Origin of the sequence: Paenibacillus sp. Root444D2, from assembly GCF_001426375.1 — a bacterium.
Taxonomy (GTDB): Bacteria; Bacillota; Bacilli; order Paenibacillales; family NBRC-103111; genus Paenibacillus_E.
On the sequence record NZ_LMEO01000029.1, the window covers coordinates 1 to 57671 of the forward strand.

General features: G+C 46.2%; 57 protein-coding genes, 1 other RNA gene and 2 riboswitches (1 of these 60 running past the window's edge). Of the genes, 18 read left to right on the plus strand and 40 right to left on the minus strand.

What is annotated here, in order from left to right:
- Nucleotides 1-337: 337 nt before the first annotated feature.
- The 16 genes from ASD40_RS17375 to rpoE form a co-directional block, all read right to left on the minus strand.
- The gene (locus ASD40_RS17375; protein WP_057304511.1) at nt 338-559 is read right to left on the minus strand and encodes a pro-sigmaK processing inhibitor BofA family protein; all 222 of its coding nucleotides are present in this window, start codon (nt 557-559) and stop codon (nt 338-340) included.
- Nucleotides 560-607: 48 nt separating this feature from the next.
- A complete protein-coding gene (locus tag ASD40_RS17380; RefSeq protein ID WP_235549288.1) occupies nt 608-895 on the minus strand; it encodes a DUF2508 family protein in 288 nt (95 codons plus the stop codon).
- A gap of 134 nt (nt 896-1029) precedes the next feature.
- On the minus strand, nt 1030-1626 hold the full coding sequence (gene recR / locus ASD40_RS17385) for a recombination mediator RecR (RefSeq protein WP_057304457.1): 597 nt from the start codon (nt 1624-1626) through the stop codon (nt 1030-1032).
- Nucleotides 1627-1669: 43 nt separating this feature from the next.
- Nucleotides 1670-1981 carry a YbaB/EbfC family nucleoid-associated protein gene (locus ASD40_RS17390; protein ID WP_057304513.1) on the minus strand — a complete coding sequence of 104 codons (312 nt, stop codon included), beginning with the start codon at nt 1979-1981 and terminating at the stop codon, nt 1670-1672.
- Nucleotides 1982-2001: 20 nt separating this feature from the next.
- Complete coding sequence (gene dnaX, locus ASD40_RS17395) at nt 2002-3753, minus strand: DNA polymerase III subunit gamma/tau (RefSeq protein WP_057304458.1); 1752 nt, start codon at nt 3751-3753, stop codon at nt 2002-2004.
- Nucleotides 3754-3831: 78 nt separating this feature from the next.
- Complete coding sequence (locus ASD40_RS17400; protein WP_082562266.1) at nt 3832-5265, minus strand: ATP-binding protein; 1434 nt, start codon at nt 5263-5265, stop codon at nt 3832-3834.
- A 184-nt stretch (nt 5266-5449) separates the two neighbouring features.
- Nucleotides 5450-5713, minus strand: an RNA gene (gene ffs, locus ASD40_RS36130) — signal recognition particle sRNA large type.
- Between the two features lie 56 nt (nt 5714-5769).
- On the minus strand, nt 5770-6183 hold the full coding sequence (locus ASD40_RS17405; RefSeq protein ID WP_057304459.1) for a hypothetical protein: 414 nt from the start codon (nt 6181-6183) through the stop codon (nt 5770-5772).
- A gap of 91 nt (nt 6184-6274) precedes the next feature.
- A complete protein-coding gene (gene rpmE, locus ASD40_RS17410) occupies nt 6275-6472 on the minus strand; it encodes a 50S ribosomal protein L31 (protein WP_029197218.1) in 198 nt (65 codons plus the stop codon).
- Between the two features lie 120 nt (nt 6473-6592).
- Nucleotides 6593-7867, minus strand: coding sequence for a radical SAM protein (locus ASD40_RS17415; RefSeq protein WP_057304460.1), 1275 nt, complete (start codon nt 7865-7867; stop codon nt 6593-6595).
- A 101-nt stretch (nt 7868-7968) separates the two neighbouring features.
- Nucleotides 7969-9264, minus strand: a complete 1296-nt coding sequence (gene rho, locus ASD40_RS17420; protein ID WP_047685403.1) for a transcription termination factor Rho — start codon at nt 9262-9264, stop codon at nt 7969-7971.
- A gap of 62 nt (nt 9265-9326) precedes the next feature.
- Nucleotides 9327-10586 (minus strand): UDP-N-acetylglucosamine 1-carboxyvinyltransferase, encoded by a 1260-nt coding sequence (locus ASD40_RS17425; protein ID WP_057304515.1) that lies wholly within the window; start codon nt 10584-10586, stop codon nt 9327-9329.
- 350 nt (nt 10587-10936) lie between these two features.
- Nucleotides 10937-11791 (minus strand): class II fructose-1,6-bisphosphate aldolase, encoded by an 855-nt coding sequence (gene fba / locus ASD40_RS17430; RefSeq protein WP_056831204.1) that lies wholly within the window; start codon nt 11789-11791, stop codon nt 10937-10939.
- Nucleotides 11792-11921: 130 nt separating this feature from the next.
- Nucleotides 11922-12314: a response regulator gene (locus tag ASD40_RS17435; RefSeq protein ID WP_057304461.1), complete on the minus strand. Its 393-nt coding sequence runs from the start codon at nt 12312-12314 to the stop codon at nt 11922-11924.
- Nucleotides 12315-12470: 156 nt separating this feature from the next.
- Nucleotides 12471-14072 carry a CTP synthase gene (locus tag ASD40_RS17440; protein WP_057304462.1) on the minus strand — a complete coding sequence of 534 codons (1602 nt, stop codon included), beginning with the start codon at nt 14070-14072 and terminating at the stop codon, nt 12471-12473.
- Between the two features lie 285 nt (nt 14073-14357).
- On the minus strand, nt 14358-14939 hold the full coding sequence (rpoE, locus tag ASD40_RS17445) for a DNA-directed RNA polymerase subunit delta (RefSeq protein ID WP_057304463.1): 582 nt from the start codon (nt 14937-14939) through the stop codon (nt 14358-14360).
- 471 nt (nt 14940-15410) lie between these two features.
- Here rpoE and ASD40_RS17450 point away from each other — a divergent pair, with 471 nt between their 5' ends.
- The gene (locus ASD40_RS17450) at nt 15411-16574 is read left to right on the plus strand and encodes a S8 family peptidase (RefSeq protein WP_057304464.1); all 1164 of its coding nucleotides are present in this window, start codon (nt 15411-15413) and stop codon (nt 16572-16574) included.
- 450 nt (nt 16575-17024) lie between these two features.
- On the opposite strand, the gene argS is transcribed toward ASD40_RS17450, so the two are convergent.
- The 3 genes from argS to speE form a co-directional block, all read right to left on the minus strand.
- Nucleotides 17025-18698 carry an arginine--tRNA ligase gene (gene argS, locus ASD40_RS17455; protein ID WP_057304465.1) on the minus strand — a complete coding sequence of 558 codons (1674 nt, stop codon included), beginning with the start codon at nt 18696-18698 and terminating at the stop codon, nt 17025-17027.
- A 5-nt stretch (nt 18699-18703) separates the two neighbouring features.
- Nucleotides 18704-19114: a DUF1934 domain-containing protein gene (locus tag ASD40_RS17460; RefSeq protein ID WP_047682791.1), complete on the minus strand. Its 411-nt coding sequence runs from the start codon at nt 19112-19114 to the stop codon at nt 18704-18706.
- Between the two features lie 946 nt (nt 19115-20060).
- Nucleotides 20061-20888 carry a polyamine aminopropyltransferase gene (gene speE, locus ASD40_RS17465; RefSeq protein WP_029197206.1) on the minus strand — a complete coding sequence of 276 codons (828 nt, stop codon included), beginning with the start codon at nt 20886-20888 and terminating at the stop codon, nt 20061-20063.
- A 284-nt stretch (nt 20889-21172) separates the two neighbouring features.
- Between speE and ASD40_RS17470 the strand changes: the two genes are divergently transcribed.
- Nucleotides 21173-23275 carry a transglycosylase domain-containing protein gene (locus tag ASD40_RS17470; RefSeq protein ID WP_057304466.1) on the plus strand — a complete coding sequence of 701 codons (2103 nt, stop codon included), beginning with the start codon at nt 21173-21175 and terminating at the stop codon, nt 23273-23275.
- A gap of 172 nt (nt 23276-23447) precedes the next feature.
- On the opposite strand, the gene ASD40_RS17475 is transcribed toward ASD40_RS17470, so the two are convergent.
- Together ASD40_RS17475 and ASD40_RS17480 are read right to left on the minus strand one after the other, a co-directional pair.
- On the minus strand, nt 23448-23939 hold the full coding sequence (locus tag ASD40_RS17475; protein WP_057304467.1) for a YwhD family protein: 492 nt from the start codon (nt 23937-23939) through the stop codon (nt 23448-23450).
- Nucleotides 23940-24077: 138 nt separating this feature from the next.
- Nucleotides 24078-24605, minus strand: coding sequence for a hypothetical protein (locus ASD40_RS17480; RefSeq protein WP_057304468.1), 528 nt, complete (start codon nt 24603-24605; stop codon nt 24078-24080).
- Nucleotides 24606-24752: 147 nt separating this feature from the next.
- Between ASD40_RS17480 and ASD40_RS17485 the strand changes: the two genes are divergently transcribed.
- From ASD40_RS17485 to ASD40_RS17500, 4 genes are all read left to right on the plus strand, one after another.
- Nucleotides 24753-26753: a M1 family metallopeptidase gene (locus ASD40_RS17485; protein WP_057304469.1), complete on the plus strand. Its 2001-nt coding sequence runs from the start codon at nt 24753-24755 to the stop codon at nt 26751-26753.
- A 145-nt stretch (nt 26754-26898) separates the two neighbouring features.
- Nucleotides 26899-27717, plus strand: coding sequence for a hypothetical protein (locus ASD40_RS17490; protein WP_057304470.1), 819 nt, complete (start codon nt 26899-26901; stop codon nt 27715-27717).
- A gap of 165 nt (nt 27718-27882) precedes the next feature.
- Nucleotides 27883-28021: riboswitch (cyclic di-AMP (ydaO/yuaA leader) on the plus strand.
- A 3-nt stretch (nt 28022-28024) separates the two neighbouring features.
- Nucleotides 28025-28501 carry a C40 family peptidase gene (locus ASD40_RS17495; RefSeq protein WP_057304471.1) on the plus strand — a complete coding sequence of 159 codons (477 nt, stop codon included), beginning with the start codon at nt 28025-28027 and terminating at the stop codon, nt 28499-28501.
- A gap of 123 nt (nt 28502-28624) precedes the next feature.
- A riboswitch (guanidine-I (ykkC/yxkD leader) is annotated at nt 28625-28727 on the plus strand.
- A gap of 89 nt (nt 28728-28816) precedes the next feature.
- Entirely contained in the window at nt 28817-29137 is a 321-nt protein-coding gene (locus tag ASD40_RS17500; RefSeq protein ID WP_057304472.1) for a DMT family transporter, read from the plus strand.
- Here the strand turns inward: ASD40_RS17500 and ASD40_RS36450 are convergent.
- Nucleotides 29121-29288, minus strand: a complete 168-nt coding sequence (locus ASD40_RS36450; RefSeq protein ID WP_162251263.1) for a DUF1905 domain-containing protein — start codon at nt 29286-29288, stop codon at nt 29121-29123. The two genes, ASD40_RS17500 and ASD40_RS36450, sit on opposite strands and share 17 nt — an antisense overlap.
- Nucleotides 29289-29512: 224 nt before the next feature.
- On the opposite strand from ASD40_RS36450, the gene ASD40_RS17505 reads away from it, so the two are divergent.
- Nucleotides 29513-29746 (plus strand): hypothetical protein, encoded by a 234-nt coding sequence (locus ASD40_RS17505; RefSeq protein WP_057304473.1) that lies wholly within the window; start codon nt 29513-29515, stop codon nt 29744-29746.
- A gap of 64 nt (nt 29747-29810) precedes the next feature.
- Nucleotides 29811-29996 carry a hypothetical protein gene (locus ASD40_RS17510; protein ID WP_057304474.1) on the plus strand — a complete coding sequence of 62 codons (186 nt, stop codon included), beginning with the start codon at nt 29811-29813 and terminating at the stop codon, nt 29994-29996.
- Between the two features lie 130 nt (nt 29997-30126).
- On the opposite strand, the gene ASD40_RS17515 is transcribed toward ASD40_RS17510, so the two are convergent.
- Entirely contained in the window at nt 30127-31020 is an 894-nt protein-coding gene (locus ASD40_RS17515) for a methyltransferase domain-containing protein (protein ID WP_057304475.1), read from the minus strand.
- 422 nt (nt 31021-31442) lie between these two features.
- On the opposite strand from ASD40_RS17515, the gene ASD40_RS37240 reads away from it, so the two are divergent.
- Entirely contained in the window at nt 31443-31796 is a 354-nt protein-coding gene (locus tag ASD40_RS37240; protein WP_156390062.1) for a hypothetical protein, read from the plus strand.
- Between the two features lie 57 nt (nt 31797-31853).
- Here ASD40_RS37240 and ASD40_RS17525 read toward each other — a convergent pair whose 3' ends face one another.
- The 3 genes from ASD40_RS17525 to ASD40_RS17535 form a co-directional block, all read right to left on the minus strand.
- Nucleotides 31854-32810 (minus strand): hypothetical protein, encoded by a 957-nt coding sequence (locus ASD40_RS17525; protein ID WP_057304477.1) that lies wholly within the window; start codon nt 32808-32810, stop codon nt 31854-31856.
- Between the two features lie 2 nt (nt 32811-32812).
- The gene (locus ASD40_RS17530; protein WP_057304478.1) at nt 32813-33883 is read right to left on the minus strand and encodes an ABC transporter permease subunit; all 1071 of its coding nucleotides are present in this window, start codon (nt 33881-33883) and stop codon (nt 32813-32815) included.
- A gap of 144 nt (nt 33884-34027) precedes the next feature.
- Nucleotides 34028-35743 carry an ABC transporter ATP-binding protein gene (locus tag ASD40_RS17535; protein ID WP_057304479.1) on the minus strand — a complete coding sequence of 572 codons (1716 nt, stop codon included), beginning with the start codon at nt 35741-35743 and terminating at the stop codon, nt 34028-34030.
- Nucleotides 35744-35892: 149 nt separating this feature from the next.
- Between ASD40_RS17535 and ASD40_RS17540 the strand changes: the two genes are divergently transcribed.
- From ASD40_RS17540 to ASD40_RS17555, 3 genes are all read left to right on the plus strand, one after another.
- Nucleotides 35893-36675 carry a lipase family protein gene (locus tag ASD40_RS17540; protein ID WP_057304480.1) on the plus strand — a complete coding sequence of 261 codons (783 nt, stop codon included), beginning with the start codon at nt 35893-35895 and terminating at the stop codon, nt 36673-36675.
- A 646-nt stretch (nt 36676-37321) separates the two neighbouring features.
- Nucleotides 37322-37828: a hypothetical protein gene (locus ASD40_RS17550; protein ID WP_057304482.1), complete on the plus strand. Its 507-nt coding sequence runs from the start codon at nt 37322-37324 to the stop codon at nt 37826-37828.
- A gap of 117 nt (nt 37829-37945) precedes the next feature.
- A complete protein-coding gene (locus ASD40_RS17555) occupies nt 37946-39481 on the plus strand; it encodes an MDR family MFS transporter (protein ID WP_057304483.1) in 1536 nt (511 codons plus the stop codon).
- 84 nt (nt 39482-39565) lie between these two features.
- Here the strand turns inward: ASD40_RS17555 and cysK are convergent, their stop codons facing one another.
- Nucleotides 39566-40498, minus strand: a complete 933-nt coding sequence (gene cysK / locus ASD40_RS17560) for a cysteine synthase A (RefSeq protein WP_057304484.1) — start codon at nt 40496-40498, stop codon at nt 39566-39568.
- Between the two features lie 221 nt (nt 40499-40719).
- Here cysK and ASD40_RS17565 point away from each other — a divergent pair, with 221 nt between their 5' ends.
- A complete protein-coding gene (locus ASD40_RS17565; protein WP_082562268.1) occupies nt 40720-41394 on the plus strand; it encodes a hypothetical protein in 675 nt (224 codons plus the stop codon).
- Between the two features lie 93 nt (nt 41395-41487).
- Here ASD40_RS17565 and ASD40_RS39095 read toward each other — a convergent pair whose 3' ends face one another.
- Nucleotides 41488-41610, minus strand: coding sequence for a hypothetical protein (locus ASD40_RS39095; protein ID WP_268795904.1), 123 nt, complete (start codon nt 41608-41610; stop codon nt 41488-41490).
- A gap of 1085 nt (nt 41611-42695) precedes the next feature.
- On the opposite strand from ASD40_RS39095, the gene ASD40_RS17570 reads away from it, so the two are divergent.
- Both ASD40_RS17570 and ASD40_RS17575 read left to right on the plus strand, forming a co-directional pair.
- Nucleotides 42696-43454 (plus strand): exodeoxyribonuclease III, encoded by a 759-nt coding sequence (locus ASD40_RS17570; protein ID WP_057304485.1) that lies wholly within the window; start codon nt 42696-42698, stop codon nt 43452-43454.
- A 66-nt stretch (nt 43455-43520) separates the two neighbouring features.
- Entirely contained in the window at nt 43521-43832 is a 312-nt protein-coding gene (locus ASD40_RS17575; RefSeq protein WP_235549289.1) for a DUF3817 domain-containing protein, read from the plus strand.
- 443 nt (nt 43833-44275) lie between these two features.
- Here the strand turns inward: ASD40_RS17575 and ASD40_RS37245 are convergent, their stop codons facing one another.
- The 3 genes from ASD40_RS37245 to ASD40_RS17590 form a co-directional block, all read right to left on the minus strand.
- Complete coding sequence (locus tag ASD40_RS37245; protein WP_156390063.1) at nt 44276-44434, minus strand: hypothetical protein; 159 nt, start codon at nt 44432-44434, stop codon at nt 44276-44278.
- Nucleotides 44435-44611: 177 nt separating this feature from the next.
- The gene (locus ASD40_RS17585) at nt 44612-45121 is read right to left on the minus strand and encodes a DUF4188 domain-containing protein (RefSeq protein ID WP_057304488.1); all 510 of its coding nucleotides are present in this window, start codon (nt 45119-45121) and stop codon (nt 44612-44614) included.
- Nucleotides 45122-45137: 16 nt separating this feature from the next.
- Nucleotides 45138-45773, minus strand: a complete 636-nt coding sequence (locus ASD40_RS17590) for a TetR/AcrR family transcriptional regulator (RefSeq protein ID WP_057304489.1) — start codon at nt 45771-45773, stop codon at nt 45138-45140.
- A gap of 228 nt (nt 45774-46001) precedes the next feature.
- On the opposite strand from ASD40_RS17590, the gene ASD40_RS17595 reads away from it, so the two are divergent.
- Nucleotides 46002-46658: a DUF2306 domain-containing protein gene (locus ASD40_RS17595; protein WP_057304490.1), complete on the plus strand. Its 657-nt coding sequence runs from the start codon at nt 46002-46004 to the stop codon at nt 46656-46658.
- A gap of 751 nt (nt 46659-47409) precedes the next feature.
- On the opposite strand, the gene ASD40_RS17600 is transcribed toward ASD40_RS17595, so the two are convergent.
- The 6 genes from ASD40_RS17600 to ASD40_RS17625 form a co-directional block, all read right to left on the minus strand.
- A complete protein-coding gene (locus ASD40_RS17600; RefSeq protein ID WP_057304491.1) occupies nt 47410-48981 on the minus strand; it encodes an ABC-F family ATP-binding cassette domain-containing protein in 1572 nt (523 codons plus the stop codon).
- 49 nt (nt 48982-49030) lie between these two features.
- Entirely contained in the window at nt 49031-50338 is a 1308-nt protein-coding gene (locus ASD40_RS17605; RefSeq protein ID WP_057304492.1) for an MFS transporter, read from the minus strand.
- Nucleotides 50314-50988 (minus strand): ArsR/SmtB family transcription factor, encoded by a 675-nt coding sequence (locus ASD40_RS17610; protein WP_057304493.1) that lies wholly within the window; start codon nt 50986-50988, stop codon nt 50314-50316. The genes ASD40_RS17605 and ASD40_RS17610 overlap by 25 nt, the downstream gene beginning before the upstream one ends.
- A 767-nt stretch (nt 50989-51755) precedes the next feature.
- Nucleotides 51756-52592 (minus strand): sulfurtransferase, encoded by an 837-nt coding sequence (locus tag ASD40_RS17615; protein ID WP_057304494.1) that lies wholly within the window; start codon nt 52590-52592, stop codon nt 51756-51758.
- Nucleotides 52593-52622: 30 nt separating this feature from the next.
- The gene (locus ASD40_RS17620) at nt 52623-53096 is read right to left on the minus strand and encodes a GNAT family N-acetyltransferase (RefSeq protein ID WP_057304495.1); all 474 of its coding nucleotides are present in this window, start codon (nt 53094-53096) and stop codon (nt 52623-52625) included.
- Nucleotides 53097-53177: 81 nt separating this feature from the next.
- Nucleotides 53178-53837, minus strand: coding sequence for a hypothetical protein (locus tag ASD40_RS17625; RefSeq protein WP_156390065.1), 660 nt, complete (start codon nt 53835-53837; stop codon nt 53178-53180).
- A gap of 45 nt (nt 53838-53882) precedes the next feature.
- Between ASD40_RS17625 and ASD40_RS17630 the strand changes: the two genes are divergently transcribed.
- Nucleotides 53883-54389 (plus strand): GNAT family N-acetyltransferase, encoded by a 507-nt coding sequence (locus tag ASD40_RS17630; RefSeq protein WP_414858759.1) that lies wholly within the window; start codon nt 53883-53885, stop codon nt 54387-54389.
- On the opposite strand, the gene ASD40_RS17635 is transcribed toward ASD40_RS17630, so the two are convergent.
- The 3 genes from ASD40_RS17635 to ASD40_RS17645 are packed head-to-tail and all read right to left on the minus strand — an operon-like array spanning nt 54378 to nt 56850.
- Nucleotides 54378-54689 carry a 4a-hydroxytetrahydrobiopterin dehydratase gene (locus ASD40_RS17635; protein ID WP_057304497.1) on the minus strand — a complete coding sequence of 104 codons (312 nt, stop codon included), beginning with the start codon at nt 54687-54689 and terminating at the stop codon, nt 54378-54380. The two genes, ASD40_RS17630 and ASD40_RS17635, sit on opposite strands and share 12 nt — an antisense overlap.
- A 19-nt stretch (nt 54690-54708) precedes the next feature.
- The gene (recQ, locus tag ASD40_RS17640) at nt 54709-56517 is read right to left on the minus strand and encodes a DNA helicase RecQ (protein ID WP_057304498.1); all 1809 of its coding nucleotides are present in this window, start codon (nt 56515-56517) and stop codon (nt 54709-54711) included.
- A 39-nt stretch (nt 56518-56556) separates the two neighbouring features.
- On the minus strand, nt 56557-56850 hold the full coding sequence (locus ASD40_RS17645; protein ID WP_057304499.1) for a hypothetical protein: 294 nt from the start codon (nt 56848-56850) through the stop codon (nt 56557-56559).
- 213 nt (nt 56851-57063) lie between these two features.
- Here ASD40_RS17645 and ASD40_RS17650 point away from each other — a divergent pair, with 213 nt between their 5' ends.
- Nucleotides 57064-57671: the beginning of an SWIM zinc finger family protein gene (locus ASD40_RS17650; RefSeq protein WP_057304518.1), read on the plus strand. Its footprint extends 991 nt past the window's final position; only the first 608 of its 1599 coding nucleotides appear in the window; it begins with the start codon at nt 57064-57066; its stop codon lies beyond the right edge, outside the window.

Below are 57671 nucleotides of genomic sequence, written 5' to 3' on the forward strand. Positions count from 1 at the left end.
GCGTTCGTCCTGAGCCAGGATCAAACTCTCCATAATAGTAAAACTATTTGAAAGCTTAATTGCTCATTTGCGTTGCTAGCGAGATTTTGCAATCTCTTCTTTGAACGATTTCTCGTTCGTGCTTACTCACTCGTTGTTCAGTTTTCAAAGATCAATGTACTGTTCGTCCTACTTTCTTTCGAAAGCCGGAAGATCAATATAACACACTAACAATTCATTTGCAACTTGTTTTTCTCAAGTTACTTCTTTATCCCCGCATGTCTCAGCGGCAACTTTTATAAGATACCACAGATGCTGCGACCGAGTCAACACATGATTTACTTGAATGATTTTCCATCTAGATCAAAGTCAGTTTTAAGCCTACTAGAAGTAAAACCCCGGGAATCCCTAGTATAGTAACCGTCCCTAGAGTGACTGTATTTATAGGAAGTTCAAATTGTGTATACGTACTTAATAAGTTCAACGTATATAAGAGAAATGCTGCAACAACAACATTCAACCCCAATGCGGATAATACCCTCCCTCCGCCGCGACTGCGAAATATCAGGAAGACTAGCATAAGAGATGAGAGTATGAGTACCCCCCATATGACATATTTAAGATACACCTACTTCACCTCCATTAACCGGTCGCTGTCAATTAGACTTACACCTAGCTTTTTCGCTTGTTTGATAAGCATTTCAAATCTCTTTTCTGCAGCTTCCATCGCATAGATGGCATAATCAATTTGATCCTTGTCCAAAGCAAACTCAAAGTGTGCTTGAGCAGCCACCCAAGTCTCATGAGCTGTACGTATCTCTTGGATCAGCATCTGCTTGTCCTTTTTCAGTTCTTCTTGAGCGCTTTTCGTATTTGGGCTCTTCATCCCGTACTTTCCTAATAAAGCTGGTCGCACAAGCAAACCTCCATTCCTCATCTAACCGGATTGATTTATCCATATGGGAGAAAAGGAGATTTTAGAACTTCAAGATGCTTTTTTGGGCAGCAAAAAAGAGAGCTTTGCAGCTCCCTGATTATGATGCAGCTTATTTATAATTCCCTGCGCCCTTCCATGGCTTTGGTCAGAGTTACCTCATCGGCATACTCCAAATCTCCGCCCACTGGCAGCCCATGCGCGATACGCGTAACTCGGAGACCGAATGGCTTGATTAATCTGGACAAGTACATAGCTGTAGCTTCTCCCTCAATATTGGGATTGGTGGCCAAAATCAATTCCTGCACCGTTTCATCACCCAAACGCTTGAGTAATTCAGCAATATGAATTTGATCCGGTCCAATCCCTTCCATCGGTGAAATCGCACCATGCAGCACGTGATAATACCCTTCGAATTCTTTGGTACGTTCTAAAGCGACCAAATCCTTAGGCTCTTGTACGACACAAATGATGGAACTGTCCCTACTCTTATCTTGACAGATGCGACAGGGATCAACGTCGGTAATGTTACAACAAACAGAGCAGTAGTGAAGGTTCCGCTTCACATTGACGAGTGCTTTCGCGAAGTCAATCACTTCTTCTTCTTTCATGCGTAGGACATGAAAAGCCAGGCGGCCTGCCGTTTTGGGACCTACCCCAGGCAGACGTGAGAAAGCATCGATTAACTTGGCTATCGGTTCGGGGTAATACAAAGGAAGACTCCTTTATTTTTCAGAATCGTTACACTTGGTTGTCTTAGAACAATCCAGGGATATTCATACCGCCTGTGAATTTGCCCATATCTTTGTTAGCAATTTCTTCTGCTTTGGACATTGCATCATTTACTGCCGTAAGCACGAGATCTTGCAGCATTTCAACATCTTCAGGATCAACAGCTTCAGGCTTAATTGTAATGCTTTGCACTTTTTTGTGTCCGTTAATAATAACAGTAACGACACCGCCGCCTGCTGTACCTTCGATCATTTTGGTACCTAGTTCTTCTTGGGCTTTCATCATTTGTTCTTGCATTTTCTTTACTTGTTTCATCATTTGGTTCATGTTATTCATCGTAGTTAGCTCCTTCATATTTAGTCTTCTTTAATTGTCACTAGCTCTTCGCCAAATAATTGGATCGCTTCCGAAATCCATTCTTCTTTGACAGCAGTTCCGTTGCCTTCGCCATCAGCGACAAGCTCCATTACTTCTGGAGCGCTGCTAGCCGCATCATTCTTAGCGTCGTCCCATTCTTTGCGCATAATCGTAAGTAAACGCATAGGTTTGCCAAGCACCGAAGTAAGCACTTGCTCGATAATGACTTTGTTTTCTGGCTTTTCCGTTGTATTGCGATGCATCTCATTCTTGAAAGCAACGAGTACAACATCATCAAGCATAGACACCAAATCACCATTAACGAACCAAGCATGTACGGTAATCTTCTTTTCTTTGACATCGCCTAGTACTTGACTCCACTTTAGGAGAGCAGCTTTGGTTTCTGGACTCTCCGCGGCTTTCAAGTAACCATCCAGCTTGATGCCCGACTTCTTCGAAGGAGCTGAGGCCACCGGCACTTTGGCCGAGGCGGCTTGCCTCGCATTGGGATCGGCTGCTGCACCCGTTACTCCCGATTTTACCAGTGAAGCTATCTGTTCTTCAAGTTGTTGAAGTTTCTGGGTCATTTGGGCAAAAAGATCACCTTGAGGCATACGCCCTCCAGCATCTGCCGCGATATTGACAGTCGAACTGCTCTCTGCTCCTCTGTGACCACCGCTAATTTTCATAATCGCTATTTCTAACAGAGTCTGAGGCTGTACAGAGTATTTCATTTCGCTTTGGTAATGATTCAACGTCTCAATCATAGCCATCATTTCACTCGGTGAGAAGTGATTCGCTACTTCCCTTAGTTCACCCATATCAAAAACACGTTCACTAATCACAGGTGAATTAGGTACCATGCGAACCATGAGTAAATCACGGAAGTAATTAATCAAATTCTCAATACATTTGTCAGCGCTCTTGCCTTCCTGCATGAAAGTATCGATGAGCTCGAGCGCGGCTCCAAGATTCTTTTCTTTGATGTAAAGAACGAGCTTCTTGAATTGATCGGAAGCTACGCCGCCGGTGATAGACAAAATGTCTGAGAGCTGAACTTCACCAGTCGAAAAGGAAGCGGCCTGATCCAGCAGGCTGAGCGCATCCCGCATCCCTCCATCCGATAGTCTCGCTATATAATGGAGAGCTTCCTCGCTAACCGAGATCTGCTCCTGATCACAAATATACTGCAGCCGCTGAACCTGATCTTCCATCGAAACTCTCCGAAAATCAAAGCGTTGACAGCGGGAAATAATCGTCGCCGGTATTTTATGCGGTTCCGTTGTTGCCAAAATAAACATGACATGCGCCGGAGGCTCCTCTAGTGTCTTCAAAAGGGCATTAAAAGCTTCGGTCGTGAGCATGTGCACTTCATCGATGATGTACACCTTCTGCCTTACTTCTGTAGGGGCATACTTCACTTTATCACGAATATCCCGAATTTCTTCTACACCGCGATTGGAGGCAGCATCGATTTCGACAACGTCCATGACAGCACCTTCGGTGATTCGTTCACATGCTGAACAAGCGTTACACGGCTCTTCTGACGGACCGTTTAAGCAGTTGATTGCCTTGGCTAATATTTTGGCCGTACTAGTCTTACCTGTTCCCCGAGGTCCGTTGAACAAATAAGCATGAGTAAGGCGATTTTCTCGCAAAGAATTCTGCAGCGTCTGCGTGATATGTTTCTGACCGACAACTTCACGAAACGTCTGAGACCTCCACGTTCGGTACAGAGCGATATGTGCCATAGTGTTCCTCTCCAATAATCCCTGCATGGAATGACTGAATCCATTATACTATAACGCACCTAGGGATGAAATAGATGATCAAGTATAAGGAATCGATATTGTAAACGTCGTTCCAAAGCCCTTTGAAGAAACACGTATCGTCCCCCCCATATCGTGAATGATTCGTTGGCACACCGAAAGACCTAATCCGGTACCCGTGTCCTTGGTTGTGAAGAATGGATCGAAAATTTTGTCAATCACGAACATCGGTATGCCAGAACCTGTATCATGAATGTCAATGCAGACATTTCGTTCCACCGTGTCTACTTTCTCTGAAATCGTTAAAACCCCTCCATCCGACATAGCTTCGATGCCATTTTTACAAACATTTAAGAATACCTGTTTGAGCAGCTCTTTATCAGCAATCACTTCCGGTAAATGATACGAGGCCTCATATTGGAGATTCACATCGTAAAGAATAGCTTCATTATTGATAATAGGCAAAATCCCTCGCAGCACTTCAGTCACATCGATCCTCTCATAAGAAACATGCTTTGGCTTACTCAGCAGCAAAAATTCATTTACCAACTCGTTGATTCGATTGATTTCCTCCAGCATGACTACCGTGAAACTCTGTTCTCTCTCCATCCCTTTCACTTCAAAAGTGCGCCGAAGCACCTGAAGAAATCCTTTGATTGAAGTTAGCGGATTCCGAATTTCATGAGCTGTGCCAGCAGCAATTTGCCCGATCATTGCGAGTCTGTCACTTCTTTGAACCATTTCTTCCAACGAGCGCATATTCGTGACATCTTTGAAGATGACATAAGCCCCAACAATATTACCTTGATTATCTTTGAGCACATTCGAATCCAACAGCAGCTCAAACCGCTCTTCATTGTTCGTCCATGAAACCGCATGATTGCGGACTACAGCACCATTCAAAATCGTTCGTTGGACAAGCTTATGCTGGCTGGGAATGGTAGCAAAGATCTCATCTAACGACTTATTAAGAATATGCTCCCGATCCATTCCTAGAATCTGACATGCTCGATCACTGACGTCAACAAGCGTAAAATTCACACTAATCAATAAAACACCCAAATTAATATCTTTCAAAAAAGCGTCCGAGAACCTCTGCAGCAAGCTTAACTGCGAGCTATCCTGATGCTTCATGGTCAAGAGATACATATACTTCTCGCCGCGCATAAGCTTCAGCATCGAGAACTGATAAAACATCGTTTCACCATTCTTGCCTACTAAGAATCCATGGGGCCACTCCCCTGGACTGGAATCGTTCTTAAAGTAAAATTCGTACAGCTCACGCAAAGATGCCCTCACTTTAAAAAGTTGAGGGAATGAGATATGCGTAACTTCCTCAGCTGAATAGCCCGAGTATTTCAAAACTTGATCTGTTGCTAAAATGATCTTGCCATCCTCATCCACAACGAGCATCCCCGTTTGTATGCTATGGTTGAATAGCTTCCTCATTTCATCGATGGATACCATGTAATCTTGAGGGTCATGAATGGACATTTCAGCAACACCTTCACTTTCTCTCTATTCAATCGCAAAATGCGCAAACGTTTACATGAATCTACATGTTATAACCATTCTCTCTAGAGTAAGATTTTTCCTTCCCTTGAAAAAAAGAAAAAACGCCATAGATACTGGCGTTTTGTTAGGTGTAATTATGAAAGTTCACATTTAATTATTAAAACCGTGCACCTGTTATTGATAAAGTGATACAAGCGAACTCTTACCGTTGGCTCAAATCAGGCAACCCCTCGGCACATGAAACATCTCACTTACGGCTGCTTCCTTCCAGACCTGACCGGGTTCATGAGCATTCATTGCGAAGGACCCGACTCTCAACACCACGTGTAAAAGCCAGACCTCACATCACAGTACCGCTAACAGGAATTCAACCTCGCTACAGCGGATTGCGAGTTACAGGGCACCGCTACCTCCCCATCTAGCACGGTAAAATTAGTATAGCTGATTCAATTACAAATAGCAACCGAGGGCAAAATCTACCTGTTAAGGAACCATTTTTACGATTACATTGTAGCGCGGCATGTTGGTGTTCAGCGCCATTTGAGCTTGTGAGCGAAGCTCCTCCACTTGCGCAGCCGTCAAAGATGGTCTTGGTTTTATTTTCACCTTGGCGGTCGGTCCGTTAATGGAGATATTGGTTTTCTCAATACCTTGCAGCTGTGAAAGCACGGCCTTCATTAAGTTCGAATCATCTTCGTAGTGATGATACGTAGGATTAAGCGGGTCGTTCGGATTGACACTCGTAATTCCCAAGTAACCGTCTTGCTTGTAATGCTGGGCTTTATAATTTGCATCATTGGTCTGAGGCGGGTTCTTATTACCAGAATTAATGCCACAGCCGATTAAACTCATGATGAGCATAATAGCTCCCGCAAACTTAAGCAGACCCCTAAACATAAAAACACCTCCCATTGGACTCTAAGCCTAAGCTTAGGATGACCAAGGGAGGTTGTCTTATGCTGATTGGCAGCAAAGTAATTGATGCCAATTAGATTCCGTATTTCTTTTTGAACTTGTCGACACGGCCGCCTACATCGATAAACTTTTGTTTACCTGTGTAGAAAGGATGGCAATTAGAGCAAATCTCAACGCGAAGATTTTGCTTAATAGAACCCGTTTCGAACACGTTACCACAAGCGCAAGTCACTGTGGTTGCATGATAAGTAGGATGAATACCTGCTTTCATGATGGTTCACCTCTTTCCGCCCTGAATCATTTGCTGAAACAGAGTTAATGGACGTACCTATGGATTATATCATATTCGGAAGTCTTGATGCAATGGAAAAAGACTGTGGATGACTTCCTTTTAGAGCACCGTAGTTACCGTTCGATCACTCGTATAGAACTTCGGTGTATGCGAGTAGGAACCCAGCACCACATCGGGAAGTTCTTGTTCGAAAATCTCAATCATTTGCTTCATCCCAAGCAGTTCACCTCTTGCTTTGGGGATTATGCCAAGGTAACTCTCGGGATCAATATTCAGGTTGCGCAATTGAATCAATTTTAGTCCTGTTCTTCGCACGAATTCGATCATCGCTTCGATCTCTTCTTCTCGATCGGTTACACCTGGAAATACGAGATAGTTGATCGAAGTTATAACTCCTTTATCCGTGGCGTAGCGGAGAGACTTCTCAACATTCTTGAGCGTGTAAGCTCTTGGCTTATAGTAGGCGTTGTAATGATCATCCAGTGCGCTAATCGTACTAACCCGCATGAGATCAAGCCCCGCATCAACAATGCCGCGGATATGATCCGTGAGCCCTGCATTGGTGTTGATGTTAATATAGCCCATCTTCGTTTGCTCACGTACTTGCTTGATGGCATCGATTATAATCACAGCCTGCGTGCTAGGTTCCCCTTCACAGCCCTGTCCGAAGGAGATAATACTCTCAGGCGTCCGCAGATGCTCAAGCATGATCTGAGTGATCTCTTCGACCTTAGGCTTGAAGTTCATACGAGTCTGAGGCGCTACGAAGCCACTCTCATCCGGTTGCTCCGAAATACAGCCGAAGCATCCTGCGTTGCAGGAATAGGAGACCGGAACGGCACCCTCCCAACGTTGAAGGAACGTATTCGAGGCTGTCAAACATTCATAACCCAGTGCACAGTTGGACAAATGCGCATATAACCGATTGTCCGGGTACTTAGCAACCAATCGTTTGACCTCTACCTCGAGCTCAGTTGGGTCACAATGAACCGGATTCCAATAATAAGGATTATCTGTCAATCGAGCGGCAACATAGAAACCGTCATCCTTCCACACGACAGCCGTATATCCGAACAAGGGCAGCGCCTTAGACTTGTCTGATTTCACATAGCCAGGGAGCAGAAGTCTAGTAAAGCCTTGCGGCAGTAAGGCTCCAACAGCGTGATAATCTCCCTCAACCAGCTTCATATCACCTGTTGCGGCATCAATGCCTACCGGACGTGTAAACGGAAGACTGACTAATGTTGATCCCTCAGGTAGAGGAATCAACTCTTCTTCCAAAATTTCTGTTATCATTTCAGCGTTTCGACCAAGTGCTAAGAAATCAGGATGATCAAAAACGTTTCCTTGTGAATCTGAATAAACCAAGTTCATAACGGTACTCCTCTTTGTTCGTCACGGATAAACGACATAAGTCGTCCTTAAGGACGACCGTGTTTGTCATGATTGATGCGAAGCAGATTATTATTTGAAGCTTAGGAAGCTGAATTTTTGACTTTACCTTTGTTAACACCTGTAGATCCCGCTGAAGGGGAAGCCAAAGAGTCCAAAAACTCTTGATTAGTCTTCGTATCGGCAAGCTTCTTAATGAAGGATTCTGTATATTCATGCGAATCATTCATCCCTCTGCGAAGCGCCCAAACCTTCTCGAGTTCATCTTTACCCAGAAGTGCTTCTTCGCGGCGAGTGCCTGACTTACGAATATCAATCGCAGGGAAGATACGGCGTTCAGCCATTTTACGATCTAGATGAAGCTCTAGATTACCTGTACCTTTAAACTCTTCATAAATGACGTCATCCATACGCGAGCCAGTTTCTACGAGTGCAGTAGCAAGAATTGTTAAGCTGCCGCCTTCTTCAATATTACGGGCAGCCCCGAAGAAACGTTTAGGCCGATGAAAGGCAGCAGGATCTATACCACCCGTTAACGTCCGGCCAGAAGCAGGAACCACAAGGTTATAGGCTCTAGCCAACCGGGTAATACTGTCCATGAGAATAACAACATCTTTCTTATGTTCAACTAGACGCATCGCACGCTCTAGAACTAGCTCAGCAACTTTAATATGATTTTCTGGAAGCTCATCGAAGGTAGAAGCAACTACTTCGCCTTTGACGGAACGCTGCATATCGGTAACTTCCTCCGGACGCTCATCGATAAGCAGAACGAAAAGTTCAATTTCTGGATAATTCGTGGAAATGCTGTTCGCAATTTCTTTCAGCAGCAATGTTTTCCCAGCTTTAGGAGGTGCTACAATCAGACCGCGTTGGCCTAATCCAACAGGAGCAAGTAAATCCATAATACGCATGGAAATCTTGTTAGGCTCTGTTTCGAGTGTAATCCGCGTGTCTGGATAAAGAGGCGTCAATGCAGGGAAATGAAGTCGTTCCGCTGCCGTTTCCGGCTTCTCTCCATTCACCGCTTCAACTTGAAGAAGCCCGAAATAGCGCTCATTCTCTTTAGGCGGGCGGCATTTGCCCGATACAATGTCCCCAGACCGCAAATCAAATTTGCGAATCTGGGAAGCGGAAATATAAATGTCCTCTGAGCTTGGAAGGTAATTAATTGGACGCAAGAATCCAAAGCCCTCCTGAAGGATCTCGAGAACACCCTGCATGAACATTAGACCACTCTCAGCAGCTTGTGCACGTAAAATGGCAAAGATGAGTTCTTTTTTCTTCAGCGTACCGTAGTATTGGATCTGATGTTTCTTAGCTAGTTTATATAATTCAGTAAGCTTGAGTATTTCAAGCTCAGCAAGCTGCATGCTCATGTTTCAACCACCAAACTATTAAATTTTCAATTGGATTCTAGCATTGCCTGTTACTTGGTACTTTATTCCTCACTCTCGCGCCAAACCTCGGCACCCAGTGAAGATAAGTTGAATACCAAGTTCTCATAACCACGATCAATAAACTCAACCCCGGATACTTCTGTGATGCCACCTGTTCTTACGCTTAGGCCCGCAAGCACAAGAGAAGCTCCTGCTCTCAAATCCGTTGCTCTCACTTTGGCAGAACTGAGCTGTGAGCCCTCAATAATGGCTGAGCGTCCTTCGACCTTCATCTTTGCTCCCATACGCACTAGCTCAGGAATATGCTTGAAACGATTACTATAAACGTGGTCCGTTAATATACTAACTCCTTTAGCTTGGCAAAGTAAGCTTGCCATTGGAGACTGTAGATCCGTCGCAAACCCTGGGTAAATTAAAGCTTTCACATCAACACTTTCGTATTCAGGCTGACCGACAACACGAATGGACTCATCCATTTCGTAGATATGTACGCCCATTTCCTGAAGCTTTGCCGTCAGAGCCTCCATATGTTTAGGAATGACATTGTCGACGGTTACATCGCCGCGTGTAGCCGCTGCAGCAATCATGTACGTACCTGCTTGAATACGGTCAGGAATAATGGAATGGCGGCAACCATGCATCTCAGTTACGCCCTCGATACGAATAGTCTCTGTTCCAGCGCCCTTAATTTTGGCACCCATTGAGTTTAAAAGTGTTGCCACATCTATGATTTCAGGCTCTTTGGCCGCATTTTCGATAATCGTAACGCCTTTAGCGCGAGAGGCAGCCAGCATGATGTTAATCGTCGCTCCAACACTCGCCATATCTAAGTATATTTTGGCACCGCGCAGTTCTTTGGCGCGTATCTTTAAGGCGCCATTCTCATTGCTAACCTCAGCACCTAAAGCTTCAAAACCTTTAATATGCAAATCAATCGGACGTGGTTCGAAGTTACAGCCACCCGGCAGACCAATCGTCGCCTCTCCAAATCTTCCGAGCAGAGCTCCCATTAAATAGTAGGATGCTCTAAGCTTCTTTACTTTGCCATTCGGCATAGGAAGTGATTTCATCCGACTTGGGTCGATCGTCATCCGATCTTCGTTCCAGTCAATGGTAGCCCCTAAATCCGTCAAAATTTCTGTATATATAGCCACATCACTCAGATGAGGCAGATTATCCAAAGTAACCGATGTTTCAGCAAGTACAGCGGCTGGAATGAGTGCAACCGCACTATTCTTAGCCCCACTAATTTGAACTGTTCCCCGTAGTGGACGTCCCCCGACCACCATTAATTTTTCCAACATGATTCTCCCCCTAAACCAGGTGCCTACTTACTAAGTAGTAAATCAAAGCAACCAAATACAACCTAAGCGCACACAAACTTTACCAAAGATATTCGACTCCACCTCGCCCTTTAAGACTAGCGATCGTCAAAAATCAAGTGAACGAGCGTATAAAATTAATAATTACTTATAAATCCATACAAAAAAGCGACCATTTACAAACTAAAACAGCCACGGTTCTCTCGGAGAACATAAGCACAAAAAAATAGAAGAAGGAAACGCTCGTAATGACACAGACGGACGACATTCTTTCGTCTATCCTCCGTCTGTGCCTTACTGCATTTCCTACCCTGTCTATACAATTGGAATTAAGCTTGGTTGCTGCTTCCGAACAATTGAATTTTGGATTTTACTACTTCGATCATTGCATTACGAGCCGGGGTGAGATATTTACGAGGATCATAAATTTTAGCATCTTTGTTCAGAGCCGCGCGGATGTTTTCTGTGCATGCCACTTGATTCTCTGTGTTAACGTTGATTTTACCAACGCCTGCCGCGATAGATTTACGAATCATTTCGTCAGGAACGCCGGATCCACCGTGTAGAACCACAGGGACTGGAATCGCTTTGGAAACTGCTTCGATAATATCAAAGTGAATGTTAGGCTCGCCTGCGTACATACCATGTGCAGTACCTACAGCGATAGCCAGACAGTCAACACCTGTTTCTTCGTAGAAACGGATAGCTTCTTCAGGTTTTGCAAGGTTAGCGTGCTCTTCATCAACAGAGATGTCGTCCTCAACGCCGCCAATTGTTCCAAGCTCACCCTCAACGGATACGCCCATTGCACGAGCTGCTTTTACGACTTCTTTCGTCAAACGAATGTTTTCTTCGAAAGAATAGTGGGAACCATCGAACATAACGGAGCTGAATCCCGCACGGATACATTTCATTGCTACTTCAAAGGAACTGCCATGATCTAAGTGTAGAGCAATCGGCAGACCGGATTTTTTAGCTGCAGCTTCAGCAATTGCCACTGTAAACTCAATACCCATATATTTTAGTGCGCCTTCGCTAACACCATAAATGAACGGGGATTTTAATTCGATTGCAGCTTCCACAATCGCTTGAGCGAATTCAAGGTTGTTCATATTAAATTGACCCACCGCGAATTTGTTCGCTTTTGCTTTAGGTAAAAATTCATTCATTGAAACCAATGCCATGTTTCTCTTCCTCCTAGAACCTATAGTAGATGCGTATACCGCTCTTTGTCATACCTGAGTTATTATAGCACATAACTTTTCAAATGATAACCAAGCCCTCGTTTTTTCAGAAACAAAAAAGACCCTATGACTAGGATCCCACTGCAAAACCGCTGCTTGATTCATTATTAAGCTGCATATTGACCGCCATACGCAATTCATCAATATCAAAAGGCTTCGTAAAGTGCATAATCGCACCCAAATCCGTTGCTTCTTTAATCATATCGAGCTCGCCATAAGCTGTCATCATAATGACTTTGATCGATACATCAATGGCTTTAACATGTTTTAAAATATCCAGACCGTCCATACCAGGAATTTTCATATCCAGTAGTATAAGATCAGGCGAAGAATTTTTCACGATTTCCAAGGCCAATTTGCCATTCGAAGCCTGATAGGTATCGTACCCTTCGTTACTGAATACCTCCATGAGTAGTACACGAATTCCATTTTGATCGTCGACAATCAATACCTTTTTCTTCATCAGCCTATTTCCCTCCCGAAAACGAATAACAAACTCCCTCTTTATGTTTATAAAGTTATTCGCTATTCATTTTCGATTTCCTTCTGAGGGAAAAAACTAATTGAAAAGTTTTACAAATAAGTTGGTTATCTGGAGGGACAACCGTTAAAGCAAGAATTAACGCGCGATGAACTGAGCGGCTTTCACGAATTCACGGAAAAGCGGCTGTGGACGATTCGGACGCGATGTAAATTCCGGATGGAATTGAACAGCAAGGAACCAAGGGTGACCTGGAAGCTCGACCATCTCAACCAACCGGCCGTCCGGTGACGTACCGGAAATGCGCAAACCAGCAGATTCAATCAATTCGCGGTATTCATTATTAAATTCATACCGGTGACGATGTCTCTCATAGATAAGCTCATCATTGTAACACTGCTCAGCAAGAGAGCCCGGAACAACCTTGCAAGGATATAAGCCCAGACGCATTGTACCGCCTAAATTCTCTATATCCTTCTGCTCTGGCAGTAGATCGATGACTGGATAAGCCGTTGTAGGATTAATCTCAGAGCTGTTCGCGCCATCCAAGCCTGTAACAGAACGCGCATACTCAATAACAGCAACCTGCATACCCAAGCAAATCCCAAAGAATGGAATCTCCTTTTCGCGGGCATATCGGATCGCTTCCACTTTACCTTCAATACCGCGATCACCGAATCCACCAGGTACAAGAATACCTTGAACACCGGAAAGAAGCTGATGGACGTTATGCTCAAAAATATCTTCTGCATTCACCCAACGGATATCAATTTCGGAGTCATTATCGATGCCGGCATGACCTAGTGCTTCAACAATACTTAGGTAAGCGTCATGCAGTGCAACGTATTTCCCCACGATCGCAATTTCGGTCTTCTTCGTCAATGATTTAACTTTACGAACAAGGCTTTCCCATTCCTTCATGTCTGGCTCGTTCGTACGTAGTTTCAGGTGATTAACAACATAATCGTCAAGCCCTTGCTCGCGAAGCATCATCGGAACTTCGTACAAGGTTTCCGCATCCTTACATTCGATGACAGCTGCAGGATCGATATCACAGAATAAAGCTAACTTACGCTTCATATCTTCGGTTAGAGAATGTTCCGTACGGCAAACGATAACGTGAGGTTGAATGCCCAGCCCGCGTAGTTCTTTTACACTGTGCTGTGTAGGTTTCGTCTTCACTTCACCAGCTGCTTTAATATAAGGAATCAGCGTAACGTGAATATACATGACATTCTCGCGGCCGATATCATTTTTCATTTGACGTATAGCTTCCAGGAACGGCAAGCTTTCGATATCTCCTACCGTACCACCAATTTCGGTAATTACGACATCGGACCCAGCTTCACGACCAGCGCGAATCACACGTTCTTTGATTTCATTCGTAATGTGCGGGATTACTTGTACCGTGCCGCCCAGATATTCGCCTCTGCGCTCTTTGGTAATGACGGAGGAGTATACTTTACCTGAGGTTACGTTTGAACTTTTGGAAAGGTTAATATCAATAAAACGCTCATAATGACCTAAGTCCAAATCCGTTTCTGCCCCATCGTCGGTTACGAACACTTCACCGTGCTGGTAAGGACTCATAGTTCCCGGATCCACGTTAATGTACGGGTCAAACTTTTGAATAGTAACTTTCAAACCTCTGTTTTTGAGCAATCTCCCTAAGGACGCTGCTGTAATTCCTTTGCCAAGGGATGAAACTACGCCTCCCGTAACGAAAATGTATTTTGTCACTATGTACGCCTCCTAGAGTTTAGTATGGTTTTGAAATATAAGAAACTTACGCCGTAAGGCATAAGCTTATCTTTTGCCAGAAGAATGACTTTGTAAGCATTAGCTTCTGCTAAATGGGGGTTTTCATGAAAATAAAGTGAAAAAACACAAAAAAAACACTAAAAAAACAAAAAAAGTGACACCCGTAGTGACGGGGCACTTTTTGAACGCTTGAGCGAAATGTTAAGATTCTTTTAAAGCCCATGCAATAGTTTACTCTGAACAGATAGGGGCTGTCAAGACAAGTTATTTGCCGTCTTCAGCCTCTTCATCCAAATCGTCTTCCTCGTCTTCCTCATCGGAATCCTCATCTAAATCATCTTCACTATCTTCGTCTGTTTCTTCAATACCCGCTTCGCCAAGATCCTCTTCGATCTCTTCATCTTCGAAGAATTCAGTATCCTCTTCCGCTTCTTCCTCTTCGGTTTCGGTACCAAATGTATCGTACTCATCTTCTTCTGCGTATGTATCTTCTTCTTCAGCGTAGATGTCTTCATCCAGATCGTCATCTTCGTCGTTAATGATTCTTGGACGCTTCGCGTTACCAACCGCATCGTCTGATTTCTCGACAGGATACCAGCGTTTCAAACCCCATAGGTTCGTACCCACGCAAGCAAAACGTCCATCGATGTTGATTTCCGTATATAGTTGGGCAATCACTTGCATAACATGCTGCTCAGACAGCCCTTTTATTTTAGCAATTTCAGCCATCAGGTCACGATAGTAAAACGGCGTATTCGCCGACTTCAGTAATTCAAACGCCAAATCCACCATGGGCATTTCGCGTGCTTGCTCTGTGGTGATTTTGAGTGTGTATTCGCTACTCATCTAAGGCACATCCTTTTCGATCGTGATCGTCATCTTCAGTTCTTCTATCTACCTTATCCAATATCTTCATTAAGTAAAACCTATTTTTTCTAAAAATGCAACTATCCCTAAAATAAACGGCTACGCCGTCCTGTAAGGACGAGTGAGTTTATCAAAAAATATAGCCGACTTATTGTGTGAAACATATAAATTCTTAAGAAAGCGTTCCCCCTAAAATGAATACAAGCGAAGGTCCCCCTCCGCTTGCGACTGTATCCTAAGGAAGCGGTGTGATTGAATCACGGCCGTTTCCACTACCTGAGAAAGAGACACTCCTGCCCGCGCCTCTCTATTTATCCTATGTAAAACCTACGCATCTGACACGGCTTCGCACCCATTTATTTCTATAAAGGCGAGAACACGGTCATACGGGGTGACCTGTACATAAGATAGGGGAGATTCGATTCTAAGCTGTCATGGGGGGATGGCACGATGGATATAGCCACCTTTCTTCATTTGCTTCATGAGGAAATCGGTCTCACCAAGCATTCTGGCAAGAAGCATATCATCCATTTCTCATCGGCTAAGGACTACTACGCATGCAAATCAGAATTGAAACGAATGAAGTCTCAGTTCGTAAACCTCTCCAAGGTCCGCGATCTAAGTATCATTCACGCCTTCTCCTGCACGCTTCGTCCCGATACTAAGCTCAGAGGTATCTCCGGTGTGCCGAACATCGTAGAGGATACCAAAATAACCGTTCACCACGCGATGGGCAACAAAATTACCTCCAAACGATCAAGCAATTTATCGGGCTCTCACACGATACCATGGGGCATCGATCAAGTAGGCGCGCCTGAGGTCTGGAACAAATCGGTAGGTCAGAATATTCGGATCGGGGTCATCGATACCGGAATCGACTACAATCATCCTGACTTACGCAATTCGATATCACGGGGCATCAATTTATTAAACCGCAGCATGCTGCCCTATGATGACAATGGACATGGCACACATATCGCTGGAACCATCGCGGCAGCTGGCCGCCATTCAGGGATTGTCGGTGTAGCTCCTAGAGCCATTGTTCATCCGGTAAAAGCATTTGACCACGCTGGAAGCGCCTATGTCTCAGACATTATTGCAGGCATCGATTGGTGTGTTCATAACGACCTCGATATTATCAATATGAGCTTCGGTATGAAATCATACAACCGTTCTCTCGAGCAAGCTGTCATGAACGCGTTTTATAGAGGTAAAGTCATCGTGGCTTCTTCCGGCAATGACGGCAAAAAGAAATCGGTCGATTACCCCGCCCGTTTCCCCCAGGTCGTCTCCGTTGGAGCCACAACTCGGTTAGGCAAAATCGCTCCCTTCAGCAACCGCGGGAAGCAAATTGATATCTACGCACCAGGCGAGCGGGTCTACTCGTCCTGGCTTAACGGCAAATACAACGAGCTAAGCGGCACTTCGATGGCCACTGCCCATGTCAGCGGCGTCATCGCCTTGATGTTATCGATCAAGCCGATGTCGCCGCCGCAGATTAAAAGCGCGCTGCGGCGCTGTGCGATTGGTCTTAACAAGCGAGAGAGCACCACGCGCTGGAAGCCCGGGCATTTGAACGCTCGGCGCGCGATTCGGGCGGCGCGGCAGGGCTGAGGAAGATTAGTGTAAAAGTTGTACAAAATACAAATTTAGTCATTTTAATCTGCTGTATTCACGCGAATATTGCACAAAATACAACATTTTCGTCCAAAAATGGCCACTTTGGATGAAACGCCGGCTATTTTGTTGCACGGAATACAACATTTGATAGCTTGGTGCGAAATACAAGGGAAATTGTTGTACGTTTTACAACAATGCCACTCGCATGCCAGGAATAAGGGTTCTAACAAATTAGAAAAAATGCGCTAGGGTTGAATTCGCTATAAATTGCTCACACTCTAAAATGGCACGATAACCATCTTCGTGGTGCGAAACGTTTGTCAAAGTAGATGCACCACAAGTTAAATCCACCATGACTTATACTTCTGGTATTAACAAAAAAAGGGACGATCACTCATGTCTGAGTAGACATGGGGATCGTCCCTTCGGTTTGTGGAGCAGATGCTACATCCGCTCTGGGGCAGATACGCCAACTACGCGAAGCGTGTTGGCTAAGGTAATGCGAAGCGCGCCGAGCAAGGCGAGGCGTGCCTGGGTCAAGGCCGCGTCATCCGTGATGACATAGTGGCCTCTGTAATAGCTATGGAACTGGCTTGCCAGTTCATAGACATAGCGGATGAGCCGATGCGGCGCATATTGATCAGCCGCAATGACGATTTCCTCCGGAAGCTCGCCCATCTTGCGCAGCAAGTCGAACTCAGCTTCCGATGTAAGCTGGGAAAGGTCTACCTGCTCCAGCGGCAGCACCTGAATCTTCTGCTCTTCCGCCTGACGGAAGATGCTGCAGATCCGCGCATGTGCGTACTGCACATAGAACACAGGATTCTCATTAGACTGAGAAACCGCCAAATCCATGTCAAAGTCCAAATGCGAGTCCATGCTACGCATCGCAAAGAAATAACGAATCGGGTCTACGCCGACTTCGTCCATAAGATCCTCCATCGTGACTGCTTTGCCAGTCCGTTTGGACATTTTCACCTTTTCCCCATTTTGGAAAAGGCTCACCATTTGGGCAATCAGCACAACGAGGCGGTCCGATTCAAAACCAAGCGCCGTCATAGCCGCTTTCATCCGTGGAATGTAGCCATGATGATCCGCGCCCCAAATATTAATCAAACGCTCAAAGCCGCGCCCAAATTTATTGCGATGGTAGGCAATATCGGGAGTAAGGTAAGTGAAGGACCCGTCATTCTTAATCAGTACGCGATTCTTGTCGTCACCCAGTGGTGTTGTGTTTAACCAAGTCGCGCCCCCTTCTTCATATATGTGTCCATTATCCCGCAGCTCTTGGAGAACGGGTGGAATGAGGTTATCTTCATAAATCGACGTTTCGGAGAACCAGTTGTCGAAATGAACACCAAAGCGACCCAAGTCGCGTTTGATTTTGTCGAGTTCTTTTTTGAGCCCATAGGTACGGAAATAAGCACGACGCTCCTCTTCTGGCAAGCCGAGAAGGCGATCCCCTTCTTCCGCAGCAAGATCCGCGGCAAAGCCTTTAATATCTTCACCGAAGTAACCGTCTTCCGGCATCTCCGCTTCTTGTCCGAGCGCCTGCAGATAGCGGGCTTCGATTGATTTGGCCAAATTGACCACTTGGTTGCCGGCATCATTGATGTAGTACTCTCGGGATACGTCGTATCCAGCCAGATCGAGTACGTTGCACAGTACGTCCCCGACTGCCGCTCCACGAGCATGTCCCAAATGCAGGGAACCTGTTGGATTGGCACTAACGAACTCCACTTGCACTTTAAGCCCTTGACCGACGTTTGACGAACCGTATCGATCACCCATTTTTTGAACATTTTCAATAACCGGGTAAAGGTACACTTTGTTCATTTTAAAATTAATAAAACCCGGCCCCGCAATTTCCGCTTCAGCGATATTGGCTTTATCCTTTTGCAGGTTAGCGATAATTTGCTCGGCAATTTGTCTTGGGTTCTGCTTAGCAATTCGGGTCAACTGCATCGCGACATTCGTTGCGAAATCCCCGTGTGTCTTCTCTTTCGGGACCTCTAGAATAATCTCCGGTATTTGCCCCGCGTCCACGATACCTGCAGCTGTAACTGCTTCTATAATGGCTTGTTTAACTATGGCTTTAACTTCGTTTATTACATCCATTCGTCTTACTCCTCCTGAATTAACAACTTGATCCTGTATGTTCCCGCATGAGTGCCTGATGCATATAAATCATAGCTCCACCTTGTGATACCGATGCCATGTACGGCTTCCGAGGTCAGCTCATGTGTCTCGATTTCGAGTTCCAATCTACCTTGAGGTGTTTGATAAAAGCCAATCCTCTTCTCGCCGGGCAGAAATGTTTGCTCTGCCTGCACGTCCCCTTGGCGGACGATTCGTATCTGATTGTCTTCCAGCTTAATGAGCGTCACTGTTCGTCCAAGCTCGTTCGGCTCTTCTTCATAGCGGATGTACGTGTGATTGCCTTTACGATAAAGATCCCCTCGCGCTTTCTGCACGGTAGTCTCGCTCCCGCTTCGACTTTCAATTCGGATCCGCACGCGCTGCTTAGCCGTCATGGTCCGTCATTCTCCTATTCTGCAGTACCTGTTTGCACCTTATGTCAGATAAGGCAAGTTAGCTATTAGTTTATATGAAAGGTTCGCTAAATTCAATGTATTACGGGAGATCAGCTTGTATTGCGGGGTTATCGTAGTGACGATTTCTGTGTAAGTTTGGAGAATTAGGACCCTCATAGGTCCAATTGCAGTTAAATTAGCTGTGGGGCAAGTCTGGCGCTGAGAGTTGGGAGCTGGGACAGACAGTTGGGATGGAGAGTTGAAAATACAGACAACTGGTTGACGATTGTGACAGTGATTGGTGGAATATCAGGCTGCTGCGTGCAGCGGAGAAAATGACATTGGAATACCAAATCGCCGCGTGCGTGCGGCGGGGATAGCGAAGTTGGAATATCAGACAGTTGTTGCGTGCGATGGTGAAAGTGGGATTTGGAATACCTGACAGCCTAGCAACGGTGACGGAGGCAGTGAAAATTGGAATACAAGACATCAGTGTTATGTTCGAAGATGAAAATGGCGTGCGGTAACGAGGAATGCTTACACGACGGAGGACGAACCATGTAGCCAAAAAAACTACGACTGTCCAATCAACTTACAGCTGATGAGTAACGAGATGGGTGAAAAATCAACTTTTGACTCATCTTTCCCGGCTAAAGGACTGGAGTGACGTTAATCCCCGAAAAAGATTGAATTTGAAAATCTAACGGACTCGACAGCCCTTAATCTACTTCAAATTGCGAAAATAAGATTGATTGAAACCGAATAACGGCGCTGAAGTCCGTAAGCTCGGAATCATCGCTCCAAACAGGTAGTTAACGGCATCCAGGTCCGTTAAACGTCTATTTCCGGTTGGTTTCATTAACTGTGTGCGGTAATAGGTCCGTCGCAGAAAAAAACCGCCAGCGTTTCCCGTGACAAGCACAGAAACAACCGGCGGTTCAATCTATTATTTAATCAAATCTTCAACAAATTTAGGCAGTACGAAAGCCGCTCTATGCAGGCGCGGTGTGTAGTACTTCGTTGGGAATTCTGGGATTGCTGCTTCCTCAACTTGCAGTGGATCATGCTTTTTGCTGCCCATTGTGAAGGTCCAGAGACCACTTGGGTACGTAGGAATGTTCGCACTGTACACACGTACGATTGGGAAGATCTCTTTGACATCCCGGTTAACCGTTTGGATCAGGTCTGCTTTGAACCAAGGGTTATCCGTTTGTGCAACGAAGATCCCGTCTTCTTTTAGCGCATCAAAGATACCTTGGTAGAAGCCCTTGGAGAACAGCTCAACTGCTGGACCAACAGGTTCAGTGGAATCGACCATGATAACGTCGTAGGTATTTTTGTGATCGTGAATGTGCATGTAGCCATCGTTAACAATTACTTCTACACGTGGGTTGTCCAGCTCGCCGGCAATGGTTGGCAGGTACTTTTTGGAGTACTCGATCACTTTACCGTCGATATCAACAAGAACAGCCTTTTTCACTTTCGGGTGCTTCATGATTTCTCGAATTACTCCGCCGTCGCCGCCGCCTACTACAAGCACGTACTCTGGGTTCGGGTGGGTAACAAGCGCAGGGTGCGCAACCATTTCATGATAGACGAATTCGTCTCTGACTGTTGTCATAACCATACCGTCCAGGGTAAGCATTGTTCCCCATTCTTCGGTTTCGATCATCGAAAGGTCTTGGAAGTCCGTTTGTTCTCTCACGTATGTCTCTTTTACTTTTGCTGTAATGCCGAAGCTATCTGTTTGTTTCTCTGTGTACCACAGTTCCATGTTTATACCTTCTTTCGCTGCTATATTGGGATGAATAAATCCTGACATTCATTGTCTCTAACAGTGTTCCACCAGTTGGAAAAGTCATGCGAAGCGGTACTTTAATTTCCAATCCGTCCATACGCACAAATTGTATTATAGTTCATTACCCCCAAAATGCAATATTTTCCTAGGGTTTTTGGACATTTAATAAAAAATATTTACAATTCGTTGAATACGGACTGCCATGCTTTTCCATACTGGATAGTAATGCCTTAGAGCATGAAGAAAGGAGGTAAGAAGAGATGTCCGAGAACGAGAACCATCGTCAGCCATCCACAGGCTCACCACAAGCACCTAGGGATAAAGAGGTACCTGCGTCTATGCGCTGGATGCGTCGTATCAAGAAAATGTTCTCATTCCTTTTCACTTCCTGCGTTCTGCTCCTTATCGTGGCCGCTGGCTGTCTCGTCTATTTGCGTGCTCAAACATTGCCCGTCACCAAAATGCTGCAAACCTCCCAAATGTACGATACACATGGCGAACTGATCGACACCTTTTATTCCGGGCAAAATCGGCAGGTCGTCTCACTGAGCGAAATATCGCCTTATCTCATTAAAGCTACGCTCGCTGTGGAGGATCAGCATTTCTATGATCATTTCGGCGTAGATGTGAAGGCAGTAGCAAGGGCAGCTGTTGTCAATATACAAGCCATGGCTAAGGTGCAAGGCGCAGGAACGATCACTCAGCAATTAGCTCGGAATTTATATTTAAATCATGATCGGACTTGGTCGCGCAAAATCAAAGAAACCGTGTTCGCTGTCCAAATGGAAATGCAGTTGACGAAGGATGAAATTCTGACGAATTATTTGAATCAGATCTATTACGGTCATTCGACGTATGGGATTGAAACGGCTTCCGAGCTTTTCTTCGGCAAACATGCCAGTGAATTAACGTTGGCGGAAAGCGCGATGATCGCTGGGGTCCCTAAAGGGCCACGCTACTACTCACCGTATTATGATCTGAAGAATGCGATGGATCGGCAAAAAGTGGTGCTGCAGACGATGGTGCGCAGTGGCTTCATTACACAAAGTGCCGCTGACGCCGCAGGCAAAGAGCAGTTGACGATTCAACCACTTACGAAGAAGAAGCCAGCAGCAGCCCCCTACTTCCGTGATTATGTGCGAGCACTGGCAACGGATAAGCTGGGCATACCGGAAGATCAATTCGATGAAGGCGGCATTCGCATTTACACGACGCTCGATAAAAATGCGCAGCAAATCGCTGAGAGTGTGATCACCAAGCAGCTCACGGGTAAAACAGACCTTCAAGCCGCTCTGGTGGCAATCGACCCTAGAACGGGAGAAATCAAAGCGATGGTCGGCGGTCGCGATTATTCCGAGAATCAGTTCAACCGTGCACTGTCGAATACACGACAGCCGGGGTCCTCTTTTAAACCCATTGTTTATATGGTCGCTCTGCAAAATGGCTATACACCTGTAACGCAGGTAAAAAGTGAACCAACGGTGTTCACCTACGATGAAGGCCGTCAACGATACACACCCAGAAACTTCAACGATCAGTATGCCAATGCAAATATTGATATGCGGCAAGCGATTTCGAAGTCGGACAACATTTATGCAGTCCATACGATTCTGGATGTCGGCCCTGCGAAGGTTATCGATCTGGCCCGCAAGCTGGGCATTGCATCTCCGATGAAGCCACTGCCGTCGCTGGCACTAGGGTCCTTCCCAGTAAGCCCTCTCGAAATGGCGTCAGCGTTTGGTACGATTGCGAATCAAGGCGTTCATCAGGAGACGACGGCGATCGTGCGTATAGAGGATGCGAACGGTCAAATTTTATATGAAGCGGCACCGAAAGCGGAGCCCGTGCTTGATCCGGCTGTCGCTTATGTGATGACGAATCTGATGGAGAGCGTGTTCGAAGAGGGCGGCACCGGCAACCGCGTAGCCAGTACGATTAAGCGTCCGATAGCCGGCAAAACCGGTACAACCGACACTGATGCATGGTTGGTCGGCTTCACACCAGAGCTCGCAACCGCCGTATGGGTTGGCTATGATAAGAGTAGGGACATTTCCACGGTAGAGTCTCATTTGGCTTCTCCCATTTTTGCGGAATTCACGGAACAAACCTTAGAGGCGATACCGCCGAAGCTGTTCCCGATTCCCGAAGGGGTAACCAGTGTCTATATTGATCCGGTGAGCGGCAAGCTGTCTAATGAGGACTGTCCGAACTCACACATGGAGGCTTTCCTGGTTGGCACGGAGCCGACTACATTCTGCACAGGCAAACCCGCGAAGCCAGCTTCGAACGATGATCCAAAGAGCACCCCTAAAGGTCAAAACGGCTCTTGGTGGAATGATATTAAACGCTGGTGGAACGACTGATCCGCCTGTTTTCAGGGAACACAAAAAGGCAGAACTAAGCGCGTCTTAGTCTGCCTTTTTGCTGTCCTAGTATATGAGGTAACATACACTAGGGTCTAGTATACTCGGTTCACCCAAACGTAACAATGGATGACACATAATGTTCATAATCTCGATTTGCACGTTTGATCGCTTAGGAAAGCGCATCTTTCAATGCTTGATCCGAGCGATTCCACCATTCCTCATTGTGCGCGATCAGCTGATTTTTAAGCAGCGCCCGCTCCTTGTCATCCAAGCCGTCGAAGATGAATTTACGCTTCATTGCAGCATCCATCTTGTTCACGTGCTCGGCTAGAATTTTCCACCCTCTGCGAGCTTCTGTGTCAATCAACATTTCGCAAGCTGTCATTCCAGCGTAGTAGGCTCCTTCTTCGGTACGGTCTACTGCCACCCAAATAATCCAAGCTTTACGGCCGTTCGGCACATCTTCTTTGTTCGTTGAGAATTTGATACCTTTTTCGATCTTGCTTTTGGCATGAAGTGTACCTTCGTCCAGGTAGGCTTCATCCCCGTCAATAATGACACCAGATACATTGCTTAGGTCGATTGCTCCGGCACCGAATCCTTTATGGTTCACTTTGGAACTTACTATATTTAAGGCCAGCTTCTTTTTATCCGCTTCCATGAGGGCACCTTCCAGTCTTCTTAATGTTAAAATGACGCTTTGCTTTCATTGTAGCTAAAGTCATCCTCCAGAACAAGGGCTGGTTGCAGCCGGTGTCACCGTTGGTGTGGAAGGGTGGTTACTCGTTGCCGTCTTTTATTACTTCACTTCCACCGTGATACTGCCTACAGCCCTTTCATCTATGAAAGCATTCAAACGCCAAACCCCCGCGTCATCGAACCTCATCAGTGCGGGGAACCCCGCATCCGCTCCATTTATCGGTACCGTTCCCGGCCAATTCATTTCCCCGACTAGAGCATTATCCTGCAGTAGAACCTGCCGTTTCTCTCCAGTCTCGACACTTACTGCTTCAACGCGGAATTTCTTCCCTTGCAAAGGCTCGCCTTGCTTCCATATGTGCCACATATACTTGTTAGGCGTATTGACCTTATAACCGCCTGGGCTCAGGAGGCCGATCTTTCCTTTCTCACCTTGCAAATGATAGCTGCCACTTTGAAAAAGCGGGCTTACCTTGGCCTTATCAAGCTCCGCTGCCGACGTAAGCTGTTCCGGAGACTGTACCTTAACCGCTTTAGGAAACCAAGAAAATTGAGAAAGCACAGTCATGAGAACAATCAACCCGACGAAACAGCCCAAAACAACGATCACTTTTCTGAACTTAATCATCGATTCCACACCCCTTATACCTTATAGACTCATTGATGAGCCGCTTCGTTCCCCCTCTTTCTAACAATTCTTTTCCAAGCTCAGAAATATTCCCTAGGTTGTCTACATATACATGCTGTAGATGCTTGTTTAGGCGGGGTGGATATCATGAGTGTTCTATTCAAAAACCGCAAGGTTCAATGGTTCGTTGTCATGCTCCTTGCAGCAGGCGCTGTCCTGCTGTCTGAAAATTTGCTCCCATCTGCAAGTAAATTAGCCGTTCCAGTCGTCTCTAAGGATGAAAAGTCTGCTCCGGCGCCGGACATGCAGCCTGCAGATAGCGGTAAGTCATCAGAGAAGCAAGCGCCAACAGCGCTTAGCTATCGTATTGCGGAGTACCATATGAGCGTTGCTTACACGCCCGAAACGAGGCAGCTCAATGGGCAGCAAACGTTGACTTGGGAAAATCCAGGAACCGTTCCTGTGCAAGAGCTTTACCTCCATCTGTATCCCAATGCCTTTGACTCAAAGAAATCGACGTTTATGCGTGAATCAGGAGGTAAGCTGCGAGAAGATGAAGCCAAGGCAGACAGCAGTGGCAGCATGAAGTTGCTTTCTGTGAAAACGGTTGACGGAGAGGATCTCAGTATGCGCATGGCGTTCGTGCAGCCCGATGACGGCAATAAGGACGATCATACGCTGCTCAAAATTCCGCTGCCAAAACCAGTTGGGGCCGGGGAGCAAGTCACAATCAAGACGGAATTTCTCGTCAAGCTGCCTGCCGCCTTCGCAAGAATGGGCTATGTGGATGACTTCGTCATGGCGGGTCAATGGTTCCCTAAAGTAGCTGCCTATGAGCGAGTTGGTACAAGAGGACGTACAGAGCCGGGGTGGAATCTCCACCAGTACCATGGAAATTCAGAATTTTATGCCGATTTCGGGATGTATGACGTGAAAATTCAGGTGCCGGCGAACTACACCGTAGCAGCTACCGGTTTCCCGGTTAAGCCCGCTGTGACAGACAACGGGATGAAGACGTACCAATTTTATGCGGATGATGTGCATGACTTCGCTTGGTCGGCATCGCCTCACTTCGTTTATGTGGAAGAACCTTACTCAACCGCACAAATACCCGGGGTCAAGATTAAGCTCTACCTCGATCCCAATCATCAGGACTTGAAGGACCGCTATATGTATGCCGCCAAAAAGGCACTTTCCCGCTACAGCCAATGGTACGGACCGTACCCTTACTCGACCCTTTCGATTGTCGTACCTCCCCCAGGAGGCAACGGTGTGGGCGGTATGGAATATCCGACTTTAGTAACGTCGTGGGATGCTAGCGACAAGAAACCTGATTTAGAGCTAGAACGTGTCATTGTTCATGAGATTGGACATCAGTTCTTCTATGGAATGGTAGCTAGCAATGAATTCGAAGAAGCTTGGTTAGATGAGGGCTTTACCTCCTATGCGGAGGATAAGGTCATGGAATCTGAGTACGGGGTGTCCCCTAATTTACCTGTCGAATCAAGCTTTATTACATCTCCACATACCCTGAATCAGAACTCGTGGGCTTATGCGGGACATGATCAATATGCAGAGAATGTGTACACACGAGGCAAGCTCGTGCTTAAAGCCATTGAGAAGCAAGTTGGCATCAAAACGATGGACCGCATTATGCGCACTTATTTCCTACGTTGGGAATTTAAACACCCTTCTACGAAGGACTTCCAGAACGTTGTCGAAGAAGTAACCAAAACGAAGTGGGATGATTTCTTCAACCAATATGTATACGGCGCCATGATGATGGATTACACCGTGGAGAGTATTCGCGTCAAATCCGTGGGCAGCAAAGGGGCAGAGTCCTACGAAAATGCCGTTCTCATCTCCAAACGAGGCGGCAATTCACCCGAAGTGCCCATCCAATTCCATTTCTCTGACGGCACAGTGCTGGATAAAACATGGGATGGTAAAGAAAGCAGTATCGAATTCAAATTAACCCACAAGACTCCTGTAGACTGGGTTCGAATTGATCCTAATTACTCGCTCGTGCTGGAAAATAAACACATTAATAATTTTATGCAAACGAAAGTGGATACGAAGTGGAAAATCCGTTGGAATCTCGGTCTCATTCAATTCCTGCAAGCCATTTTCGGTTGGGTCGCCTGGTAAGCGGCTAGGCTTATCCAATGCTTACAAAGTAAGTTTTCCTACGAAAAACTCAGGTTATGCTTACGATGCCAGTTTTGCTAAAGCAAAACTCAGCTAATGCTTACGAAGAAAGTTTTCCTACGGAAAACTCTTAGGAGGGACAACTGTGGCAACTTATATCAAGTCTGGCTTCAGGGCGGCTTTACGGCAACCTTTCGCCACGATCGTCTTGTTCCTGTATCAGATGGGCTGGGGCATCCTGCTGTATAAGCTTGTACAGGGTGTTCTCGTCCCTCTCATGCACCGCTATCCAGGTGGCGAGCAGCCGAAGCAAGCGCTGCAGCTATTTCTAGCTGAAGGACAGTTCCAACTGGTCAAAACCGATCTTAGCCATTCCTACCTTTGGTGGCTGGCTGCTCTACTTGTTATTCGCATGGTGCTCACCCCAATGTTGAATAGCGGCGTCTACTATTCGCTGACCCATTCGCAGCAAAATGCCGGCTATCGCTTTTTTCGAGGCATCAAGGAGCTCATGCTCCCATTCCTAATTGCATATGTCGTTCGAATCTCGCTCTCCTTGCTGCCGCTCATATGGCTGTTTCCAAAAGTGCAGAGGCAATTCGCACATACCACTTCGTATGAGCAAGCAGCTCTCCAATTGCTGCCTTGGTTGCTGGGCATGCTCGTCTATGGCTTTCTCATACATCTTCTTTTTATGTACGTGCAATTCGCGATTGCTGCCAAACTTGGCATTTTGTCCACTGTCATCACATTCGTTCGCAGTTTGCTTCCTATTATCGGGCTTGCGCTTATCCTCCTGCTCGCCTCGGGACTATTGGCAGGGGTCACTGTCACAGCAACTTACATATGGGCAGGTCTGGTAGCGCTAATCATTTATCAGCTCTTTCCGCTTTTCCACATTTTCTTTCAAATGTGGGCCATAACTTCCCAATATCAGCTTCTTTCTGCCAAAATGGACGGTTAAAAACAATAAAATAAGCTGAAATTAGCTCATCTTGTTTCATCCCCTTGCAAAAGGGGCTTTTTTTTGCGTTTTCCGAAATATTTTACATATTTTTAAGGCAAATCGCATAGAAAAGGAGGAATTTCGATGTTTATGACGAATTAAAAGGACTAGCATCAAAAAACCAAATATTTCATGCCGAATTCCTCATTTCTTGGGGAAACGGGGGAACCACACCGGGTGAATTGATCTTGCCAGACAGGGATCATAGGGAACCTTCAACCGAACCCTCCAGCTAACCTCGTAGGCACCGGAAGGAGACAAGCAGTTGAGAAAGATTGTTGCTCTTGTTTTTAGTCTTGTTTTATTTTTGAGTGTAGGTTTAGGAAGCGTGTCAGCGGCACAATCCACTTTGGATGAAACGGTTGACGGATTGCTAGGAATTCCGTACAGAACGGCGGGAACGACCACAAAGGGCTTTGATTGCTCTGGTTTCACCGCATACGTTTTCGACAAATTCGGCATTGATCTTCCTCATAGCTCATCATCTCAAAATAACGAAGGCTACTGGATTGACAAAAAAGATCTTCGTAAAGGTGATCTTGTGTTCTTTGACACAAGCGGCGGCAAAGGTATTTCTCACGTGGGTATCTACCTTGGAGACGGTGAATTCATTCACTCTGCATCCGATGAAGGTATAGTGAAAAGCAAACTTAGCCAATCTTATTATGCGAAGCGTTATGTATCAGCCCGACGTGTTCTATGGGATGATATCTATAACCAATTAACTGCTGAATCCAAGTAAATTCTTGCACGATTCATGAATAAAGCCCGGACAAGCCCCGCTCGAAAGAGCAGCTTTCAGGGCTTTTATTCATTTACTAATCTTGTAACTTGACATCGTATGTTAGCCGTTCTATAATACCGGCATATTGTTTTCTAGGGTTCCGTGGCGTTCATCGCCAGACTGGTCCGAGGGGAAACACGCAGCGAATACGCTGTGGTCACGGAGGGGAAAAAGCCCGGGAGTCATATCGCTTAAGCGATATAACTTCCAGGCTTTTTCCTTTTTTTGCGACTAAATAGGAACGTAGAACAAATTCAAGAGGAGTGATTCATCATGGCATGGTTATATCTCGTTATTGCAGGTGTATTTGAGGTAGTATGGGCGATCTCATTAAAATTTTCTAATGGTTTTACACGGTTAGTTCCTTCCAGCGTCACGATCGCAGGGATGATTGTAAGTTTCTATTTTCTAGCGGCAGCAACGAAAACTCTCCCCATCGGCACAGCATACGCGGCTTGGACTGGAATTGGCGCTGTTGGTGCAATTATAATCGGCACCCTTTTTCTTGATGAACCCATTAGTTTACTAAGGATCTTATTTATGATTCTGATCTTAGTTGGCGTTCTCGGCCTTAAATTTACTTCTGGGCATTAACAGTGCTGCGATAGGTGTAACCGTTCAGGCTCACGGTGACACTCGGCTTCTTATGTCCACCCAACTCAGCTATAACCTCGGCTGGAATGGAAATTCCAGTGGCGTTTTTTCCCTGTGCTTGCATAACGGAAGCGGTGAATGTTACCCCCATTTTGGTTGTTCCCCCTTTGAACAAATAAGGTTCCATCGTTCTCACTCTTTTAGATGACAATTCACGGGATATTATACCCTACTTTTCTGAATAAATCGGACCCTATCAATGCAGATTAATCCATACAAGGATGGAGAGGCGGTATGATGTAAGGTTCAGATTTGATCTAACGTAACTGCTGAGTCAGATCAACAGGATAAGAATGTTTAGGAGGGAAATTCAATATGAATACATCGGATGATATCAATCGGAAACAGAATCGTAATAACGGGCTTCTCGGAGAGGAGCTAGAAGTTGACTCCGATGTTAACGAGGATCGTAACCGAGAGCAGCAATTGGACGATTCGTTTCAGTACTGGTACCGTAACGTCGGTTACTGGGTGCAGCAAAAGGAAGATATAACTCAGGTGCCGAAGGCGAACGTCTTCGATGCCGCCGCTGATATGGACGCTGAGTAGAAGTTAAACGGGATTATGGAAAACGACGAGATCAATAGGTAATCTATCATTGGAGGTATGAACGATGTCTGACAATACAAATAACGTCGATCTAAACAAAACGAGTATCTTTAAAAACGGGGTGCAATCCGCAACGAATTATGTACAGAACGCCATTGAAAACGTAACTGCATCCACGCAAGATGCAACTCAAAATTTAGTGAATAACGTAATGAAAAGACGACAAAATGAAAACGAAAGTAATAAATAATTAGATTGGCGATGTTGAATTTCATATGAAAAAAACTTAGTCAGAAAGCAGCCGCGGGCCATGACTAAGCTTTTTTTTGTTGGTCTAATGGATATCGTGATTAATTGCTGCCAATAAACTATCTACACTCTTAAGCAACTGTGTAGCTGACATACCAGAAGCTGCTTCCCACAAATATTCGCAAATGCTGAGATAAAGGCTTAAAAATGTCATTCAGTTCATCATACGAGTAGTAGTTTTTGATAATTTCATGCATGGATCCGTCAGCCAGCTCGCGTCTTTTGTAGGTATCCTCGCTATGTTCATTCGTTATCAGCTCTCCGCCTCTTCCGGGTACGTAAACATTATCAGCGATAAAGATGCGGGCCCCTGTGCCTAGACGTTGGTGGAAACTCTGCAGAAATGACTCGATCCGATTCTTCGGAATATGCGAAAACCAGAAGTTGGCAAGACCAAAATCGAAAACCCCTGTCACTTCGGAGAGCTGGTACGCATCTCCCTGAACAAATGCTGCATTGGAAGCTGGCCAAGGCTTTGACTTAGCAATTTGCAGCACTTCAGGACGAATATCCACTCCTACGATGTGATTAGCTTTACTCGCAGCAATTTCGGTCCAATAACCCGTACCACAGGCTACCTCAAGAACGTTGCGACCCTCCACTTGCTTCTTCACCATTTCGCTCAAAAGACTAAGCTCTTGTTGGAACTGGGCGTCCTCTCGGTGATAAATCCGTTCATACTCCTCTGCTCGGGCGCCGTAGTATTCTTGCATTTTCACTTTTTCTTCGTTTAAAAGCTGATGCTTATCCTTCACTTCGTGGAGAATTCGTTGTCTGGCTGCCAATAAATCAGCGAAAATAGCGCCACCCTGTGCGGAGTAGTTAGCTAGCAAGCCATGCGTGGCCATCACAATTAGCTGTGTCATCGACAAACCTGTTTCATCGGCCATTTTCTCCAGATCCGACTTTACTTTCTCCGGTAAGTAAACAGAGAGTCTTTTGGTTTTGTCATTTTTGTCATCCACGGTAGGTATCCCCCTGAAGATTTTTCATTATTTTAACACATATTATATGTTATAGTAACATTTAATTTACGTTTTACAGCAAGTGGAAATTAGGGCTACTTTTTTTAGGACTCTATCAGCTAGCAACCCACGCAAATCTCTCTATCAAACATAGAATACTTCGTAAGTATATTCATAACTTGATAGGAGATGGTTAGATGATTAAGAAGCAACGTATCGCAGGCAGACCAACCAAAATTGTTAGACTACCTAGATGTTCTGGCTTACCAAAAACGAAAGCCATGCTTATGTACCATGCGCAATTGAAGAAACACAACAGATTGGGGGCAGGCCGCTTCCTCAGCCAGCGTACAATCTCGATCGGAACCGATAACTCTTGGTTCAACGCCCAGATCATTCCTCGTAATCCAGCATGGATACCGGTGACTAACGCCAACTATGTGTGGTACTCCGGCAATCTGAGCGCTGAGAATGCCGTCATTTCGACACGATTCTCGCTCTCGCAGCGGAGATCCATTCTCGCCGCATCCCTCTTCCTATCGGTTGACAATTATGCTGTTGTGATCATTAATGGTGTGCCAGTGGTCTATGATGCACCACAGAATACCCCTCCATTCTACAACACTGGTCGTACCTTCAACGTACGTCGCTTCTTGAGACAGGGTCGTAATGACATCGTCATCATCGCTTTTAACTTCGGTGGACCTCGTAGTGATGCTGCGCCTGCAGGCGTAGCAGCTAGATTAGACATCCAACTCAGCTCATTAAGACGATAATTCACCTAGAAAAAGGCCGGAGCCCATCCTCAGGATGGAGCCCCGACCTTTTTTGCTTCACATAAATTGACGCTCACTGCCGTAGCGGCGTTTGAGCTGATTCAAGAAAAACTGCAGTGCCAGGAATAGCCCTGCGAAGCTGGTTCCTGCACTCAGAATAATCCATGGATGCAGTCGAATGTACCTTGAGCCATAGGCGATTAGCGATAACCATTCACCCGATGTTGTGATGGCGATGGAATACCCAGCATCACTATCACCAATTGTCTCAATACCGCCAAGTACAATGTTAAAAACAGCCAACTGCCCTAACAAGAAGAGCACCTGCATGAATTCGCTAAGGAAGATGAACAACATTTCATTTCTCATACAGGGAACCAAATGTCGCATCGTTCGATGGTAGACAGAACCGCCCATTAAACGTGATGCTTCAATAAATAGTCGTTCATTATAATAACGTGCACGATCTGCCACCTGATGGGCTAATGGAAATATCCCAATGAATGTGACTAGACTAACAAAAGTAACCGTAAACAGCAGCTGGTAATGCGGGTCCGCCTTCAGCCCCTGATCAAGCCGCAGCCCAAAGTACATGCCGGCTAAAGGCGGGAACAAGAATACAAACGCAGGCATCGAGGAAACAACCCACTGCATAGAGCGAAGAATGCCCCATCCTTTGCCCGTGGTCCCGCTCCACAATCCCCATGGGAGGGCAAAAACAAAGCGAAACAAGGTTAACGCTAGCGCCGTGCCCAGTGTATATTTCAACCCATTCAGCAATAAACTCAGCACATCAAAGCCCCTATGATCAGTGCCCAGCAGGAAGGTACTGTTAGGTGCGTATGGCGGAATACTGTATCTCGTTTTACCGTCCTCTTGATATTGGAGCATATTAATCTTGTCATTCGGTGAAATCCCATGGGGCATCAGCCAAGTGCCGAATATCATCACAAGCAGGATGAGCACGATGAGTGCAATCGAACAGTAGTAAGCCGTTGATGAGCGTTTCAACATCGTCAAACCACCTCCCCTGTCCGAACGATAAACTTTTTGCGCAGCAATGCATAGAACACATGAAAAGCCATAGCAACTAGCGCAAGTGCCATACAGATAGCCGACATGGAGGAGACACTCTGTAAAGCTGGGGAGACGATAAAGCCTCCTAAACCGGAGATTCCGCAGATGGCCTCCGCAACAGCCATACTGGCGAGTGCCAGTGTGGTCGCTTTGGGTAAGATCGCCAGCAAATCAACCATTACATTTCGCATTACATGAGAGACGAGCACCTCTCTGCGAGTTAACCCTTTGGCTAGCGCGGTGACGACATAATCCTGTCCAAGCTCACGCGCGATCGCGATGCGAAGGGTGCCGTAGATGGTGACTGAGGGAATCAGTGCGATCGTGAGAAACGGGATGAGGAACGGCGTCTTATCACCGACTTGAACAATAAGCAGCACAAAGTGCCCCAAATATTTCGTCGCATAGACCGCCCCCAATTGTATGAGAACGATTAAGAAAAAATCAGGTAAGCCAACAAGCAAAGCATGTGTACCATCCATCAAGGCACCTAATCGGCGGAACATAGATGCTGTCATCGCAAATAGCACACTAAGCGCAATCGCGAGCAGTAAACCAGGAATGAAATAAGTACATGTGCGAAGAAGCATGTTGGGGAGCTCCCCAAGAACAGCCACCTCTTTCCTATTGAAAGGACTGCGAAATTTACCAAAATCACCTTGAGCGAAACCTTTGATTTGCTCTTTTAGCGAATAGCCGTAATAACGCCAGGAAATAATGGGATGCTCTAGAGGCACAGTGTTCGCACGAAATATGCCTTTGATCGATAATGTCTTTCCGATATAGTCCCATGACTTCCCATAAGGAACAGACAATAAGCCTGTCTTTTCATTTAGAACTTGACTGCCAGGCAGCTGCTCACTTATTTTCTGGATGCTCGTATCTGGACCTATGGCGACCCGAATCTGATCCGGCTGCGTAGATAAAAAAGCGTTCCGGATATTGCTTAGAAAGAAGATGCACACGAGTGTAAATAACCCAAGCAATATCCACCGAAATATCGAACTCAACTATCATCACCTCGTTCTATTATTCACCGTTGGTAGATAACTATTTTCATAGTTTATCACGATTCATTTGGAAGTTCTATCCTATCTTTGGGAATAAAAAGAGGCTGCAGCAAGCTATCTTAAGCTAGCTTGCTGCAACCCTGTTTAAGAACTATACTGCGCTTGGTGCAGGCGACTATACACACCGCCTACAGCGATGAGTTCCTCGTGTCCGCCCTGCTCGGTAATGCCTTGCTCCGTTACGACGACAATGCGGTCAGCATTCTTGATCGTCGCCAGTCGGTGGGCAATGACTAGCGTCGTGCGGCCACGCGACAGCTCAGCCAGCGACTGCTGAATCGCCGCCTCTGTCTCCGTGTCGAGTGCCGACGTCGCCTCATCGAGGATAAGAATCGGCGGATTCTTCAAGAACATCCGCGCGATCGCGAGGCGCTGCTTCTGACCACCAGAGAGCTTGACGCCGCGCTCACCTACTACCGTATCCAGCCCCTTCGGCTGCGACTGGATATAACCCGCCAGCTGCGCGCGCCGCGCAGCTTCCCAGATCTCCTCGTCCGTCGCGCCTAGCTTGCCGTACGCGATGTTCTCCCGCAAGGTGCCGGAGAACAGGAACACATCCTGCTGCACGATGCCGATTTGACGGCGCAGCGACTCCAGCTGGATGCTGCGAATATCGTGGCCATCAATGGAAATGCTGCCCGCACTCACATCGTAGAATCGAGGCAGCAAGCTGCAGATCGTGGTCTTCCCGGCACCGGATGGACCTACGAAAGCAACGGTTTCCCCAGCTCGAATAGATAAGCTGATATCATTCAATACTCGGGCTTCATCCCCGTAGCCGAATGACACCGAGTCGAAGGTAATTTGACCATCTAGATGACTAACCTTCACTGCATTCGGCAGATCAGCTACCTCAGGCTCCGTATCAATGACTTCAACATACCGTTTAAAGCCGGCAATTCCCTTCGGATAGCTTTCAATGACATTATTAATTTTCTGAATGGGACCCAGAAAAACGTTCGTTAAGAGAACAAAAGCAATAAACTCTCCATAGGAAATCTGCTTGTCTATCACGAACCATGTGCCGCAAATAAGGACAAAAACGGTTACCAGACGCATCAAAATGTAACTCAGCGAAACGTTCCACGCCATGATTTTATAGGAAAGCAGCTTCGTCAACCGGAACCGTCCATTGTTATCCTCAAACAGCTTCTTCTCGTAGGACTCATTCGCAAAAGCTTGAACGACACGAATCCCACCGATATTGTCTTCGACTCTTGCATTAATATCGGCAAGGTCGCCCATCATTCTACGGAACGTCTTCGTCATTTTTTGATTAAAATACACCGCAATCCATAGCAAGAATGGGACGATAACGAAGGTTAAGAGCGCTAACTTCATATTAATATGAAGCATAAGCAGGAGTGCACCGATCAGCGTCATTATCGCAATGAACAAGTCCTCTGGACCATGATGCGCAACTTCACCAATCTCAAGCAGATCGTTTGCCATACGGGACATTAATTGGCCCGTTTTGTTATTGTCATAGAACCGAAATGAGAGCTTCTGCAGATGATCGAACATCTTTTTCCGCATATCTGTCTCGATATTAATCCCCAGCTTATGCCCCCAATACGTGACAATGAAATTTAGCACTGTGTTGAGTCCATAGACAGCAAGCAAACCCGCGCAAGCCCAAAGAATCCATTTCCAATTCCCGGCAGGAAGCAATTTATCGACGACCTGATTAACAGCAAGCGGGAAACCCAATTCTAGGAGCCCAGCCACGACCGCACAGGTAAAATCCAAAATAAATAAGTGCTTATAGGGCCGATAATACGAAAAAAAGCGTTTTAACACGTGTATCCCCACCTTCCTTCGCCTATTATACCTGATAGGATCAGCCTGCTGAAAGCCTCCTAGAAAATAGGCGATTGTCGGAGGACAGATGTCCACTATTTTCATATATATAGGAGAACGGCATCCTGTGTGTACGGAGGAATGGACTTATGCTCAGCAATTCATTAGATACAAGGACGGCTATCTTTCTAGCAGCTATGTGCAGCCAAAGCTATATCCAATTTGAAAATGGTTCCGAAAGCGTTATTATGCCGCACAACTACCGGATGGTTTCTTCCTTCAAGGCGACTTCCATCCTGAGTGAAAAAGAGTTGTTCGGCTTTATTGCCGAATCCGACGGACAAATTGTCATCGTATTTCGAGGAACGCATACGACATCCGATTGGATCTCAGATGCTATTGCCAGGCAAATCCAGTTTCCTTACACAAAAGAGCAGTCCCTCGTACACCAAGGATTTCTCGACATCTACCGTTCAGCCCGCAAATCGATTGTGACTGCTCTAAACAAACTTTCCACGGAGAAAACGCTGTACATTACAGGGCATAGTTTGGGAGGAGCCCTCGCTGCTTTATGCGCCGCCGATATTTCCACAAACACGAAATTTAAAAATCCCTCCGTGTATACTTATGCTTCACCGCGTGTTGGAAATCAGGCATTCGCTAGTCTTTTCAACCGCCGGACCGGGCCTCACTACCGTATTTATAATACCAATGATATCGTCCCGTTGCTTCCGCCCTTCATCTATAAATCTCCTCGAACGGATAAGGTTTACCACTACATCCATGTGAAAAAGGGGGTTGAATTAACTTATCAAGGGGGCTCCGTCTCCGCTAACCACACGATTAACAATTATTTTGCCGAACTTGCCAAGCTGGATCCCCGCTTCACACAGCAGTTATACGAGCAAACTCCGGGATTTTGTCCGAATTGAACAAGATTGCCAACCACCTGACCAGAAAGGCCGGGTAGGAGGCAATCTTTATTTTGCTTAGATCAGCTGCCCTTCTAAAGAGGAAGGTTTAAACAACTCAATAAAGGTAAAAATAGGAGTCGATACTTATTTGCATCTACTTACGCTATTCGATTATTTTGTAGCAAAGGAGCCTTGCCTTGATTCTAGTCATTTGCTTGTTTTTTGTTTGGTTTAGTATCTTTATATTTGCCTTTTTACCCACTAAGTTGTCTGTCATTACGAACGTGCTGCTTTACATGTTCTTAGCTGTCGTGGACATTAACAAATTAACGATCTTAAGTGACACTATAGGCGTTTTCCAACTCAGCAAAAAGGTTCCTGAATTCCTTTCGATGATTATACATAGGGATTTCACCTTTTCATTAACACTTCTTACTTTTGCCAATGTCTACCTGACCACATTGAAACGCAGTACAAAAATAGGCATTTCTTTGTATACATTTTCTTTTCTCTTGGGCACAAGTCAATTCCTAAGATTCTATGGCGTATTAACCTATAAGAGATGGAATATCTTCTATGAGTGTCTACTACTCATCTCACTAATGATTATAACTTATTGGTTCGGCCGCTTATTAATTCATCTAATGCAAAGGGAGAGGACTCTATGAACGACATAACCATTTACGATAATCGATTTAACGGAAATGAATGGTTCGTCATTGCGATGATTGTCGTAGGGACCCTTGCGATTTGGATATTGCCAAAAAAGTTCAACTTAACTCAGAGCTTGTTTAATTTATTGATTGGGGTCGTTTTTGGTCTCATGTTTGATCACACCATCGCTGTCCCTCCCTTTGATTTGTACGATGTAGGTGACGAATCCCGTTATCAGCTGTTTGATATTTTCTCCTATACGATGTATGCACCATTTGGGTATATATTTATTTATTTTTACAAAAAATGGGGCGTACGTGGTTTTTACACGATACCCTACATCTTACTCTGGACATCAATGGGCATAGGTGTCGAGTGGCTTAGTGTACTTGTTGGTATTTTTCATTACAAACATGGGTATCAACTCGTTTATTCGATACCGATTTATTTATTTTTGCAATCTATTCACTTATTACTTTATCAAACGTTTTTTCCGGAGCGTAAGACGATTTCATAAACAGCTTCTAGAGAACATTCTTTTCCTCACACGTTTCAACCCTGACAGACTCTTGTCAGGGTTGTTTGTTTATAATCGGTTTATACAAATCAATGATTGAAGAAGGGAAATGATCACATGACGAAATCAACGAATCAAACTGGCATTGTTTTAGCCGGATTACTACTAGCCATTCTAATGGCCTCGATGGACAATACCATCGTTGCGACCGCTATGGGCTCCATTATCGCAGACCTCGGAGGACTCGATAAATTCGTTTGGGTCACTTCGGCTTACATGGTCGCTGAAATGGCAGGGATGCCGATTTTCGGTAAATTATCGGATATGTATGGGCGCAAACGCTTTTTCATCTTTGGTATCTTGGTGTTTATGCTTGGATCCGCTCTTTGTGGAACAGCCACCTCAATCGTCCAGTTAAGCTTGTACCGGGCCATACAAGGTATTGGCGGCGGTGCTTTGGTACCCATCGCTTTCACAATCATGTTCGATGCGGTTAAACCGGAAAGCAGAGGCAAGCTAATGGGATTGTTTGGTGCAGTATTCGGTATGTCCAGCATCTTCGGGCCTCTCCTTGGCGCTTATATGACCGACTATATTAAATGGGAATGGATTTTCTATATTAACTTACCACTTGGATTGATTGCCTTCCTGATGATTGCCATCTTCTATAAGGAATCCCTCCAGCATGCTAAACAACGTATCGACTGGGCTGGCGCATTCTCGCTTGTAGGTGCCATCGTCTGCCTAATGTTCGCCATGGAGCTTGGGGGCAAACAATTTGCGTGGAACTCCGCTCAGATCATTGGCTTATTTACCGGATTTGCTGTTCTTACGGTTAGTTTCCTCTATGTGGAGACGCGGGCAGAGGAACCGATTATCTCCTTTCGGATGTTCCGGGATCGCCTCTATTCGGCAAGTAATGCGATCGCGATGTTAAGCGGAGCCGCCTTCATTACGGCATCTGTCTATATTCCAATCTTTATTCAAGGTGTTCTCGGAGGAAGTGCAACGAACTCAGGACTCGTACTTCTGCCTATGATGGTCGGCACTGTAGTTACAGCTACGGCTGGGGGCTTCCTCATTAGTAAATTTTCATATCGAGCCATCCTGATCTCCACCCTCATTCTGCTTGTGGCAGGTATGGCACTGTTAATTACGTTGACACCAGATTCATCGCGTTTGCTTATCACTATCTACATGATATTAGTAGGCTTGGGAATTGGCGCTTCATTTTCTGTGCTAAGTAACGCTGCTATACATTCCGTACCTGTCAGTCAACGCGGGGCAGCGAGCTCTACACTGAATTTCCTTCGCTCACTCGGCATGACGATCGGAATCACCATTTTCGGCATTATTCAAAGCCATTCGTTAACCCGGCATTTATCGGATGCCTTTACAGGGAGTGGTCAATCCGCGATGCCGCAGGGTCTAGACTTTAAGGACCCGCATGCCCTGCTTGACCCAGCGACTCGCACTCAAATTCCGGAGCAAGTGCTTGGGAAAATATCTGAAGGACTCTCCTCCTCCATCGTGGCCACATTTGCGTGGGGACTAATCCCTGCAGTACTAGCTTTAGCTGCCGCATTTGCTATGAGTAAAGAGAAACTCGTGATAGAAACAGATAAAGAAACGTTCGTTGCCGCAACGCATTAAGAGCAGTTTCCGAATAAACCGTGAAGTACAAAAAGACCAGAGATCCACCGCGGATTCCTGGTCTTTCTTTTTGAGTTTTAAATATCACTCATCAAATAGATTCGTAGACAAGTACCGCTCACCGGTATCTGGCAGGATAACAACGATGATCTTCCCTTTATTCTCAGGTCGTTTAGCAATTTCTCTTGCTGCGTAAGCTGCCGCTCCGGAAGAGATGCCGACCAGCAGACCTTCCGTTTTGGCCAATTCACGGGCCGTCGTTACAGCGTCCTCATTGGTCACTGTAACTATTTCATCTACAATTGATCTATTGAAATTATCTGGAACAAACCCAGCACCGATACCCTGAATATGATGCACACCACGACTGCCGCCTGACAAGACGGGTGAATCGGCTGGCTCGACGGCTATCACTTGGACCGATGGATTTCTCTGTTTCAGTATCTCACCTACACCTGTGATCGTCCCTCCTGTACCAACTCCAGCGATGAAAATATCGACTTTACCGTCTGTATCATTCCATATTTCTTCGGCAGTGGTATTTCTATGAATTTCCGGATTGGCCGGATTACTAAATTGCTGCGGTATAAATGAGTTTGGCATCTTTGCAGCTAATTCCTCTGCTTTTTTAATTGCGCCTAACATGCCTTCAGAGGCTGGCGTGAGAACGAGTTCTGCACCCAGTGCCTTTAATAATTTCCTACGTTCAATACTAAAAGAATCAGGCAATATAATGATTAACCGATACCCTAGTGCAGCTGCCGCAAAAGCAAGAGCGATTCCTGTATTTCCGCTGGTAGGCTCAATAATGACAGTTTCTTTATTGATCTTACCGGATTTTTCAGCCTCTTTAATCATAGCGAATCCGATACGATCTTTTACACTGCCAGCCGGGTTAAAATACTCCAACTTCGCGACAACTTTGGCATCAAGTCCATGCCGATTATTATAATTCCAAAGCTCGAGCAGCGGCGTATTACCGATTAACTCTGTCAAATTGCTATAAATTTTCGTCATAAGAAAACCTCGCCTTCCATTTAAATATTAAACCTATGAACTTAATCGGATAAATACAGCATATCACGCAGGCGAGTGAAAAAATAAATCAATAATGCTGATAGATAGGTACGCTATTTTCTTATATTATGCTTATTTGGTATAATAACCGTAGACGAAGAACGTCCTTTAGCCTTTTGGCGAAGGGCGTTTTTTATTTTTTTCAGGGGAGGTTTCCGCTATTGAATTTTGAATTTATGCATCAAACGTTCGTTGACTATCATGCTGCTCTCCGTAGCGGAGAAAGAAAGGGGCGTCTCATTAGGGGACATTTATACGCAGAAAAGTTTTTTCTCCAGAATGTCTGGTTTCCGCTGTTTGGTCATCTCGAACACTTGCATCCGGAGTATGAAATTTATGATTGGAATCGCAAATCCCAATTTATCGATTTCGCCTATATAACGCCCTTTGGTCGTTTTGGTATTGAATGTGACGGTTTCCAGAGTCATGTCAAAGATATGGATCGCGAGAAGTTTAGCTACTCGCTAAATCGAGAAACGTTTCTAACCGCTATGGGGTGGAAAATCATGCATTTCTCCTTCGATGATATACAGAATCGTCCCGAGGTATGCCGGATGCTCCTGCAAATGGTTATTGGACCTTGCATGATCCGAAATGGAACAACGAATTCGGCTGCTATTTCAGCCGCTAGTATGGAGAAAGAAGTGCTGCGGTTAGCTTGGAGGCTAAACAGGTGGATTCGCCCTAAGGATGTCATCGACCATATGGACGTTGACTTTCGAACAGCGCGCAAGTGGTTGCGCTCCCTGGTGGAGAAGGGATGTCTGTCTCCTATCGCTAGAGGGAAGGACATTCGTTTTTATGAATTGAAAGAGGGCTCGTTGGAGCACATATAGGGAGAGGTGACTTGGCAATTCATGCCCGTCCTTCTCTCCCGTTCCTTGACTTTTGACCTTTGACTTTTGATTTCTGACTTCTGATTTCTGATTTCAATGCTTCTCATAGCTTCCTATCCCCACTTTCTCATACACATCTAGATTTCTCGCTTCATCATACACATCTTTATCACAACCCTCATTCCCACCTTCATTCCTCAACTCCTCATTCTTCATCACAAACCTCATTCCCATTGGATTAAATACAGTGTTTTTGGAAGATTGAGAGTGGGATGGGCTGTTGCATTGGATGATTTCCAATGGAAACATCTGCACTTGGCTTAAATCCTCGATTTCTGAACATTTGAGTGGATTTCGTCCAATCAAATGACTATTTCCGTGTTAAGACCAGATATCTGTTGTATTTAATCCAATGGTGGATGTGGAGGAGCGAATGAAGGGATCTGTGGGGGATGAATTGACTTGGTACTAGTTATAAGTCATCCTCACTTCCTCATGCATAACTTCATTCCAGGCTCACTCCTCAACTTCCTCAACTCCTCATTCTTCATCACAAACCTCATTCCCGTTGGATTAAATACAGTGTTTTCCAAAATTGAGAGTGGGATGGGCTGTTGCATTGGATGATTTCCAATGGAAACGTCTGCACTTGGCTTAAATCCTCGATTTCTGAACATTTGAGTGGATTTCGTCCAATCAAATGACTATTTCCGTGTAGAGACCAGATATCTGTTGTATTTAATCCAATGGTGAATGTGGAGGAGCGAATGGAAGGAAATGTAGGAGATGAATTGAGATAATAAGGGTTGTAAGTAAAAATAGTAAGTAAGAGTGAGTAGGTATGGGTATGAGTATGAGTAGTAAGTATGAGTAGTGAGCATGAGTTATGAGTAAGAGTAGTAAGTAAGAGTAGTGAGTAAGAGTAGTGAGTAAGAGTAGTGAGTAAGAGTAGTGAGTATGAGTAGTGAGTAAGAGTAGTGAGTAAGAGTAGTGAGTATGAGTAGTGAGTATGAGTAGTGAGTATGAGTAGTGAGTATGAGTAGTGAGTATGAGTAGTGAGTATGAGTAGTGAGTATGAGTAGTGAGNGAGTAGTGAGTATGAGTAGTGAGTATGAGTAGTGAGTATGAGTAGTGAGTATGAGTAGTGAGTATGAGTAGTGAGTATGAGTAGTGAGTATGAGTAGTGAGCATGGGTAGTGAGAGTAGTAAAGTTCCCCTGAACTTCATACTTCGCAGACAAGGATGAACTTATGGTACACTGAACTATATACGACTGTAAGCAGCAAGGGGAAAAGATGAAGATGAAACTAGTATCCTGGAACGTTAATGGGTTGAGAGCATGTGTTAATAAAGGGTTTATTGATTATTTCGAGCAAAAAGAGGCAGATATATTCTGTCTTCAAGAGACGAAGCTGCAGGAAGGGCAAATTAATCTAGAACTGGGCGAAGCCTATACACAATATTGGAATTATGCGGTTAAAAAAGGGTATTCCGGCACCGCCGTTTTCACAAGAATGCAACCGCTCTCGGTGAGATATGGTATGGAGGAGAACGAAGAGCCGGAAGGTCGGATACTTACGTTGGAATTCGACAAATTCTACCTCGTAACCGTCTATACCCCTAATGCAAAACGTGATCTCTCAAGGCTTGATTATCGTGTGGAGTGGGAAGATCGCTTTCGCAGCTACCTCTTGCAATTAGACGCCCAAAAGCCTGTTGTCGTTTGCGGCGATTTGAATGTTGCCCACCATGAAATTGACATCAAGAATGCGAAAGGGAATCTCAATAATTCAGGCTTTACCCCCCAGGAACGCGGCAAAATGACGGAATTGTTGGATGCAGGGTTTATTGATACGTTCCGCCACCTCTACCCGGATCGGGCTGATGTCTATTCGTGGTGGTCTAATATGCCAGGCGTAAGAGCGCGGAATGTGGGATGGAGAATCGACTATTTCCTTGCTTCTACGAGACTTGGTCCTAAAATCATTGATGCACAAATTGACTGCGATATATTGGGCAGCGATCATTGTCCTGTCGTATTGGAGCTCGATTTGACCTGATAAATTAATTCAAACGTTGAAAACGAGATTGGAGCGATTATTATACTAACCTCTTCCTTAGGGCGTTTGCGTCTAACAAGCTATATTGAAGGTATTTCTTATCTTTTTCTACTGTTTATAGCCATGCCGTTTAAATACTTCTTGGACCAGCCTCAACTCGTTTCTGTCGGCGGTATGTTTCACGGCGTAATGTTCGTGCTTTACATCTTAACAGCGATGCACGCTTTTGTGCAAAGACGTTGGAACTTGAACCGAGCCCTCCTAATTATTGGCTGTATCTTCATCCCGTTCCTCTTCATCAAGCAAGATCGAATGATCCATAATGAGGAGTTAGAGCTAAAGAAGGGCCATCCAATTGGCCCAAAAAAGAAGGCTTAGACGATGCTCAAGCTGCTTTATTTCATCATAGCACTTCTTTGAACCCCTTCTATGGGGTTCTTTTTCTATTCAGCAAGTCTTGAAATTCAAGACTTTTATAAAACAAAAAGGCTGCAGCAGCCTACCCAAAGGCAAACTGTCACAGCCCGTAAACCCGTGCGCCATGAAGGCTAGCGGTCTTTTCTCATCGCGATTCGCAACCGATTATCCTCGTACGGAACCCACTTGTACATATAGATGTAAACTAATAATCATATGTTCTACGATGTGAATTTCGACTTCGAATATAAGATCTGACGGATTTATAGCCATATATGCTTAGCAGGAGAAGCTCGAGAACCCAAATAATGATGGTCGAAATATTGCTTAGCTCGTATTGCAAATAATTAAATTCCGCGAATTGCTTGCGCTCGAACTTATCAGCCACCATTTGAGCGACATGATCACATGGTGCGGAAATAGTAATCTATGCCCATCACACCACCGAATAAGATCACAGCGATAATTGTGACACCCACGAACCGTCCCCACCTTCGGCCCATCAAAAGCTCTATAGTGAATCCGACAATCAGAACAAGAAAGAACGCTGCCCAATAAACCATCTGCTACCTCAGCTTTACTTCATTATCTTTGCCTGTTTAATAAGCATCGGTCGTTCGATCGGACGTAATGATGAACTTTTCTGCATCCATCGTTCGAAAATGGAAAATAGCATTCCTAACGATATTTTCCAACCTATTTGGAGAGATCGCGGCCTCCACTTATCCAACTGCAATCACTTATGTCGGATTAGAAGGCGTTGGAACGGCAGGCTCTCCATCCCTCCCAAGCCTTCTGCTTGCCGTTTCTCGTTTACCGACAGCGGGGACGTGACGTCCAGCCTTTGCAAGTCCAGATATAGGCATGTTGTTATACACACATTCGTAATTTCCTTCAGGAATCAGATAGGTTTCATGGTAGATCCCGACAGCGCCGTCCGTTCCAACCTTTTTATTAAAATTACGCCACGCTTCTAAATGGGTTGCACCATGTCTAGCATAGTGTTCTAATTGCTCAAACGATTTCCAATACTGGATAAGGGTCACGCCTCGCCAAGAGAGATGAAAACTGGCATCTACAAAACCTAATTCAGGGTTGCGATACAATTCTTGAAGCATCGGATTCATTGCCTTAGCCACAGGGAGCCACTTATGTAGAGCCCATAATTTGTTCACTCTCATCCCAATGATAAAAACAACGAAAGAACCATCCATCTGCGCCGTAAATCTGCCTGGAATCACTTTACTCATGAATTCATCGCTCCTTTTACCTATTTTCAAGCAATTGTAGATGGGTGTTATAAAAGCCCTTAATATCCTTGGAACCATATAGTTGAGCGGTCAAAAATGCCCCGTAAAACACCGTAAACAAAACCTTAACCGCTGTTTCTACCGTAAATTCTTTTCTTAACTTTCCTTCAGCCTCCGCCTCATTCATGCAACGATGAAACAGTTTATACATATCAGGTGTCTGAGCACCAACTTCCTCATGACCAGGGAACAGCAAATGAACCTCCGCTTCACTCAATTCCGGCATACAAGGATGCATGTTCATTTCTGCTAGAAAAGATATCAAGCTTGGCATCAATCCCGCTCTTTCCTGGGCCTCTTCCGCCACTTTATGGAGCACATGCTGGATAACCGAGAATCCGCGTTTACCCTCCGCTTCAATCTCAATGATACGTTCCGTTAACCAAACACGCATGAAATAAACGAGCAAATCTTCCTTTTTCTGAAAAAACTTAAAGAATGTAACCCGGGATATTTCCGCTTTTCGGCAAACATCGTCAAGCATCATGTCTCGAAACATCTTGTCTCCGATTAGTGACAAACTGGCTTCATACAATGCCACTTTGGTTCTAGCCTTTTTTAATTCCCTTAGAGAAATAGCTGACCGATCCATGAGTAATCTCCTGTAATTATAATTAACTTTAGTAAATAAGTTAACATGAGTTAAGTTATTTTGTCAAGGTAAAGCAATTTATACAAGCCCCCTAAGAAAGGCTTCACGGAAGCTCCATCCCCGACTTTGGGTGGGGTCTTCACTCCGTCTTAAGCCGCTTTTGAAGGTGATCACCTTGATGATAGAATCAACTCAATGATAAAAGAGACCGAATGCGAGGGATGGATAATGGGAGTACGACGAAGTACGATTCGCGCTTGGGCATTTGGACTATTGGCTTTTTTGGCTTTGGCAATTGGAGCTTATGCTTTGGTCATGTACGGAACACCAGACCACCTCCATAAGCAGTCGTTCGTAAAAGGAAAAGGTAATTTGCCCGATTTGTGGTACAACATCCTCTGGGCTCATGCCATCTCGTCTGGAGTAGCACTTGCAATTGGCTGGCTTCAATTTATCAAGAAGCTTCGCCACCATGCTCCGAACATTCACCGTTTGATCGGCTATATGTACGCCACAATGATTACAATCGCGGGCCTAACCGGCTTGTACTTAGCTTTCTATGCGAATGGCGGTTGGTTCGCGAAACTTGGCTTCGGATCGCTGTCGGTCCTATGGCTTTACACGCTTTTCCGCAGTCTAAAGAGCATCATCGTCGATCGTGACAAGGCCGACCATGGCCGCTGGATGGTACGTAATTATGCGCTCAGTTGCGCGGCAATCACACTTCGGATATATACCCCGCTGGCTGCAGTATTTCTAGGATTGACCGATACAAACGATACTTTCATCGTTATCGCCTGGATTGCCTGGATACCAAATTTGTTGCTAGCAGAGCTTATTATTGGTGAAAAGAAACGTACGAACAGCAGGACGTTTGTACGGTAGTTATGAACGGTCATCAAAAAGGGCCAACCCATCAGATTTGTTTGCAAAGAAACTAAAAAAACCTAGCGGCAGATTGATCACTGCTAGGTCCTTTGTTGTGCTATGCGATACGTTTTGATCATTGGGAGGGAATTGGACATGGGGTTCTAACCGTTCCCTGAAATCGTGCTTCTTTGAATTTATTTAGCGGCTATAACACGATTTCAAATATGGCCGCTATCGCTTTTCCACTCCATTCCCATTCCCTTTTCTGTTCTACTTTGTGCTTCCTTTCCACTTGTATTCGGCTTTCAATTCGGTATTTATATCCGTAAACGCCCTTTGTAATATTCCAGGTACATTTCCCTCCACAAGCTTCGCAGGAATTGCGGTTACACTTTAGAAAGGGTATCCATTAACGCTTTAGTTCTGTAAAAAACTTAAACATTCTTACATGTTAAGAAAACCCCTCCCAGCTACTAGGACATCTGGAACGATGCAAAACATCATTACAAGCCACATACAGCGCGGGGGCCAGCACCTGTTTTCATCTGCAACGATGTAAAACATCGTTAAAAACCATACACAGCGCGGATACCAGGCCGTATATCACCTGTAAGACAGGGGGAACCTCTCGGTCACCCAAAACTTCTTATCTTACCAAAAAGGGCCATAGCAGGCTACTCATCGTAACCTGCTACAACCCTTAAACCCGCGTCCGACGCGGCCTTTCTTTTCATCAAGACCCAGCTCCAATTGAGAAGCCTCTTTCCTATAAATTCTGCTCGCTTATCCCCAATTCCGGGTCGAAGGTTAGCATTTTCGTCCCGATTTTGTCAATAAAGAACCGATCATGGCTTACCGTAATAACGGCGCCGGGAAAATGGATCAACGCCTGCTCCATGACCTGAATGCTCGTTAAATCCAGATGGTTAGTTGGCTCATCTAATATGATGACTGCGGCACCGGAGAGAAGGCATTTCGCTAGCGCGACCCGAGCCTTCTGTCCGCCGGATAGGTTGCCAATGAACTTGCTTAGATCCATCTCCGAAAATTGCAGCATGGATAGAAATTTGTTCACCTTTTTCCGCGGGGCATCCAATCCCAAACCGTACGTATTCACCGCGTGGCTCACGGTATCCTTAGGATTAAGCTCCTCCCACATCCGGTTGAAGTAAGCGTAGCTGACGCCTTTCTCCCAGATCACCTCGCCGGATTCGGGCTTCTCCTGACCCGTTAGCACCTTAATGAGCGTGGACTTCCCGCTTCCGTTGGGACCCACAATGACTAAGCGGTCTTCCTTCTGAATGTCGAAGCTCACGTTCTGAAAGATCGGCCGATCATCGTAGGTCTGCCCGATTTTCTTGACTTCGCATAGCTTGTCCGGAAAACGCAGTCTCTCATAAATATCAGTGATAAGAACATTTACGGGGTGCGGCTCTATCCGCTTTTTATTATCTGCCAGCTGGCGGGAGAGACGGTCCTTTGAAGACTTCTTGCTAGCACGGTTGTCGATGGCTTCCGACTCCATGAGCAGAAGCTCTTCCTCCCACTCGAACTGGCGGTCCAACTCCTTCTTGCGCATCTTCTTTTTGCGAATGTAGTCGGTGTAATTCCCTTCGTATTCCTGAAAATGATAGTTCTCAATCTCGATCGTTCGCGTGACTACTTTGTCAATAAATTGCCGGTCATGTGACACCAGAATCATGGCGCCTTTAAAGCGATACAACCACTGCTCCAACCACGCTATACCTTCTATATCCAAGTAATTCGTCGGTTCATCGAGCAATACGACATCAGGCAGCTCGATTAGCATCTTGGCGAGCGCGGCACGGTTTCTCCACCCTCCGGACAATTCATCGATAGGTTGATGGCGCGATCTCTCGTTGAACCCCAGCTTCGTAAGAACTGTGTTAATCTCGACAGATACGTTCCAGCCATCCAAATGATCCATTTGTTCAAATAGCTCAGCCTGCCTCGTCAGCAGCCTATCCATTTCACCGTCCTCGGTGACTAAACCCAGCTTTTCTCCAACTTCCTGTAGTTCCCTTTCGATAAGTACAACCTGCTCGAAGCACATTTCAAGCTCTTGCTGAACGGACAGGCTTCCGCGCATTTCCGAGAATTGGGAGAAGTACCCTACTTTAACCTGCGGATCTATTTCCACTCTTCCGGACGTTGGCTCTTCTTTACCCATAATCAGCTTAAAAACCGTCGACTTACCGGCACCGTTCCGCCCGATTAGGCCGATACGCTCTCCTTGCGTTACGCGAAAATAGATATCGCGAAAGATCAGGGACTCTTCATATTTCTTAGTGACGTTCTCCAAACGAATTACACTCATGTCTATCACCCTTCTAACTCCGTCAGTCTAGCGTGATTATAACACTAGATCATTGTGCTAATCTCTTTTCGTTTTGATCTATCGACCGATCCCTGCGTAACCAGATCATAACCGGGATTAGCAGCAGAGAAAGGAACCCGCCCGCCAGAGAGAGGACGGCGAAGCTGGAATTGGCGACGACCATGCCCGACAATGCTCCGCCAGATGCACCCGCCAATGATACCAGGACATCCACGGTTCCTTGTGTCTTGGCACGTGTGGCCGGGGATGTCGCATCGATAATCTGCGCGGTGCCGCTGATCAGGCCGAAGTTCCAGCCGAGCCCAAGCAGTGCCAGCGCGACGATGAGCCAGATCATCGAATCAGCCGGCGCCCATGCGGCAAGCAGTCCCGCCAACAACAGCGTGAACCCTGCTGCGCAGGACATGAACGTACGCCCGACCTTGTCCACGAGAATTCCCGTTACCAAGGAAGGCAGAAACATCGCCGCAACATGAATGCCAATCACCATGCCGACCGCGCTCAACCCATGTCCGTGCTGCTTCATATGGATCGGCGTCATCGTCATGATGGCGACCATCACGACCTGCGTCAAAACCATTACGGTCGTCCCGATGATGATCCCCCGGTTACGGATGGATGGCGCCATGTGATTTGCATTATCCGTCGCTTTGGATGGATTCGCTTCTTGCGCTTCGGCGATCGCTCTAGCAACGAGATACGGATCTGGACGGAGCAAAGCCCACATCACCAGACCCGCAAGAATAAAAGCGGTCGCCGCGAGCATAAACGGGCCCGACAGAGCAGGGGCGCCGACAGAAGTCGCGAATCGTCCCATAACCCCCACCAGGTTCGGCCCCGCAACCGCACCAAACGTCGTGAATACCATGGCTAGACTGACGGCTCTCGCACGCTGCTTAGGCTGAGCTAAGTCAGTTCCCGCATAACGCGCCTGCAAGTTAGTCGACGTGCCGGCGCCATAGATCAGCATTGAAGCGAACAAAAGCGGAAGGTTATCAGCGATAGCTGCGAATGCGACCCCCATCGCGCCGATCCCCCCAGCAAGAAAACCCGCGGTTAGGCCTACACGTCGGCCCAGGCTTTGAGACAGCCTACCGACAAACAGAGACGACGAGGCCGCGCCCAGCGTCAATAGCGCCGAAGGAACCCCTGCTAAGCTATCCGTCCCGAGCATTTCCTGAGCAAGCAGCGCTCCGACCGTGACCCCTGCCGCGAGTCCCGCTCCGCCGAATAGTTGGGCGATGATCACGATCATAAGCGATCTCCGATAGAGCTGCTGCTGTCTCTCAGGAGAATGAATGTACTCTCTAATCAATTCACTTCTTCCTTCAGCCATTCATGCTCTCCCCCCTCCAGCTTGTATGCCGTGATCCCCTCCCGCTGCAACTTGGCAACGGCCTGTGTCGAACTGATGCAGTAGGGGCCTCTGCAATACACCACAACATCAACGGGCCTAGGCAGCTTTTGTAGATACGACTCCAACTCCTCCATCGGTATGGAGATGGCCCCCACGAGATGACCGGCCTCATATTCGTCTCTCGGTCTTACATCGAGTAGGATAATCGCTCCGGCTTCCACTTTCGTCCTTGCTTCCTCCAAAGATAGCGTCCGAATATCCTCATACTCGTGTAAAAATTCCTGTTTAATCCGCGCGACGTCCGCAAGTTGACTCTCGCCAATGCTCCACAAAGCAAACAAAAACGCGCCAATTGATGGGTCAGCCAGCGAATAGATGACATATGTACCTTTCTTGCTGAACTTCACTAGCCTGGCATCGAGCAAAACCTGCAGATGGCGGGATACGTTGGCCACGCTCATCTCCGTGACTTGTGCCAGCTTTTCTACCGACTTAGGACCCTGAGCAAGCAAACTCAAGACTTCAAGCCGCTTGTCGCTAGATAGACATTTCCCCACCCGGGCTAATTGCTGAAACAGTTCATTCTTAAACTCTTTTGCAGAAGTGATTTCCTCGGGTACTGATTCCATAATTGTTCGTCCTTTCACATTCAATTCATTAATTGAATATTAGATTGGAAGTAGGGTGTTCGTCAAGAAATAATCATCCTAAAAGGTTCAGGGGGAGATATCTGGAACGGAAAACATTAATCTACAAACGAACAAATAAGCGCGAAAAACGCGCTTACAGCGAGAGCTCCGCGAGTCGAAGCTCGTCGACAGTGTTTGAGAGGTCAGAATGGAATTCTCAGCTGACCGTCCTGTGCGTCCGTACTGTGAAAGCGCGGTAAACGCGCTTAATCGCACAACCTCGAACAAATAAGCGCGAAAAACGCGCTTACAGCGAGAGCTCCGCGAGTCGAAGCTCGTCGACAGTGTTTGAGAGGTCAGAAATCGACTTCTCAGCTGACCGTCCTGTGCGTCCGTACTGTGAAAGCGCGGTAAACGCGCTTAATCGCACAGCCTCGAACAAATAAGCGCGAAAAACGCGCTTACAGCGAGAGCTCCGCGAGCCGAAGCTCGTCGACAATGGCTGAGAGGTCAGAAATCGACTTCTCAGCTGACCGTCCTGCGCGTCCGTACTGTGAAAGCGCGGTAAACGCGCTTAATCATGCAGCCCCGAATAAAATCACCCTTCGGGATGATGAAGCTTAACCACTATCCCCAACTTTAGGCACATCTTATCCATAGACTGAGAAAATCATAATTTCCCATACAACGAAAAAAGGCCGCAACAGCCCACCTCTCGGCAACCTGTCACAACCCTCAAACCCGCGGAAAACGCGGCTTCCCAGTTTTTACTCTTCGCCCTTCGCAATCGGATTGTCCTCATATGAGATCCAATCGCTCCAGCTTCCGCTATAGAGCTTCACGTTATCAAACCCTGCTTCGCTAAGGCCCAGCACGTTCGGGCACGCCGTCACGCCGGAGCCGCAATAGACGATGATTTCATCGGCATCGCGCAGCGCGGCAAAGTGCTTCTCCTGCTCCGCAGCTGACAACCAGGCGCCGTTCTCACCGAGAACGCCTTTCCAGAAGAAGCTGCGAGCGCCCGGGATGTGGCCGGCCACCGCATCGATCGGCTCTTCCAAGCCGAGGTAGCGGCGCTCCTCGCGCGAGTCAACGAGCACGGTGCCTGGACGGCCGAGCTTGTCCTTGACCTCGTCCATGCTGGCCAGCATGGCGCGATGCACCTTCGGTGAGAAGGTCCGCGGGAATACCGTGGACACTTCGTCGGTAACCGGGTAGCCAGCAGTTTTCCAAGCTGTATACCCTTGGTCTAATACGTATACCTCGGAGTGACCGAGGAATTTCAGCATCCACCATAACCGCGAAGCCATGGCTCCGCCTTGATCGTCGTATGCCACGACGGTCTTCGTACCATCGATCCCGAGGTTGCCCACGAGGATGGAGAAGGCTCCTAGATCAGGGAGCGGATGCCGGCCTCCATGCGCCATTTTGCCACCGGAGAGGTCTTTCTCCAAGTCTACATAGACAGCTCCTGTTATATGGTCTTTCTCATAATTCTGTCTGCCTGATTCTGGTTGTCCTAGCGCAAATCGGCAATCCGCAATCACGATGTTGGCATCGCCAAGCTGTCCTAGCAGCCACGTCTGACTTACGATATTTTCCACAGTTTCATGCCACCATCTTTCGTCATTCGATTAATCGCCCATTCCACTCGTCGGATTAGCGGAGTACGTCTGCCAATCACTGCGATCTCCACCCATTTTATCGTAAAATGCTTGGGCACGGAAGTTATCTTTGGCTGTTGTCCAAGTTAAATTGGCATAACCATTTCTCGCGGCATATCCTTTGCAAGCAGCAAATAGTTTCGCTGCCGCACCCTGACCACGTTCAGCCTCAATGACGAATAAGTCGTTCATAATTGCTATTTTGGAAGCACGCAAAGTGCTGAAGGTAAAATATAAGGTCGCAAAGCCGACAAGCGTCCCCTCTTCCGTCTCCGCTACGAATTGAATACCTTCCTTCTGCTCAAGCAGCAGGTGGATCAATCCGTTCAACTTCTCATCCTCGGGTTGCCGATACTGGTAGAAGTCCACAATATAAGCGAGCATTAACGTTTTCAACTGCGGAATATCTTGCATTACCGCTTCACGAATCGTAACTTGGGTCATTTAGGGTGACCTCCTATTCCTAATAAGTCTATATACTCATTGTACCCCAAATCTTGGCTTTATGATGAAAGGTACCCTTGGTTAAATGTCTTCCATTTCTTTCCGATACAGGAGATAAATGATCCACCCTAATAGTAGGCATAAGCCCGCTGCGAAATAGAATATGGACGTTATTTTCAACGTAACCCCATAGTAAGTCAACGAGAACAGTACAAATGCAAAGAGAAACACATGAAGCAGGACATTTTTCTGTGGAAGCCAAGCACTTTTCGAGCTTAACTCGATTCGAACGGTAAACCCTAACCGTTTTTTAACCAGAACCAAAGCCGTAAGGTACGAAAGCGATGCGGCCACGATTTTCAAAGCACGATATGAGGAATCAAGCCCCTTAAAATAGGTATCCAGAGAAATATGGGTAATGAGCGGCATGATAAATAGAACAATGGCCAAATAAATCGTATAGCCAAGCGAGCCAAGAAACGCTACCAAGAGCGCATGCAGCTTTCGCACACGAAATATATAGTGAATAAAGACCGCTTCCATTACAATAATGAGCATAGGTTGCAAGCTCTCCGCCCACTGCTGGGATAAAAGTAATCTAAACAAACAAGCAATAACGAAGGAAACAAGCAGCACAAGCGGCCATTTTGTTTTCACCGAGATCCGGAATAGGGTAAGTCCCAACACGAGCATAGAAAATAGAGTTATTGTGCCAATTGGAATATGACCATACCAATCCATTTGAACCTCCAACCAATAGATGAAAGGATGATAACTACGAACAATATGATGCATGAAAGCCTACCATGGCGCGTCGTTCCCCTTACTGAGGCGAATTGCCTTGAACTTTGCACTTGGAAGTATTCGCCTCCATACGATTTATACAATTGGTCTCCATGGGAGACTATGCTTCGTGAACAAGCTGAATTCGCCGACCCGCAAATTCGAGAAGAGCAATATCGAGCTGTCGTGGATGAAAACGGAATATTGTCTGGGTTCGTTCAATTCTTCCCCATTGTTGGGGTGACACGTTTAGGTCTAGGACTTCGACCGGATCTTTGCGGGAAAGCGAGTGGAATCGGTACCCAATTCGTCCATCTTCTTGTTCAAGAGGCCCAGCGCCGGACGCCCCAGCAGGAGATTGATCTAGAAGTTCTCGTCTGGAACGAACGTGCGATCCAGACGTACGAGAGAGCTGGTTTTACGATTACAGACACGTATGAAAGGTCTACTCCCACAGGGCTAGCTGCCTTTCACTGCATGGTATATAACGGATCGAGCTTAATCAAGTGATCCACTGCCAGTAGTAATGTCAGCAAAAGCCTGATCAAATTTAGCTGCGGTTTCGAAATCCAAATCGGTTAAGCCGCCTGCATGCCAGGACGTAAGTCGCAGCGTGACCATCTTATAATCGATGGCGATCATTGGGTGATGGTTATCGGCTTCTGCTATGCTGGCGACTTCATTCACGAAGTTTATGGCCTGCATAAATGCCGTAAATCGATATTTACGCACAATCCATTTGTGATCGTCTGTCGTCCAGCCAGTCACCTCCGCAAGCTTCTGATCAATGTCAGTGCTCCCAAGCTTCACCTATCACCACTCCTCTGAATTAATCAAAATCATAGGCGACCGCGCCCAATTCGCCCTCTCCCGCATACATGCGAAGGAGGTCTAGGAACGGCTTCCCGTAGTTTCGATATTTCACCTCGCCGACACCTTTAATTCGCAGCATAGCGGCTTCCGATGTCGGACAAATTTCACTCATTTCACGCAGCGTGCTGTCCGAGAAAATAATATATGGCGGCACCTTCTCACGTGCGGCAATTTCCCGGCGAAGCAGGCGAAGCTGCTCGAACAAGGTGTTATCGATAGCGGCAGCCTTAACCTGCTGCTTACGCACCTTCTGGTACACTTGCAGCTTCCCTTGAAGCACTTCTGCTGCGGGCTGCAGCAGCTTCACAACCGGATATTGACCATCCGATAGCTGCAAATACCCTTCTGAAATCAGCACGTTGATCAGATCAGAAATTTCCTTCTCCGGCAGATCTCGCATAATGCCATGGGTTGGCAGACGATCGAAGCGATAGTCGACAATCTTCTTCGCCTTTGAGCCTTTGAGCACGGAGGCGACCATCGAGATGCCGAAGCGTTCACCCATCCTGCGGATGCAGGAGAAAATCTTCTGCGCTTCGACGGTGATATCCACCGTATCCCGATCATCTTTGCACGAGCTGCAATTGCCGCAAGTATCTTTAATATTCGTTTCATCAAAATAGTGCAGAATGACGTTGCGCAAGCATCGTGGCGAATAGCAAAAGTCGATCATGGTCTGAAGCTTCTTGTACTCGTTCGCTTTACGCTCCGGTGAGAGCTGATTCTGCTCGATCAAAAACTTCTGCGTCATAATATCCTGCGCGCTAAAAAGCAGAATGCACTCACTAGGCTCTCCATCACGCCCCGCGCGACCGGCTTCCTGGTAATAAGCCTCCATATTTTTCGGCATATTGTAGTGAATGACATAACGGACATTGGACTTATCAATGCCCATTCCAAAAGCGTTCGTCGCGATCATCACCCGAATATCATCATACAGAAACGCCTCCTGCATGTAGGAGCGTTCCTCATCGGTTAGACCGGCGTGGTACTTCCCTGCGGCGAAGCCTTTTTTGCGTAACGTTTCATACAGCTCTTCAACATCCTTACGCGTAGCGGCATAAATAATACCAGGCTGATGCGTATGTTCTTTCACGTAATTCTGAATGTAATCCCGCTTATTCTCACCGCGCAGAATCGTTAATTCCAGATTATCCCGTGAAAAACCATTGACGAATATGCCCGCTTGATCCAAGTCAAGCAGTCTCGCAATATCGGCTGTGACCTCGGCAGTAGCCGTAGCTGTGAAGGCTGCGACAATCGGGCGATTGGGCAGCTCGCGAATGAACGGAGCAATCGACACGTAGCTCGGGCGAAAATCATGCCCCCATTGCGACACGCAGTGCGCTTCATCAATAGCTACAAGCGGAAGATTCAGCGCAGACATTCGGGCACGAAATCGTTCCGACTCCAGACGCTCAGGCGCGATATACAGCAGTTTATATTTGCCCTGCATGGCGCCTTGCATCCTCTGTTCTACTTCTTTAGCCTCCAGCGTACTGTTAATGAAAGTTGCCGGAACACCAAGCACACTTAACGCATCTACTTGGTCCTTCATCAAGGAGATTAGCGGTGAAATAACCAGCGTCACTCCCTCCATAAGCAAGGCAGGAACTTGATAACAGATCGATTTACCTCCGCCCGTCGGCATAATGCCTAGCGTATCCCGACCTTCAAGCAGATTCGTAATAATATTCTTCTGGCCCTCGCGAAATTCCGGGTATCCATAAACTTGTTGTAAGACCTTCCTTGCTCCATCCAGCATAACTTCCATACACCTTTCTATATCACACTTCTGCCTTATTTAGACCAAGTAGATGACGGAAACCAACTTCTCCCCGTCATGAACCTTCAGCACGTGATTATTCGGATCATGGCGAACGGATCCCGCTCCTACATGCATCACAGGCGCGTTTCCTAATCCGTAAAAAATATCGTCAGCCAGCGTACGCAAGCACTCTTCCTGTTCGTCCTTTTCAAGCTCCTGCCAGTCGTCCGCATTCATTTCCAACAGTTCATAAAATCCATCAACCATCTCAATGCCACGCACGAAATCAGTGACGATATCCTTATATTCTCTGCCAAATTTAATACCCACTCGCGCAGTCTCCCTTCAAAAGCATTTCGTATAGCTTCACTTTATCATATTATAGGCAGGAATGCAGGGTTAAGCCCTTTTAACCCGACGAGAACTTATTTTCTGATGTGTAAAAAAAACCCCTTTGGCATAAACTGTGGAAATGGGCAATTTCGGGAAAAATCTGTTACTATGGAAGAAGGAATGTACCGCTCGGAGGGTAGGAAAGCACACATGCTGAAACTGCAGATTCCCAAAAATCGAATGAACTACCTAATCAAGCAAATCCCGCTTCATTTCGACGCCGTCGTTCTGGAGCAGGGCTGGGAGTATTACCATAAAGGTCGTGTGACCGAAGTCGATCTGAAAGGCATGAACGTTCAGGCGACCGTCGCAGGCAAAAAAATACTGAGCACGATGGTTAATTTAGAAAATTTCGCCACTAGTGAGTGCAGCTGCTCCTATGAAGGCTTTTGTAAACATATTGGTGCCACTTTCTTCAGCTTGTATGCGCCATATGGACGTCCGGAACTGCTGCTTCAACAGTTAAAACAACAAATACACACACGAAAAAAACCAGCACGCGGGGCAACTTTAATACAGGAACGCAAAGCTGCTGCGGCTGCACAAGCCAACGTGCCTCTTGAAGAGGCTATGCCCGCAGATTGGCATCGCTTTTTTGAAGGGAAATTCCATGGATTCTCCATTTCTCATCAGCACTCGATCGAAACCTTTTACGAATCAGCACTGGAGTCCTTGCCCGGCTATGCGGCAAATTGGAGAAGCTCGACCCGCGAGCTCTACATGTTCCATATTGTGCTGTTCATGATGCGGAAAATCGA

Excerpts from the sequence above, each read along its gene's own strand:
- ASD40_RS17375 (WP_057304511.1), bottom strand. The coding sequence starts at position 559 with ATGCTAGTCTTCCTGATATTTCGCAGTCGCGGCGGAGGGAGGGTATTA.
- ASD40_RS17390 (WP_057304513.1), bottom strand. The coding sequence starts at position 1,981 with ATGAATAACATGAACCAAATGATGAAACAAGTAAAGAAAATGCAAGAA.
- dnaX (WP_057304458.1), bottom strand. The coding sequence starts at position 3,753 with ATGGCACATATCGCTCTGTACCGAACGTGGAGGTCTCAGACGTTTCGT.
- ASD40_RS17400 (WP_082562266.1), bottom strand. The coding sequence starts at position 5,265 with ATGTCCATTCATGACCCTCAAGATTACATGGTATCCATCGATGAAATG.
- ASD40_RS17405 (WP_057304459.1), bottom strand. The coding sequence starts at position 6,183 with ATGTTTAGGGGTCTGCTTAAGTTTGCGGGAGCTATTATGCTCATCATG.
- rpmE (WP_029197218.1), bottom strand. The coding sequence starts at position 6,472 with ATGAAAGCAGGTATTCATCCTACTTATCATGCAACCACAGTGACTTGC.
- ASD40_RS17415 (WP_057304460.1), bottom strand. The coding sequence starts at position 7,867 with ATGAACTTGGTTTATTCAGATTCACAAGGAAACGTTTTTGATCATCCT.
- rho (WP_047685403.1), bottom strand. The coding sequence starts at position 9,264 with ATGAGCATGCAGCTTGCTGAGCTTGAAATACTCAAGCTTACTGAATTA.
- fba (WP_056831204.1), bottom strand. The coding sequence starts at position 11,791 with ATGGCATTGGTTTCAATGAATGAATTTTTACCTAAAGCAAAAGCGAAC.
- ASD40_RS17435 (WP_057304461.1), bottom strand. The coding sequence starts at position 12,314 with ATGAAGAAAAAGGTATTGATTGTCGACGATCAAAATGGAATTCGTGTA.
- rpoE (WP_057304463.1), bottom strand. The coding sequence starts at position 14,939 with ATGAGTAGCGAATACACACTCAAAATCACCACAGAGCAAGCACGCGAA.
- ASD40_RS17450 (WP_057304464.1), top strand. The coding sequence starts at position 15,411 with ATGGATATAGCCACCTTTCTTCATTTGCTTCATGAGGAAATCGGTCTC.
- argS (WP_057304465.1), bottom strand. The coding sequence starts at position 18,698 with ATGGATGTAATAAACGAAGTTAAAGCCATAGTTAAACAAGCCATTATA.
- ASD40_RS17460 (WP_047682791.1), bottom strand. The coding sequence starts at position 19,114 with ATGACGGCTAAGCAGCGCGTGCGGATCCGAATTGAAAGTCGAAGCGGG.
- speE (WP_029197206.1), bottom strand. The coding sequence starts at position 20,888 with ATGGAACTGTGGTACACAGAGAAACAAACAGATAGCTTCGGCATTACA.
- ASD40_RS17470 (WP_057304466.1), top strand. The coding sequence starts at position 21,173 with ATGTCCGAGAACGAGAACCATCGTCAGCCATCCACAGGCTCACCACAA.
- ASD40_RS17475 (WP_057304467.1), bottom strand. The coding sequence starts at position 23,939 with ATGGAAGCGGATAAAAAGAAGCTGGCCTTAAATATAGTAAGTTCCAAA.
- ASD40_RS17480 (WP_057304468.1), bottom strand. The coding sequence starts at position 24,605 with ATGATTAAGTTCAGAAAAGTGATCGTTGTTTTGGGCTGTTTCGTCGGG.
- ASD40_RS17485 (WP_057304469.1), top strand. The coding sequence starts at position 24,753 with ATGAGTGTTCTATTCAAAAACCGCAAGGTTCAATGGTTCGTTGTCATG.
- ASD40_RS17500 (WP_057304472.1), top strand. The coding sequence starts at position 28,817 with ATGGCATGGTTATATCTCGTTATTGCAGGTGTATTTGAGGTAGTATGG.
- ASD40_RS36450 (WP_162251263.1), bottom strand. The coding sequence starts at position 29,288 with ATGGGGGTAACATTCACCGCTTCCGTTATGCAAGCACAGGGAAAAAAC.
- ASD40_RS17505 (WP_057304473.1), top strand. The coding sequence starts at position 29,513 with ATGAATACATCGGATGATATCAATCGGAAACAGAATCGTAATAACGGG.
- ASD40_RS17510 (WP_057304474.1), top strand. The coding sequence starts at position 29,811 with ATGTCTGACAATACAAATAACGTCGATCTAAACAAAACGAGTATCTTT.
- ASD40_RS17525 (WP_057304477.1), bottom strand. The coding sequence starts at position 32,810 with ATGTTGAAACGCTCATCAACGGCTTACTACTGTTCGATTGCACTCATC.
- ASD40_RS17540 (WP_057304480.1), top strand. The coding sequence starts at position 35,893 with ATGCTCAGCAATTCATTAGATACAAGGACGGCTATCTTTCTAGCAGCT.
- ASD40_RS17550 (WP_057304482.1), top strand. The coding sequence starts at position 37,322 with ATGAACGACATAACCATTTACGATAATCGATTTAACGGAAATGAATGG.
- ASD40_RS17555 (WP_057304483.1), top strand. The coding sequence starts at position 37,946 with ATGACGAAATCAACGAATCAAACTGGCATTGTTTTAGCCGGATTACTA.
- cysK (WP_057304484.1), bottom strand. The coding sequence starts at position 40,498 with ATGACGAAAATTTATAGCAATTTGACAGAGTTAATCGGTAATACGCCG.
- ASD40_RS39095 (WP_268795904.1), bottom strand. The coding sequence starts at position 41,610 with ATGAAGAATGAGGAGTTGAGGAATGAAGGTGGGAATGAGGGTTGTGAT.
- ASD40_RS17570 (WP_057304485.1), top strand. The coding sequence starts at position 42,696 with ATGAAACTAGTATCCTGGAACGTTAATGGGTTGAGAGCATGTGTTAAT.
- ASD40_RS37245 (WP_156390063.1), bottom strand. The coding sequence starts at position 44,434 with ATGGTTTATTGGGCAGCGTTCTTTCTTGTTCTGATTGTCGGATTCACT.
- ASD40_RS17585 (WP_057304488.1), bottom strand. The coding sequence starts at position 45,121 with ATGAGTAAAGTGATTCCAGGCAGATTTACGGCGCAGATGGATGGTTCT.
- ASD40_RS17590 (WP_057304489.1), bottom strand. The coding sequence starts at position 45,773 with ATGGATCGGTCAGCTATTTCTCTAAGGGAATTAAAAAAGGCTAGAACC.
- ASD40_RS17595 (WP_057304490.1), top strand. The coding sequence starts at position 46,002 with ATGGGAGTACGACGAAGTACGATTCGCGCTTGGGCATTTGGACTATTG.
- ASD40_RS17600 (WP_057304491.1), bottom strand. The coding sequence starts at position 48,981 with ATGAGTGTAATTCGTTTGGAGAACGTCACTAAGAAATATGAAGAGTCC.
- ASD40_RS17605 (WP_057304492.1), bottom strand. The coding sequence starts at position 50,338 with ATGGCTGAAGGAAGAAGTGAATTGATTAGAGAGTACATTCATTCTCCT.
- ASD40_RS17610 (WP_057304493.1), bottom strand. The coding sequence starts at position 50,988 with ATGGAATCAGTACCCGAGGAAATCACTTCTGCAAAAGAGTTTAAGAAT.
- ASD40_RS17620 (WP_057304495.1), bottom strand. The coding sequence starts at position 53,096 with ATGACCCAAGTTACGATTCGTGAAGCGGTAATGCAAGATATTCCGCAG.
- ASD40_RS17625 (WP_156390065.1), bottom strand. The coding sequence starts at position 53,837 with ATGGATTGGTATGGTCATATTCCAATTGGCACAATAACTCTATTTTCT.
- ASD40_RS17630 (WP_414858759.1), top strand. The coding sequence starts at position 53,883 with ATGATGCATGAAAGCCTACCATGGCGCGTCGTTCCCCTTACTGAGGCG.
- recQ (WP_057304498.1), bottom strand. The coding sequence starts at position 56,517 with ATGCTGGATGGAGCAAGGAAGGTCTTACAACAAGTTTATGGATACCCG.